This window comes from Kordia periserrulae, from assembly GCF_003054265.1.
GTDB classification, from domain to species: Bacteria; Bacteroidota; Bacteroidia; order Flavobacteriales; family Flavobacteriaceae; genus Kordia; species Kordia periserrulae.
The window spans coordinates 1-57,671 of the sequence record NZ_QBKT01000001.1; the positions used below are offsets into that span (position 1 = coordinate 1).

50 protein-coding genes and 5 tRNA genes (1 of these 55 running past the window's edge) are annotated in these 57,671 nt (G+C 37.4%); 16 read left to right on the forward strand and 39 right to left on the reverse strand.

All coding sequences use genetic code 11. From position 1 onward, the window contains the following. Positions 1 to 6,872 (reverse strand): Calx-beta domain-containing protein (locus C8N46_RS00005; RefSeq protein WP_211314467.1); only part of this gene is annotated, 6,872 nt, incomplete at its 3' end. Positions 6,873 to 7,157: 285 nt separating this feature from the next. On the opposite strand from C8N46_RS00005, the gene C8N46_RS00010 reads away from it, so the two are divergent. Beyond that, complete coding sequence (locus C8N46_RS00010) at positions 7,158 to 8,744, forward strand: peptide chain release factor 3 (RefSeq protein WP_108112818.1); 1,587 nt, start codon at positions 7,158 to 7,160, stop codon at positions 8,742 to 8,744. A 328-nt stretch (positions 8,745 to 9,072) separates the two neighbouring features. On the opposite strand, the gene C8N46_RS00015 is transcribed toward C8N46_RS00010, so the two are convergent. From C8N46_RS00015 to C8N46_RS00160, 30 genes are all read right to left on the reverse strand, one after another. Next, positions 9,073 to 9,381 (reverse strand): DUF3467 domain-containing protein, encoded by a 309-nt coding sequence (locus C8N46_RS00015; RefSeq protein ID WP_108112819.1) that lies wholly within the window; start codon positions 9,379 to 9,381, stop codon positions 9,073 to 9,075. A 2-nt stretch (positions 9,382 to 9,383) separates the two neighbouring features. Continuing rightward, a complete protein-coding gene (gene rpoC / locus C8N46_RS00020) occupies positions 9,384 to 13,682 on the reverse strand; it encodes a DNA-directed RNA polymerase subunit beta' (protein WP_108112820.1) in 4,299 nt (1,432 codons plus the stop codon). A 65-nt stretch (positions 13,683 to 13,747) separates the two neighbouring features. Beyond that, positions 13,748 to 17,557: a DNA-directed RNA polymerase subunit beta gene (rpoB, locus tag C8N46_RS00025; protein WP_108112821.1), complete on the reverse strand. Its 3,810-nt coding sequence runs from the start codon at positions 17,555 to 17,557 to the stop codon at positions 13,748 to 13,750. A gap of 124 nt (positions 17,558 to 17,681) precedes the next feature. Beyond that, positions 17,682 to 18,056: a 50S ribosomal protein L7/L12 gene (rplL, locus tag C8N46_RS00030; protein WP_108112822.1), complete on the reverse strand. Its 375-nt coding sequence runs from the start codon at positions 18,054 to 18,056 to the stop codon at positions 17,682 to 17,684. A 65-nt stretch (positions 18,057 to 18,121) separates the two neighbouring features. After that, a complete protein-coding gene (gene rplJ, locus C8N46_RS00035; RefSeq protein ID WP_108112823.1) occupies positions 18,122 to 18,643 on the reverse strand; it encodes a 50S ribosomal protein L10 in 522 nt (173 codons plus the stop codon). A gap of 23 nt (positions 18,644 to 18,666) precedes the next feature. Next, a complete protein-coding gene (gene rplA / locus C8N46_RS00040; protein WP_108112824.1) occupies positions 18,667 to 19,356 on the reverse strand; it encodes a 50S ribosomal protein L1 in 690 nt (229 codons plus the stop codon). A gap of 13 nt (positions 19,357 to 19,369) precedes the next feature. Continuing rightward, on the reverse strand, positions 19,370 to 19,807 hold the full coding sequence (rplK, locus tag C8N46_RS00045; protein WP_046746307.1) for a 50S ribosomal protein L11: 438 nt from the start codon (positions 19,805 to 19,807) through the stop codon (positions 19,370 to 19,372). A gap of 73 nt (positions 19,808 to 19,880) precedes the next feature. Then, on the reverse strand, positions 19,881 to 20,432 hold the full coding sequence (nusG, locus tag C8N46_RS00050; protein WP_108112825.1) for a transcription termination/antitermination protein NusG: 552 nt from the start codon (positions 20,430 to 20,432) through the stop codon (positions 19,881 to 19,883). 30 nt (positions 20,433 to 20,462) lie between these two features. Next, positions 20,463 to 20,663: a preprotein translocase subunit SecE gene (gene secE, locus C8N46_RS00055; protein ID WP_108112826.1), complete on the reverse strand. Its 201-nt coding sequence runs from the start codon at positions 20,661 to 20,663 to the stop codon at positions 20,463 to 20,465. Positions 20,664 to 20,679: 16 nt separating this feature from the next. Further along, a tRNA-Trp gene (locus C8N46_RS00060) sits at positions 20,680 to 20,752 on the reverse strand. Between the two features lie 60 nt (positions 20,753 to 20,812). Beyond that, a complete protein-coding gene (gene tuf, locus C8N46_RS00065) occupies positions 20,813 to 22,000 on the reverse strand; it encodes an elongation factor Tu (protein ID WP_108112827.1) in 1,188 nt (395 codons plus the stop codon). A 57-nt stretch (positions 22,001 to 22,057) separates the two neighbouring features. Further along, positions 22,058 to 22,129 (reverse strand) — tRNA-Thr (locus C8N46_RS00070). 13 nt (positions 22,130 to 22,142) lie between these two features. Further along, positions 22,143 to 22,215 (reverse strand) — tRNA-Gly (locus tag C8N46_RS00075). Positions 22,216 to 22,225: 10 nt separating this feature from the next. Next, positions 22,226 to 22,308 (reverse strand) — tRNA-Tyr (locus tag C8N46_RS00080). A 73-nt stretch (positions 22,309 to 22,381) separates the two neighbouring features. Further along, positions 22,382 to 22,455: transfer RNA gene (locus C8N46_RS00085), tRNA-Thr, on the reverse strand. Positions 22,456 to 22,548: 93 nt separating this feature from the next. Then, positions 22,549 to 22,848: a ribosome hibernation-promoting factor, HPF/YfiA family gene (hpf, locus tag C8N46_RS00090; RefSeq protein ID WP_108112828.1), complete on the reverse strand. Its 300-nt coding sequence runs from the start codon at positions 22,846 to 22,848 to the stop codon at positions 22,549 to 22,551. A gap of 52 nt (positions 22,849 to 22,900) precedes the next feature. Continuing rightward, positions 22,901 to 23,788, reverse strand: a complete 888-nt coding sequence (locus tag C8N46_RS00095) for a tyrosine-type recombinase/integrase (RefSeq protein ID WP_108112829.1) — start codon at positions 23,786 to 23,788, stop codon at positions 22,901 to 22,903. A 248-nt stretch (positions 23,789 to 24,036) separates the two neighbouring features. After that, complete coding sequence (gene rpsU / locus C8N46_RS00100) at positions 24,037 to 24,231, reverse strand: 30S ribosomal protein S21 (protein WP_007097032.1); 195 nt, start codon at positions 24,229 to 24,231, stop codon at positions 24,037 to 24,039. 257 nt (positions 24,232 to 24,488) lie between these two features. Continuing rightward, a complete protein-coding gene (locus tag C8N46_RS00105) occupies positions 24,489 to 25,862 on the reverse strand; it encodes an alpha-amylase (RefSeq protein ID WP_108112830.1) in 1,374 nt (457 codons plus the stop codon). A gap of 843 nt (positions 25,863 to 26,705) precedes the next feature. After that, positions 26,706 to 27,872 (reverse strand): acyl-CoA dehydrogenase family protein, encoded by a 1,167-nt coding sequence (locus tag C8N46_RS00110; RefSeq protein ID WP_108112831.1) that lies wholly within the window; start codon positions 27,870 to 27,872, stop codon positions 26,706 to 26,708. A 22-nt stretch (positions 27,873 to 27,894) separates the two neighbouring features. Further along, entirely contained in the window at positions 27,895 to 28,773 is an 879-nt protein-coding gene (locus C8N46_RS00115; RefSeq protein WP_108112832.1) for a ComEA family DNA-binding protein, read from the reverse strand. 86 nt (positions 28,774 to 28,859) lie between these two features. Beyond that, the gene (locus tag C8N46_RS00120) at positions 28,860 to 30,443 is read right to left on the reverse strand and encodes an alanine/glycine:cation symporter family protein (protein WP_108112833.1); all 1,584 of its coding nucleotides are present in this window, start codon (positions 30,441 to 30,443) and stop codon (positions 28,860 to 28,862) included. Between the two features lie 111 nt (positions 30,444 to 30,554). Further along, entirely contained in the window at positions 30,555 to 31,562 is a 1,008-nt protein-coding gene (locus C8N46_RS00125; protein ID WP_108112834.1) for a potassium channel family protein, read from the reverse strand. A gap of 2 nt (positions 31,563 to 31,564) precedes the next feature. Beyond that, entirely contained in the window at positions 31,565 to 31,792 is a 228-nt protein-coding gene (locus tag C8N46_RS00130) for a PspC domain-containing protein (protein WP_108112835.1), read from the reverse strand. Positions 31,793 to 31,894: 102 nt separating this feature from the next. Next, entirely contained in the window at positions 31,895 to 32,734 is an 840-nt protein-coding gene (locus tag C8N46_RS00135; RefSeq protein WP_108112836.1) for a M57 family metalloprotease, read from the reverse strand. A 161-nt stretch (positions 32,735 to 32,895) separates the two neighbouring features. After that, positions 32,896 to 34,185, reverse strand: coding sequence for a DUF2851 family protein (locus C8N46_RS00140; protein ID WP_108112837.1), 1,290 nt, complete (start codon positions 34,183 to 34,185; stop codon positions 32,896 to 32,898). A 112-nt stretch (positions 34,186 to 34,297) separates the two neighbouring features. Continuing rightward, positions 34,298 to 34,711 carry a rhodanese-like domain-containing protein gene (locus C8N46_RS00145; protein ID WP_108112838.1) on the reverse strand — a complete coding sequence of 138 codons (414 nt, stop codon included), beginning with the start codon at positions 34,709 to 34,711 and terminating at the stop codon, positions 34,298 to 34,300. A 1-nt stretch (position 34,712) separates the two neighbouring features. Further along, positions 34,713 to 35,024, reverse strand: a complete 312-nt coding sequence (locus C8N46_RS00150; RefSeq protein ID WP_108112839.1) for a rhodanese-like domain-containing protein — start codon at positions 35,022 to 35,024, stop codon at positions 34,713 to 34,715. 214 nt (positions 35,025 to 35,238) lie between these two features. After that, a complete protein-coding gene (locus tag C8N46_RS00155) occupies positions 35,239 to 35,910 on the reverse strand; it encodes a thioredoxin family protein (protein WP_108112840.1) in 672 nt (223 codons plus the stop codon). 18 nt (positions 35,911 to 35,928) lie between these two features. Further along, a complete protein-coding gene (locus C8N46_RS00160) occupies positions 35,929 to 36,471 on the reverse strand; it encodes a TlpA family protein disulfide reductase (protein WP_108112841.1) in 543 nt (180 codons plus the stop codon). A gap of 155 nt (positions 36,472 to 36,626) precedes the next feature. Here C8N46_RS00160 and C8N46_RS20240 point away from each other — a divergent pair, with 155 nt between their 5' ends. Next, positions 36,627 to 36,782: a hypothetical protein gene (locus tag C8N46_RS20240; protein ID WP_158269033.1), complete on the forward strand. Its 156-nt coding sequence runs from the start codon at positions 36,627 to 36,629 to the stop codon at positions 36,780 to 36,782. A gap of 6 nt (positions 36,783 to 36,788) precedes the next feature. On the opposite strand, the gene C8N46_RS00165 is transcribed toward C8N46_RS20240, so the two are convergent. Both C8N46_RS00165 and C8N46_RS00170 read right to left on the reverse strand, forming a co-directional pair. Next, on the reverse strand, positions 36,789 to 37,979 hold the full coding sequence (locus C8N46_RS00165) for a DUF1501 domain-containing protein (RefSeq protein ID WP_108112842.1): 1,191 nt from the start codon (positions 37,977 to 37,979) through the stop codon (positions 36,789 to 36,791). Positions 37,980 to 38,195: 216 nt separating this feature from the next. Then, positions 38,196 to 39,572 carry a DUF1800 domain-containing protein gene (locus tag C8N46_RS00170; RefSeq protein ID WP_108112843.1) on the reverse strand — a complete coding sequence of 459 codons (1,377 nt, stop codon included), beginning with the start codon at positions 39,570 to 39,572 and terminating at the stop codon, positions 38,196 to 38,198. Between the two features lie 158 nt (positions 39,573 to 39,730). On the opposite strand from C8N46_RS00170, the gene C8N46_RS00175 reads away from it, so the two are divergent. The 12 genes from C8N46_RS00175 to C8N46_RS00240 all read left to right on the forward strand — a co-directional run bounded on the left by C8N46_RS00175 (position 39,731) and on the right by C8N46_RS00240 (position 51,736). Next, positions 39,731 to 40,105: a hypothetical protein gene (locus C8N46_RS00175; protein WP_146169682.1), complete on the forward strand. Its 375-nt coding sequence runs from the start codon at positions 39,731 to 39,733 to the stop codon at positions 40,103 to 40,105. 194 nt (positions 40,106 to 40,299) lie between these two features. Next, a complete protein-coding gene (locus C8N46_RS00180; RefSeq protein WP_108112845.1) occupies positions 40,300 to 40,764 on the forward strand; it encodes a MarR family winged helix-turn-helix transcriptional regulator in 465 nt (154 codons plus the stop codon). A 42-nt stretch (positions 40,765 to 40,806) separates the two neighbouring features. Then, complete coding sequence (locus C8N46_RS00185) at positions 40,807 to 41,370, forward strand: YceI family protein (RefSeq protein ID WP_108112846.1); 564 nt, start codon at positions 40,807 to 40,809, stop codon at positions 41,368 to 41,370. Between the two features lie 208 nt (positions 41,371 to 41,578). Then, positions 41,579 to 42,973 (forward strand): anthranilate synthase component I family protein, encoded by a 1,395-nt coding sequence (locus tag C8N46_RS00190; RefSeq protein WP_108112847.1) that lies wholly within the window; start codon positions 41,579 to 41,581, stop codon positions 42,971 to 42,973. Positions 42,974 to 43,227: 254 nt separating this feature from the next. Further along, a complete protein-coding gene (locus tag C8N46_RS00200; RefSeq protein WP_108112848.1) occupies positions 43,228 to 43,794 on the forward strand; it encodes an anthranilate synthase component II in 567 nt (188 codons plus the stop codon). A 374-nt stretch (positions 43,795 to 44,168) separates the two neighbouring features. Continuing rightward, entirely contained in the window at positions 44,169 to 45,161 is a 993-nt protein-coding gene (gene trpD / locus C8N46_RS00210; protein ID WP_108112849.1) for an anthranilate phosphoribosyltransferase, read from the forward strand. A gap of 112 nt (positions 45,162 to 45,273) precedes the next feature. After that, the gene (gene trpC / locus C8N46_RS00215; protein WP_108113559.1) at positions 45,274 to 46,065 is read left to right on the forward strand and encodes an indole-3-glycerol phosphate synthase TrpC; all 792 of its coding nucleotides are present in this window, start codon (positions 45,274 to 45,276) and stop codon (positions 46,063 to 46,065) included. 89 nt (positions 46,066 to 46,154) lie between these two features. Then, positions 46,155 to 46,835 (forward strand): phosphoribosylanthranilate isomerase, encoded by a 681-nt coding sequence (locus C8N46_RS00220; protein WP_245896660.1) that lies wholly within the window; start codon positions 46,155 to 46,157, stop codon positions 46,833 to 46,835. A 161-nt stretch (positions 46,836 to 46,996) separates the two neighbouring features. After that, the gene (trpB, locus tag C8N46_RS00225) at positions 46,997 to 48,184 is read left to right on the forward strand and encodes a tryptophan synthase subunit beta (protein ID WP_108112851.1); all 1,188 of its coding nucleotides are present in this window, start codon (positions 46,997 to 46,999) and stop codon (positions 48,182 to 48,184) included. Between the two features lie 134 nt (positions 48,185 to 48,318). After that, entirely contained in the window at positions 48,319 to 49,086 is a 768-nt protein-coding gene (gene trpA, locus C8N46_RS00230) for a tryptophan synthase subunit alpha (RefSeq protein ID WP_108112852.1), read from the forward strand. Positions 49,087 to 49,369: 283 nt separating this feature from the next. Next, positions 49,370 to 51,148, forward strand: a complete 1,779-nt coding sequence (locus tag C8N46_RS00235) for a DUF885 domain-containing protein (protein ID WP_108112853.1) — start codon at positions 49,370 to 49,372, stop codon at positions 51,146 to 51,148. Between the two features lie 81 nt (positions 51,149 to 51,229). Next, a complete protein-coding gene (locus C8N46_RS00240; protein WP_108112854.1) occupies positions 51,230 to 51,736 on the forward strand; it encodes a hypothetical protein in 507 nt (168 codons plus the stop codon). Here the strand turns inward: C8N46_RS00240 and C8N46_RS00245 are convergent. Genes C8N46_RS00245 through C8N46_RS00260 form a run of 4 tightly spaced genes read right to left on the reverse strand, consistent with a single transcriptional unit; the run spans position 51,733 to position 54,644 of the window. Beyond that, positions 51,733 to 52,455: a uracil-DNA glycosylase family protein gene (locus C8N46_RS00245; RefSeq protein ID WP_108112855.1), complete on the reverse strand. Its 723-nt coding sequence runs from the start codon at positions 52,453 to 52,455 to the stop codon at positions 51,733 to 51,735. The genes C8N46_RS00240 and C8N46_RS00245 overlap by 4 nt on opposite strands. A gap of 8 nt (positions 52,456 to 52,463) precedes the next feature. Continuing rightward, positions 52,464 to 53,195 carry a hypothetical protein gene (locus C8N46_RS00250; protein ID WP_146169683.1) on the reverse strand — a complete coding sequence of 244 codons (732 nt, stop codon included), beginning with the start codon at positions 53,193 to 53,195 and terminating at the stop codon, positions 52,464 to 52,466. A gap of 4 nt (positions 53,196 to 53,199) precedes the next feature. Further along, on the reverse strand, positions 53,200 to 53,958 hold the full coding sequence (yaaA, locus tag C8N46_RS00255) for a peroxide stress protein YaaA (RefSeq protein ID WP_108112857.1): 759 nt from the start codon (positions 53,956 to 53,958) through the stop codon (positions 53,200 to 53,202). Between the two features lie 29 nt (positions 53,959 to 53,987). Continuing rightward, the gene (locus C8N46_RS00260) at positions 53,988 to 54,644 is read right to left on the reverse strand and encodes a VOC family protein (protein ID WP_108112858.1); all 657 of its coding nucleotides are present in this window, start codon (positions 54,642 to 54,644) and stop codon (positions 53,988 to 53,990) included. 167 nt (positions 54,645 to 54,811) lie between these two features. Here C8N46_RS00260 and C8N46_RS00265 point away from each other — a divergent pair, with 167 nt between their 5' ends. Continuing rightward, positions 54,812 to 55,366, forward strand: coding sequence for a hypothetical protein (locus tag C8N46_RS00265; RefSeq protein WP_108112859.1), 555 nt, complete (start codon positions 54,812 to 54,814; stop codon positions 55,364 to 55,366). A gap of 163 nt (positions 55,367 to 55,529) precedes the next feature. After that, a complete protein-coding gene (locus C8N46_RS00270; protein ID WP_108112860.1) occupies positions 55,530 to 55,970 on the forward strand; it encodes a hypothetical protein in 441 nt (146 codons plus the stop codon). 145 nt (positions 55,971 to 56,115) lie between these two features. Here the strand turns inward: C8N46_RS00270 and C8N46_RS00275 are convergent, their stop codons facing one another. Next, complete coding sequence (locus C8N46_RS00275; RefSeq protein ID WP_108112861.1) at positions 56,116 to 57,156, reverse strand: RluA family pseudouridine synthase; 1,041 nt, start codon at positions 57,154 to 57,156, stop codon at positions 56,116 to 56,118. After that, positions 57,143 to 57,671: the 3' portion of a PASTA domain-containing protein gene (locus C8N46_RS00280; protein WP_108112862.1), read on the reverse strand. The gene runs 68 nt beyond the window's last position; 529 of the gene's 597 nt are visible here — the last part of the coding sequence; the start codon falls outside the window, past its right edge — the gene reads right to left on this strand; it ends in the stop codon at positions 57,143 to 57,145. Before C8N46_RS00280 ends, C8N46_RS00275 begins: the two co-directional genes overlap by 14 nt.

The window sequence follows — 57,671 nt, forward strand, 5'->3', positions numbered from 1 at the left end:
GTTCCACTTACGGTAAAGTCCTCGGTTGGTTCGCCTACCAAATCATCGGTGATTGGAACAGATACGTTTACTGTAGTCTGACCCGCTGGAATCGTAGCCGTTACTGTCGTAGTGGTATAATCCGCTGGATCGGTCGCTGAGTTGTCCACCGTAGTGATGCTCACTACCGTATCTACACTGCTTGGATTGTCAATACTTACTGGTACTGATGCCGTGCCGGCATCTTCTGCAACGGTGACATCGCCTATGCTGAAAGCTGGGGTATCATTATCGGTGATGGTCACTATGCCTGTATCACTTGCATTGCTTGTGTTGCCACTTGTAACAGTTCCACTCACGGTAAAGTCCTCGGTTGGTTCGCCTACCAAATCATCGGTGATTGGAACAGATACATTTACTGTAGTCTGACCCGCTGGAATCGTCGCCGTTACTGTCGTAGTGGTATAATCCGCTGGATCGGTTGCTGAGTTATCCACCGTAGTGATGCTCACTACCGTATCCACACTGCTTGGATTGTCGATACTTACTGGTACTGATGCCGTGCCGGCGTCTTCTGCAACGGTGACATCGCCTATGCTGAAAGCTGGGGTATCATTATCGGTGATAGTCACCGTGCCACTATCACTTGCATTACTTGTGTTGCCACTTGTAACAGTTCCACTCACGGTAAAGTCCTCGGTTGGTTCGCCTACCAAATCATCGGTGATTGGAACAGATACATTTACTGTAGTCTGACCCGCTGGAATCGTCGCCGTTACTGTCGTAGTGGTATAATCCGCTGGATCGGTTGCTGAGTTGTCCACCGTAGTGATGCTCACTACCGTATCCACACTGCTTGGATTGTCAATACTTACTGGTACTGATGCCGTGCCTGCGTCTTCTGCAATGGTGACATCGCCTATGCTAAAGCCTGGGGTATCATTATCGGTGATAGTTACTATACCACTATCACTTGCATTGCTTGTGTTGCCACTTACCACAGTTCCACTCACGGTAAAGTCCTCGGTTGGCTCTCCTACCAAATCATCGGTGATTGGAACAGATACGTTTACTGTAGTCTGACCCGCTGGAATTGTCGCGGTTACTGTCGTAGTGGTATAATCCGCTGGATCGGTCGCTGAGTTATCCACCGTAGTGATGCTCACTACCGTATCCACACTGCTTGGATTGTCGATACTTACTGGTACTGATGCCGTGCCAGCGTCTTCTGCAACGGTGACATCGCCTATGCTAAAGCCTGGGGTATCATTATCGGTGATGGTCACTATGCCTGTATCACTTGCATTGCTTGTGTTGCCACTTGTAACAGTTCCACTCACGGTAAAGTCCTCGGTTGGTTCGCCTACCAAATCATCGGTGATTGGAACAGATACATTAACTGTAGTCTGACCCGCTGGAATGGTTGCCGTTACTGTCGTGGTGGTATAATCCGCTGGATCGGTCGCACTGTTGTCCACCGTAGTGATGCTCACTACCGTATCTACACTGCTTGGATTGTCAATACTTACTGGTACTGATACCGTGCCGGCATCTTCTGCAACGGTGACATCGCCTATGCTGAAAGCTGGGGTATCATTATCGGTGATGGTCACTATGCCTGTATCACTTGCATTGCTTGTGTTGCCACTTGTAACAGTTCCACTCACGGTAAAGTCCTCGGTTGGTTCGCCTACCAAATCATCGGTGATTGGAACAGATACATTTACTGTAGTCTGACCCGCTGGAATCGTAGCCGTTACTGTCGTGGTGGTATAATCGTTTGGATCGGTCGCTGAGTTATCCACCGTAGTGATGCTCACTACCGTATCTACACTGCTTGGATTGTCAATACTTACTGGTACTGATGCCGTGCCTGCGTCTTCTGCCACGGTGACATCGCCTATGCTAAAGCCTGGGGTATCATTATCGGTGATGGTCACTATGCCACTATCACTTGCATTACTTGTGTTGCCACTTACCACAGTTCCACTTACTGTAAAGTCCTCGGTTGGCTCGCCTACCAAATCATCGGTGATTGGAACAGATACATTAACTGTAGTCTGACCCGCTGGAATCGTCGCCGTTACTGTCGTAGTGGTATAATCATTTGGATCGGTCGCTGAGTTGTCCACTGTAGTGATGCTCACTACCGTATCTACACTGCTTGGATTGTCAATACTTACTGGTACTGATGCCGTGCCGGCATCTTCTGCAACGGTGACATCGCCTATGCTAAAGCCTGGGGTATCATTATCGGTGATAGTTACTATGCCACTATCACTTGCATTGCTTGTGTTGCCACTTGTAACAGTTCCACTCACGGTAAAGTCCTCGGTTGGCTCGCCTACCAAATCATCGGTAATTGGAACAGATACATTCACTGTAGTCTGACCCGCTGGAATGGTTGCCGTTACTGTCGTGGTGGTATAATCGTTTGGATCGGTCGCTGAGTTATCCACCGTAGTGATGCTCACTACCGTATCTACACTGCTTGGATTGTCAATACTTACTGGTACTGATGCCGTGCCTGCGTCTTCTGCCACGGTGACATCGCCTATGCTAAAGCCTGGGGTATCATTATCGGTGATGGTCACTATGCCACTATCACTTGCATTACTTGTGTTGCCACTTGTAACAGTTCCACTCACGGTAAAGTCCTCGGTTGGTTCGCCTACCAAATCATCGGTGATTGGAACAGATACGTTAACTGTAGTCTGACCCGCTGGAATCGTCGCTGTTACTGTCGTAGTGGTATAATCCGCTGGATCGGTTGCACTGTTATCCACTGTAGTGATGCTCACTACCGTATCCACACTGCTTGGATTGTCGATACTTACTGGTACTGATGCCGTGCCGGCGTCTTCTGCAACGGTGACATCGCCTATGCTAAAGGCTGGTAGGATACATGCAGAGGTATCTCCACTATCTGTTACTGCTACAGTTGTTCCTTGTTGAGCAGAAGATCCGCTTACTTGCGGAATTCCATTACCATCAACATTGTCTCCTAGACTATCGTCTGTTCCTGGATTTACAAGGTCTGTAACTATGAATGTTCCTGCTCCTTCAATAGCATCAGCACAGCCATCACCATCACTATCCGTATCTAAATGATCTGGAATTCCATCTGCATCAGAATTTTGATCAATACAATATGATAGCTCGTATACTTGTAAGGTAATATTATTAGAGCTTACATTGTTTTTTCCAACTTCAATAGTAAAACTTGTTATAGGTCCATCTATACTTAAAGCAATACTATTATTGGGTGCATTCCCTGCTGAAGCAGCACTTACAACACTTTGTCCTGTAAATGTTCCATTAGCTCCAAGGTTTATATCTGTTAAAGTTACTGGAGCAATTACTCCTGAATTTTCCGCACTAAAGTCTGCTCTATCTTGATTGTCTAATCCTCCAAGCTTATAATTAACATTGTATACAGGTTGTGAAAATGTAAAGGTGTATATAGCTGTATCACCATTAGCAAAATCAGTATTGTTTGGTTGAATATCAATTAATTCTCCCGTAACACCAACAGCGGTAGCATTTTGAACACCACTATTCCATGTTGCGCTTCCTTGAAGATCAAAAGTTGCGTTTACATCTACACCATTATATGGATATATATTATTAACAACAACTGGATCGTCCGTGTTATTGTTAAAGGTTTGTCCTAAATCTACAAAACCTGGCGAACAATCAAATTCATCTACGTCTAAGATTCCATCATTATCATCATCAAGATCACAACCATCAGGCACTAAATCTCCGTCATTATCGGCAGTGTCATCGTAGCCATTACATATATCATTTGCATCAACGACTCCGTCATTATCTTGATCACATTGTCCAAAAGCATCAAAAGCGGTATTATCTTGGGAAGTTCCAACTGCTTGACCTGTTGTTGTGTTTACATTATTTGGCACTCCTGTTGACGTATTTACAGGACCATTTAACATGTCGCTCCCATCAACGTCTGCTGCTGTTAAATTGTCACCTCCTTCTATGGCATCAGGACAGCCGTCGCCATCGCTATCTGTATCTAAGAAATCAGGAATGGTATCGTTATCGGTATCAACAACTGCACAAGAATCAAACACAAATTCTAATACATCTGTACCATTTCCGTCAGGTCCTTCACCTGTAACTTCAAATGTTAGGGTACTTACAATTCCGTATACTTGAATACTTCCTGCGGCAGTTCCTAATCCGCCAGAAGTATCAGCATCTCCTGAGAGTACTATTGGTATTCCAGGTCCTAAATCTTGACTCGTTTCTCTGTAGAATTGTTTCGAGTTTACAATCAACTGATTGTTCCCAGAGATTTTTGCCATGGAGAGATTGGCGTTTTGCAGTGTCCAAAGTGATGAGTTGGAAATGTAATCACCAGAAGGTACTTGCGTATTTCCTCCCAATCTGTCAATGTGAATTATTGGGTTGTATGTAGGACTGGCAAAGGTAATGGTTACTGTTCCTACAACTCTGTCGTTACCTGCTGCATCTAGCGGTTCTGCTGAAGTATCCCAAGTTACTGAGAGTTGCAACGAATTGGCTCCTTGAACTGCTGGATCTGAGAAGAACGCACCAGTTGTCATGGTACCATTTGGCGCATAGTTTATAGCTCCACCAGCTGGTATGGTGCTTCCAAAAGTAACGGTATTTGTTCCCGCTGTATTTATGTATGGATTGCTTCCTGTCCAAGAACCTGAAGTTAAATCACGAGAAACACATACGTTTTCATTATCATCAATGATTCCGTCGTTGTCGTTATCAATATCAATATTATCTGTAACACCATCGCCATCTGTATCAACTGATGAAGAAGCCGAACATGTTGCAGGAGGCGTTACTGTTACATCTACCAATTGACAGGTAGCATCTGCGTCGTCTGTTACTGTAAATACAATGTTTCCGCCAGAAATTGGAAATGGTCCGAATTGAACAGGCGTATTGTATGAAATATTTGCTTGAGAAATGTCTCCAGAAACGGTGTATGAAGGTCCTAAGAAATCTCCTGACGGACTAATATAGAAGCTAAATGTATCGTCAGAATCGTCAAAAGGTGTTCCGTTGTCATTACAGAATACGGAGGTTACCGAAGCCGTGTCTAAACCACATACATCGCAGGCTACTGAGTTTCCTGCATTGGTGACAGCTACGTTGGTACCTGTATATCCACCTTGTCCTGTAACTCGTCCATCTGCTGGATTTACGGTTACAGGCGAAGTTCCGAGCACACCATCATCATCGTCATCGGTGTGTCCTGCTTCTAATGCATCTGCACAGCCGTCGCCATCACTGTCAGTATCGAGTGAATCTATAATTCCGTCATTATCTGTATCTAAACTTGCACAAACACCGTTAAAATTTAACGCACAGTAGTCAGCATCTTGATAGTTTATTGTTCCGTCGCCATCGGCATCGCCACTTGGATCATCTGACAAACAGCTAAAAGGATTTGTAACAATAGTGTTTACCAAAAAGTTATCTGACTGCGAGAAGGTAGTTGTATCCGTTGGCGAACCAAACGTTCTGTTTACAACGATAACGCCGTCAACTAATATTCTATATGAGTTTCCTTGAATTCCGTCTCCGAAGGTATCCGTAATTGAGAAGAAATAGTTGCCGTTTTCGGTAACAGTTATGTCTTGAGAAACCGTTACATTTCCTGTTCCGTATGTTCCTGTGGGTTGACTAGCTATTGGAGTGCCTCCTAGTGATAACGACCAACCTACTTCTGTTGAAAATTGGTCTAAATCGATTTCAATTCGTATTACTGAATCTGGGTTTAATGGTACAGGATTTGTTCCACACAATTCTTGTGTATCTAAAATTCCGTCATTATCATCATCTTCGTCTACTAAGTCATTTACACCATCACCATCAGAATCTGGTGGAGACGTTGTTACTGTTAGTGTAGCTTCGTTTGAAGTTGCTCGTAAGCTTTGACCGTCTTGTGTATAATCATCTTGAACGGTATAATTTAACGTGGCATCACCAAAAAAACCTGCATTTGGTGTAAATGTTACCACACCGTTAGCATCTACACTCCAGCTTCCTTCTGCGGTTGTGTTGGTATTTTGGATACCTGCAGTTCCTGGATCTAAATCTACGGTTGAATTGACAATACTTCCATCAAAATCAACATCTGTAGAAACTACGTTGAAAGATACTGGAGTTTCAAAAGCTGTGGTAGTACTATTATCATCCGCTACAGGAACGGTATTGATAGCATTGAGCGAAACCGATAGGTTTACCGATTCTAAGTTCGCCGTATTATTCCCCATATTGGCTCCTGGGCTAAAAGTAAACGTTCTACTTGTAGCGGCAGCTGTAAAACGAAAACGGGAAGTTTGCCATGTTTCCTGACCTGTTTGTGTAATATTTATTTGACCAAAGCCTTGAATTTGTACTTGATAGAAATCTATGTATTGCGGACTGTATGTCGGCGCTAAGGTAGAATTCGAATAAATGACCAGTTCATACGTTCTTCCTATGGTTAACCCCGTAATTGTTGTTGTGATAGATTCTTCTACAGCCAATGTACCAACGTCTCGTACCGTGATCCATGTAGTGTGCCCATTTGGAGGTAGTGGCACTGGCGCATTTGTCCATGTTTCTCCTTCTCCCAAACCAGCTCCTGGTCCGGCTACCGTAGTAGAATTTGACACATCGGGTGTTCCGCCTGTATCTGCCCATCCTGGAGGTGCACAATTCCCACATGGAGTTGCTTGTCCGTTGGTAGGTGAAATATTTTGCGAAAACGATTGATTGAATAGTACTGAAAATAGCATTGCAAAAAGCAATAAGCTCATTTTCATTTTTTCAAAAGAAGCAAAATGCAATCCACAGAGCGTAATCCCCTCTACAGATTGTCTACGAGTAGTTTTGGTCATTCTAGTACATTTAAGGCCGTTAAGGAAAAAAATTGAATTAGATTTCCTTAACACTTTTTAACAAATATATTTGTTGCTAACAACATATACGCAGTGCATGCTATGAAAGGTTTTCTTTTTTCGTTGAAACATATAATAATTTCGTTAAAATGCACTGTCTGTTTTTTTAACACAAATACTTCATTTTTAGCAATAAATAGCACTTTTTCATATAAAATATGTACTTAATTTTCTGCTTTTTTTTGATATAAAAATGATATTTTTGCCCTCGATTAAATACTTCAAATGAACATACAAAAAGAAATACACAAACGAAGAACTTTTGGGATTATTTCGCATCCAGATGCGGGGAAAACAACGCTTACGGAAAAGTTACTTTTGTTTGGTGGAGCTATACAGGAAGCAGGTGCCGTAAAGAATAATAAAATTAAAAAAGGAGCTACGAGTGACTTTATGGAAATTGAGCGTCAACGTGGAATTTCGGTAGCGACTTCTGTATTAGCATTTATTTATAAAGACAAGAAAATCAATATTTTAGATACGCCTGGTCACAAGGATTTTGCCGAAGATACGTTCCGTACGTTGAGTGCTGTAGATAGCGTTATTGTGGTGATTGATGTTGCCAAAGGTGTGGAGGAACAAACCGAAAAACTAGTAGAAGTTTGTCGCATGCGTAAGATTCCGATCATCGTTTTTATTAATAAATTGGATAGAGAAGGAAAAGATGCGTTTGATTTGCTAGATGAAGTAGAGCAAAAATTAGGACTGCGCGTAACGCCATTGAGTTTCCCTATTGGTATGGGCTATGATTTTAGAGGAATTTACAATATTTGGGAGAAGAATATTAATTTGTTTTCCGGCGAAAACAAACAAACCATTTCAGAAGCCATTCATTTTGAAGATGTTAACAATCCGGAATTGGAAACATATATTGGTGAAACTGCCGCAGAAACATTGCGTGAAGAGTTGGAATTGGTATATGAAGTGTATCCTGATTTTGATAGAGAAGCGTATTTGAAAGGCGAGTTACAACCTGTATTTTTTGGCTCTGCGTTGAATAATTTTGGCGTACGCGAATTACTAGATTGTTTTGTGGAAATTGCACCAAGTCCGCAACCAAAAATGTCTGACGAGCGCTTGGTAGCACCGCAAGAAAACGATTTTTCTGGTTTTGTGTTTAAGATTCATGCGAATATGGATCCGAAGCATCGTGATCGATTGGCGTTTGTGAAAATTGTTTCAGGTGTTTTTAAACGAAATACACCGTATTTGCATGTACGATTGGATAAGAATTTAAAATTTTCAAGTCCAAACGCTTTTTTTGCTGAGAAAAAACAGATTGTAGACGAGTCGTTTCCAGGTGATATTGTTGGTTTGCACGACACTGGAAATTTTAAAATTGGTGATACACTAACTGCTGGTGAACAGTTGAATTATAAAGGTGTTCCAAGCTTTTCGCCAGAGCATTTTAGATATATTAATAATGCAGATCCGATGAAATCCAAGCAGTTATACAAAGGAATCAATCAGTTGATGGATGAAGGTGTAGCACAATTATTCACATTGGATTTGAACGGTAGAAAAGTAATTGGAACCGTTGGAGCGCTTCAATATGAAGTGATTCAATATCGTTTAGAGCATGAATATGGTGCGAAATGTTCGTATGAAAATTTGAACGTTCACAAAGCGTGTTGGGTAGAAGTTAAGGATAAAAAAGATCCTGAGTTTTTAGATTTTAAACGTGTAAAACAAAAATTTTTAGCGCGCGATAAGGAAAATAAATTGGTCTTTTTAGCCGATTCTGCTTTTTCATTACAAATGACACAGCAAAAATATCCAAACATCAAATTCCATTTTACGAGTGAGTTTTAGTATGAAACTTAAAGATTAAATAATTGAAAGATTAAAAGATTATTTTCTCAAAAAATCATTTTAAAGCTTTTTCAGCTATTTTCCATACACAAGACGCTAAATTATATTAGTGTCTTTTTTTTATGCTTTAAAATTAAAATATGAAGGTCTAATTTTATAAGGTAATTATTAAAATCTATTCTTTATTTTTTTTAATCGATTTTAATAATACCTAAAAATTGTTTTGTTTTGTTCTAAAAACTTATTTTCAAAATGTTCTCGACTGCGAACTGACATTGAATTATACAAAAAACAAAAAACCTCAATTCGAAAATTGAGGTTTTTTATGTTATGCTTCTCCCGTTGGACCGAAATTCATCGGAATGGGCGCTTGTTCAAATTCTTTGATTTGTCCATGAGCTTGTTCAAAGCGATGTATGTTTTCACCCAATGCTTTCATTAATCGTTTTGCATGTTGTGGTGTCAACACAATTCTAGATTTCACTTTTGCCTTTGGTCTCCCTGGCATAATATTTACAAAATCTACCACAAATTCAGTCGCTGAGTGATTGATGATTGCTAAATTGGAATAGGTTCCTTCTGCAATCGCTTCATCCAACTCAATGTTGATTTGCTTATCGTTTGGTGTATCGCTCATTATTAAAAGTTTATTTCATGCTTCGCTGCCATGATTTCGTTGTATTCTTCTTTTGAACCTACAATGATATCATCGTACTTACGCATTCCTGTTCCTGCTGGAATTTTGTGTCCAACAATTACATTTTCTTTTAATCCTTCTAATTCGTCTACTTTACCACTTACTGCTGCTTCGTTCAATACTTTAGTCGTTTCTTGGAACGATGCCGCAGAGATAAATGATTTCGTTTGTAATGAAGCTCTAGTAATCCCTTGTAAGATTGGTGTTGCCGTTGCTGGCACTACGTCTCTTGCGGTTACTAATTGCTTGTCAGCTCTTCTCAACAAGGAGTTTTCGTCTCTCAATTCTCTTGGCGAAACAATTTGTCCTGGTTTGAAGTTTTCTGATTCACCTGCATCTTCAATTACTTTTTGACCGTAAAGGTTATCGTTCTCTGTAATGAAATCATCTTTGTGGATTAGTTGATTTTCTAAGAAAATCGTATCTCCTGGATCATCAATTCGTACTTTACGCATCATTTGACGAACAATTACCTCAAAGTGCTTGTCATTAATTTTCACCCCTTGTAAACGATATACTTCTTGTACTTCATTTACTAAGTACTGCTGTACTGCAGAAGGTCCTTTGATATTTAAGATATCGTTTGGTGTAATGGAACCATCAGAAAGTGGCATACCTGCACGTACATAATCGTTCTCTTGAACTAAGATTTGGTTGGAAAGTTTTACTAAGTATTTTCTAACATCGCCAAATTTAGATTCTACAATAATCTCACGGTTACCTCTTTTGATTTTACCGAAAGATACTACACCATCAATTTCAGACACTACTGCTGGGTTAGAAGGGTTACGCGCTTCAAACAATTCTGTTACACGTGGTAAACCTCCTGTAATATCTCCAGACTTTGCTGATTTACGAGGTATTTTTACTAAAATTTTACCAACTTTAATCTTTTCATTATCATCTACCATTAAGTGCGAACCTACTGGTAAGTTGTATGAACGTTGTACTTCACCTTTGGTATTTAAAATGTGAAGTGTTGGAATTAATTTTTTATTTCTTGATTCTGAAATTACTTTCTCTTGGAATCCTGTTTGCTCGTCAATTTCAACTTGATACGTAACACCTTGTTCTACGTTTTCATATTGAATTTTTCCTGCAAATTCAGAGATAATTACACCGTTATATGGATCCCATTGACAAATTGCTTGTCCTTTTTCGATTTCGTCACCATCTTTAATAAAGATTGAAGAACCGTAAGGAATATTGTTTGTACTTAATGTAATTCCAGTTTTCTTATCAATAACTTTAACTTCAGACGTACGAGAAATTACAATGTCAGACATTTTTCCATCTGCATTTTCTCCTTGTACAGTTTTCAATTCTTCGATTTCTACAATACCTGCAAATTTCGCTTTCAATTGATTTTCCTCAGAAATGTTACTTGCTGTTCCTCCCATGTGGAATGTACGAAGCGTTAACTGCGTACCTGGCTCACCAATAGACTGTGCAGCAACTACTCCAACAGCTTCTCCAATTTGAACCATTTTGTTTGTAGAAAGGTTACGTCCGTAACATTTAGCACAGATTCCTTTTGGTGCTTCACACGTTAATGGCGAACGCACTTCTACAGTTTCTACTGAAGAATCTTCAATAGCATCTGCAATGTCTTCTGAAATTTCTTTCCCAGCTTCTACCAATAATTTTTCTGATATTGGATCATAAACATCGTGAAGAGAAACTCTACCTAAGATACGTTCTTTTAATGGCTCTACTACTTCTTCACTCTTCTTCAATGCTTCTACTTCAACACCACGTAAGGTTTCACAATCGTGAATATTTACAATAACATCTTGAGAAACATCTACTAAACGACGTGTTAAGTATCCTGCATCGGCAGTTTTTAATGCGGTATCGGCGAGACCTTTACGCGCACCGTGCGTAGAAATAAAGTATTCTAAGATTGAAAGTCCTTCTTTAAAGTTAGAAAGAATTGGGTTTTCAATAATTTCTCCACCACCTGCAGTCGATTTTTTCGGTTTCGCCATCAATCCACGCATACCAGTTAACTGACGAATTTGCTCTTTAGAACCACGCGCTCCAGAATCAAGCATCATATACACAGAGTTAAATCCTTGTTGGTCTTCACTAATGTGTTTCATTGACAATTCTGTCAAATTCGCGTTGGTTGTAGTCCATTTGTCAATTACCTGATTGTAACGTTCGTTGTTGGTAATTAATCCCATGTTATAGTTCATGGTAATGGCATCTACTTCTTTATTCGCTTTGTCAATCAACGTTTGCTTTTCTTCTGGAATGATGATATCACCTAAACTGAATGATAATCCACCACGGAAAGCAAATCCGTATCCAAGACTCTTAATATCATCTAAGAACGCAGATGTTGTTGGAATATCTGTCACTTTCAGAATTCGTCCAATGATGTTACGTAATGATTTTTTCGTCAATACTTCATTGATAAACCCTGCTTGTGGTGGTACTTTTTCGTTGAAAAGTACACGTCCAACAGTTGTATCTATAATTTGCGGAACCAATTCGCCTGCCTCATTAAAGTCAATTGCTCTAATTTTGATAGACGCGTTGAGTTCTACTTTTTTCTCGTTGTATGCCATTACTACTTCTTCCGAAGAGTAGAATGTCAATCCTTCACCTACAATTTTCTTTTCAGGAGTCGATTTACGCAACTTGGTCATATAGTATAAACCTAATACCATGTCTTGAGAAGGTACCGTAATTGGCGAACCATTTGCTGGATTCAGAATGTTTTGAGAAGCCAACATTAATAATTGTGCTTCTAAAATTGCTTCTGGTCCTAATGGTAAATGCACCGCCATCTGGTCACCATCAAAATCGGCGTTGAAGGCTGTACACGCTAATGGGTGTAACTGAATTGCTTTTCCTTCAATTAATTTTGGCTGGAAAGCCTGAATTCCTAAACGGTGAAGCGTAGGAGCACGGTTTAGTAATACTGGATGTCCTTTAATTACGTTATCCAAAATATCCCAAACTACTGGCTCTTTTTTGTCTATAATTTTCTTTGCAGATTTTACAGTTTTTACAATCCCTCTTTCAATTAATTTACGAATTACGAAAGGCTTGTATAATTCTGCTGCCATGTTTTTTGGCAATCCACATTCGTATAATTTTAATTCTGGACCAACCACAATTACCGAACGTGCTGAATAATCCACACGTTTACCCAATAAGTTTTGACGGAAACGTCCTTGCTTACCTTTTAAGGAATCGGATAATGATTTTAATGGTCTGTTAGAATCTGTTTTTACTGCAGATGATTTACGCGTGTTATCAAATAAGGAATCTACCGATTCTTGAAGCATACGCTTCTCGTTACGCAAGATTACTTCAGGAGCTTTGATCTCCATTAATCGCTTTAAACGGTTGTTTCTGATGATGACACGACGGTATAAATCGTTCAAATCAGAGGTTGCAAAACGACCACCATCTAATGGTACTAACGGACGTAATTCTGGCGGAATTACAGGCACCACTTTCATAATCATCCACTCAGGACGATTTTCGCGGTTTTTGTTTGCATCACGTAATGATTCAACAACTTGTAAACGCTTTAATGCTTCTGTTTTACGTTGCTTAGACGTTTCGTTGTTTGCTTTGTGTCTTAATTCGAATGATAATTCATTCAAGTTGATTCTAGACAACAATTCAATCAAACATTCAGCTCCCATTTTAGCGATAAACTTGTTAGGGTCTGTATCGTCTAAGTATTGATTTTCTTGCGGAAGCGATTCTAAGATATTCAAGTATTCTTCTTCTGTTAAGAAATCCATTTTCTGAACATCTTCTCCAGCTTCGTTTTTAGCATTACCTGGCTGAATTACTACATAACGCTCGTAGTAAATAATCATATCTAATTTCTTAGATGGTAATCCTAAAAGGTATCCTATTTTGTTTGGTAACGAACGGAAATACCAAATGTGTGCAACTGGCACTACTAAGTTGATATGACCAACTCGGTCTCTACGTACTTTCTTTTCAGTTACTTCCACACCACATCTATCACAAACGATTCCTTTGTAACGAATTCGCTTGTATTTTCCACAGGCACATTCGTAATCCTTCACAGGACCAAAGATACGCTCACAGAATAATCCGTCGCGCTCTGGTTTGTGCGTACGATAGTTAATTGTTTCAGGTTTTAATACTTCTCCTTTCGAAGCCGCTAAAATAGACTCCGGAGAGGCTAACCCTATTGAGATTTTGTTAAATCTCTTTACAGTATTCTTATCTTTATTTCTTGCCATACTAATGGTGATATGAATTATGTGTAATTGTAGCCGTGCAACTTGCGTTACACGGCGATTTTATTTTATTCCTCTAATCTGATGTCTAATCCAAGACCTTTCAATTCATGCATTAATACATTGAATGATTCAGGTAATCCTGGCTCTGGCATTGGCTCTCCTTTTACGATTGATTCGTATGTTTTGGCTCTACCAATGACATCATCAGATTTTACAGTCAGTATTTCTCTTAGTGTACTAGATGCACCGTATGCTTCTAGTGCCCAAACTTCCATTTCTCCAAAACGCTGACCTCCAAATTGTGCTTTACCACCTAATGGTTGCTGCGTAATTAATGAGTAAGGACCGATAGAACGTGCGTGCATTTTATCATCAACCATGTGACCTAATTTCAGCATGTAAATGATACCTACCGTTGCTGGTTGGTCAAAACGCTCTCCTGTTCCACCATCGTAAAGATACGTGTGTCCAAATCTTGGAATTCCTGCTTCGTCAGTGATTTCGTTGATTTGGTCAAGAGATGCTCCATCAAAGATTGGCGTTGCATAGTTGCGACCTAGTTTTTCTCCTGCCCATCCTAATACCGTTTCATATATCTGACCGATATTCATACGAGAAGGTACACCTAATGGATTTAATACAATGTCAACTGGCGTTCCGTCTTCCAAGAAAGGCATATCTTCTTGACGAACGATACGCGCTACGATACCTTTGTTACCGTGACGTCCTGCCATCTTATCACCTACTTTTAGTTTACGCTTTTTCGCGATATACACTTTTGCAAGTTTTAAGATTCCTGCTGGTAATTCGTCACCCACAGAGATGGTAAATTTATCTCTACGTAAGGCTCCTTGAAGGTCGTTCAATTTGATTTTGTAGTTGTGTACTAAATCTGCAATTGCACTGTTTGTATCGTCATCAGTAGTCCAAGTTCCTCCTGTTAAGTGTGCGTAGTCTTCTACAGCATTTAACATTTTTAACGTGAACTTTTTCCCTTTTGGCAATACTTCTTCTCCTAAATCGTTTTGAACTCCTTGCGACGTTTTTCCGTTGACAATCGTGAATAATTTTTCAATTAAAACACCTCTCAATTCTTCAAACTTCGTTGCATATTCAAGCTCAAGCGTTGCAATTTCTTCTTTGTCTTTTGCACGTTTACGCTTGTCTTTGATTGCTCTAGAGAATAATTTTTTATTGATTACAACTCCGTGTAATGATGGAGATGCTTTTAGTGATGCATCTTTTACATCACCGGCTTTATCACCAAAGATTGCACGTAGTAATTTTTCTTCTGGAGTTGGATCTGATTCTCCTTTTGGTGTAATTTTACCAATTAAGATATCACCAGGTTTTACTTCTGCTCCAATACGAATCATTCCGTGCTCGTCTAAGTCTTTTGTAGCTTCTTCCGAAACGTTTGGAATGTCGTTAGTCAATTCTTCCGCTCCTAGTTTTGTATCTCTCACATCCATTGAGTATTCGTCAATGTGAATAGACGTGAAGATATCTTCACGAACTACTTTTTCAGAGATTACAATTGCATCCTCAAAGTTGTATCCTTTCCATGGCATGAAGGCAACTTTCATGTTACGCCCAAGTGCTAGTTCTCCTTTTTGAGTTGCATATCCTTCACAAAGTACTTGTCCTTTTTTCACTCGGTCACCACGTCTTACGATAGGCTTTAAGTTGATAGACGTACTTTGGTTGGTTTTACGGAATTTGATTAAGTTATATGTTTTAGAATCACCGTCAAAGCTCACCAATCGTTCTTCATCGGTACGATCGTACTTGATAGTGATTTTATCTGCATCCACGTATTCTACTACTCCGTCGCCTTCTGCATTTACCAATACTCTTGAATCAGATGCTACTTGGCGCTCTAATCCTGTTCCTACGATTGGTGCTTGCGGACGTAATAATGGTACTGCTTGACGCATCATGTTTGATCCCATCAATGCACGGTTTGCATCATCGTGCTCCAAGAATGGAATTAACGATGCAGAGATAGAAGCGATTTGGTTTGGTGCCACGTCTGTATATTGAATTTCAGACGGAGACACTACAGGGAAATCACCTTCTTCACGCGCAATTACTTTGTCTACGTTGATTGTACCATCTTCCTTCAATGGAATGTTTGCTTGCGCAATTTTCATTCCTTCTTCTTCTTCGGCACTTAAATATGAGAACTCGTTGATGTCTACTTTTCCATTTTCTACTTTACGGTATGGTGTTTCTAAGAATCCCATGGAGTTTACTTTCGCAAATACTCCCAAAGAAGAAATCAAACCAATGTTTGGTCCTTCAGGTGTTTCAATTGGACATAAACGACCGTAATGTGTATAGTGAACGTCACGCACCTCAAAACCTGCTCTTTCACGTGAAAGTCCTCCAGGTCCTAAAGCCGATAAACGACGTTTGTGTGTAATTTCAGCTAATGGATTTGTTTGGTCCATGAACTGTGATAACTGATTCGTTCCGAAGAATGAATTAATTACAGAGGATAACGTTTTCGCATTAATCAAATCGATTGGCGTAAATACTTCGTTATCTCTTACGTTCATACGCTCGCGAATGGTTCTTGCCATACGCGCTAAACCAACACCGAATTGTTGTGCTAATTGTTCTCCTACGGTACGAACACGTCTGTTAGATAAGTGATCAATATCATCAATTTCCGCTTTAGAGTTAATCAACTCAATTAAGTATTTGATGATAGTGATGATATCTTCTTTTGTTAGTACTTGCTTATCCATATCGATATTCAAGCCTAACTTTTTGTTCATACGGTAACGACCTACACCACCAAGATTGTAACGTTGGTCAGAGAAAAATAATTTATCTATAATACCACGTGCCGTTTCCTCATCTGGCGGTTCAGCATTACGTAATTGTCTATAGATATGTTCTACGGCTTCTTTTTCAGAGTTCGTAGGGTCTTTTTGTAATGTATTATGTATGATTGCATAGTCACCAGCTTGATTTTCTTCTTTGTGTAAAAGAATTGTTTTTACGCCAGCATCTACGATTTCTTCTATATGTTCCTTTTCTAAGATTGTATCACGGTCTAATACAATTTCGTTACGTTCAATAGATACTACTTCTCCAGTATCTTCATCAACGAAATCTTCGTGCCATGTATTTAATACACGAGCAGCCAATTTACGACCCAATACTTTTTTCAGTCCACTTTTAGATACTTTCACTTCTTCTGCAAGGTCAAAGATTTCAAGAATATCTTTATCACTTTCGAAACCGATGGCTCTAAATAATGTGGTAACTGGTAATTTTTTCTTTCTATCAATATAGGCGTACATCACGCTATTGATATCTGTAGCAAATTCTATCCAAGAACCCTTAAAAGGAATTACTCTGGCAGAATATAGCTTAGTTCCATTGGCATGGAATGATTGTCCAAAGAACACTCCTGGCGAACGGTGCAATTGAGAAACTACGACACGCTCAGCTCCATTGATACAGAATGTTCCACTAGGCGTCATATACGGAATGGTTCCTAAATAAACATCTTGTACAATAGTTTCGAAGTCTTCATGTTCAGGATCGGTACAGTATAGCTTTAAACGTGCTTTTAACGGCACACTATATGTTAATCCTCTTTCGATACATTCTTGAATGTTGTATCGTGGTGGGTCGACGAAGTAATCAAGGAATTCTAATACGAATTGATTACGAGTGTCTGTAATTGGAAAGTTTTCTTGGAAGGTGTTGTATAATCCTTCTTCGCCACGCTCTTCTGATTTCGTTTCTAATTGAAAGAAATCTTGGAATGATTTGATTTGAATATCTAAGAAATCTGGATATTCTGGTGTGTGTTGTGCCGAGGCGAAATTTAATCTTTCAGTCTGATTTATGGACATCAATGGACAATATTATGATTAAAATAAAATAAAATAAAACGTGTTCACGCTTATATACACAAAAGGGTTTAGGTCTTAGGGACGCTCCCAAAGACCTAAACCAAGTTTTCTTAGCTTGGTAAGCTTACTTAAGCTCAACCTCAGCTCCTGCTTCTTCTAAAGATGCTTTAAGACCTTCAGCCTCGTCTTTAGATACTCCTTCTTTGATTGGAGCTGGTGCAGAATCAACGATTCCTTTAGCCTCTTTAAGACCTAAACCTGTTAATTCTTTTACTAATTTAACTACTGCTAATTTAGAACCACCTGCAGCTTTTAAGATTACGTCAAACTCAGTTTGCTCATCTCCACCACCGTCTCCGTCAGTTGGAGCAGCAACAGCAACTGCAGCTGCAGCAGCAGGCTCAATACCGTACTCAGTTTTTAATATATCTGCTAATTCGTTAACTTCTTTTACTGTTAAGTTAACTAATTGTTCTGCGAATTCTTTTAAATCTGCCATTTTCTATCGTTTTAAAATAATGTTTTTGTTAAATATTTGTTTTGTTAAGTGCGTACTTTATTGAATTATCTTTCAGATAATGTTTTTAAGATACCTGCTAATTTTCCACCACCAGATTGAAGTGCAGAAACAACGTTCTTCGCAGGAGATTGTAATAATCCAACAATTTCTCCAATAAGCTCTTCTCTAGATTTGATGTCAACTAACGCATCTAATTGATCATCTCCAACGTAAACCGCAGATTCGATGAAAGCACCTTTTAAAAGAGGTTTTTGCGCTTTCTTTTTCTTTCTGAATTCCTTGATTAATTTCGCAGGAGCGTTTCCAGTTTCTGACAACATTAATGAAGTGTTTCCTTTTAATACTTCAGGAAGTTCTCCGAAATCTTTATCAGAAGCTTCCATTGCCTTCGCAAGCAATGTGTTCTTGATTACTGCAAGTTTGATATTACTTTTGAAACATGCTCTACGTAAGTCTGAAGTTGCTTCAGCATTTAAACCAGAGATATCTGTTAAGTAAATATTTGTATTTTCAGCTAACTGTGCAGTTAATTCTTCTATTACTACTGATTTTTCTTCTTTAGTCATGATAAAATCTTTTTAACTACCAATTAAACTGTTTTAGGATCAACAGCTATACTTGGGCTCATTGTACTAGACATATAAACACTCTTAATGTATGTACCTTTTGCCGCAGTTGGCTTTAATTTGATTAATGTTTGTAATAATTCAGCTGCGTTTCCTTCTAACTTATCTGGTGAGAATGATGCTTTTCCAATGGCTGCATGAACGATTCCAGTTTTATCAACTTTAAAGTCAATTTTACCAGCTTTTACTTCACTTACAGCTTTTGCTACATCCATTGTTACTGTACCAGTTTTTGGGTTTGGCATTAATCCTCTTGGCCCTAAAATTCTACCTAAAGGTCCTAATTTACCCATTACGCTTGGCATAGTGATGATAACATCAACATCTGTCCAACCTCCTTTGATTTTTTGAAGGTAATCGTCTAATCCAACAAAGTCAGCTCCTGCTTCTTGCGCTTCCGCTTCTTTGTCTGGAGTTACCAATGCTAAAACTTTTACATCTTTCCCTGTTCCGTGTGGTAATGTTACAACACCACGAACCATTTGATTTGCTTTACGTGGATCAACTCCTAATCGTACCGCAAGATCTACAGATGCATCAAATTTTACATTTGTTATTTCTTTCACTAAGCTTGATGCTTCACTGATAGAATACAATTTGTTTCTATCAATTTTAGCCAAAGCTTCTTTTTGCTTTTTTGTTACTCGTGCCATTTGTTCTTACGATTTAAAAAGGTTTATCACCAGATACTGTTAATCCCATAGATCTTGCAGTTCCTGCAACCATACTCATTGCTGATTCAACTGTAAATGCGTTTAAATCTTGCATTTTGTCTTCAGCAATCGCTTTTACTTGTTCCCAAGTTACGCTTGCTACCTTTTTACGGTTTGGTTCTCCTGATCCTTTTTTAATCTTTGCCGCTTCCATAAGCTGAACTGCCGCTGGCGCTGTTTTCACTACAAAGTCAAACGACTTGTCTTTGTATACAGAAATAACAACTGGAACTACCTTCCCTTGCTTATCTTGAGTTCTCGCATTAAACTGCTTACAGAACTCCATGATATTCACTCCGGCAGCACCTAAAGCGGGTCCAACCGGTGGCGACGGATTCGCTGCACCTCCCCTAACTTGTAGCTTAACTACTTTACTTAATTCTTTTGCCATTTTCTTGTTTTTGATTTCGCAGCACTTCTTTGATTGGAAGCTAAAAAAGCACTACTTATATAATGTGTAACAATTATATTTTTTCTACTTGCATGTAACTTAGTTCTAATGGAGTTTTTCTTCCAAAAATTTTCACCATTACTTCTAACTTACGTTTTTCTTCATTGATTTTTTCAACAGTTCCATTGAATCCATTGAAAGGTCCATCAATTACTTTTACTGTTTCTCCTAATGTAAATGGAATCGCAACATTATCAGTCTTCACAGTCAATTCATCCACTTTACCTAACATTCTATTTACTTCTGACTGTCGCAATGGAACTGGATCTCCGCCTTTTACTTCTCCCAAGAAACCAATTACATTCGTTACCGATTTGATAACGTGTGTCACTTCACCAGCTAAATTCGCTTTAATCATAATGTAACCTGGGAAATATACTCTTTCCTTGTTTACTTTTTTGCCATTGCGAATTTGAATTACTTTCTCAGTAGGAACTAATACTTCTTCCACATAGTCTTCAAGACCTAATCTAGCTATTTCAGTTTCGATATAGTTCTTAACTTTATTTTCCTGCCCACTGACAGCTCTCACAACATACCATTTCTTTACATTAGAATCCGCCATAATTTTATTCAATAGTTTTGAGAGTGATTATTAAATTCCTAATACTAATTTATATATAGAACTTAGCAGCCATGCAAATGCTTCATCTACTCCCCAAATAGCCAATGAGAAAATTATAGAGAACACTGCCACAACAATGGTTAAACGTTGTGCTTCAGCCCAAGGTGTCCATGTGACATTTGTTCTTAATTCTTCGAAAGATTCTTTTACGTAACTTACTATACCAGCCATATTGCGATGTTATTAGCACGGGTTGAGAGACTCGAACTCCCGACACCTGGTTTTGGAGACCAGTGCTCTACCAACTGAGCTAAACCCGTATTTCATAAAAAGGCGTCCCGAATAACGGGACACCTCTTGTTATTTTAAATTTATAGAGATTAGTCTAAAATTTCAGTTACCTGACCTGCACCAACAGTTCTACCACCTTCACGGATTGCGAAACGTAATCCTACGTTCATTGCGATAGCGTTGATTAAGTCAACAGTAATTGTTAAGTTATCTCCAGGCATTACCATCTCAACTCCTTCTGGTAAAGAAATAGTACCTGTTACGTCAGTTGTACGTACGTAGAATTGTGGACGGTAGTTATTGTGGAAAGGAGTGTGACGACCACCTTCTTCTTTCTTCAATACATATACCTCAGCTTTGAATTTACTGTGTGGAGTTACAGAACCTGGCTTACAGATTACCATACCTCTTTTAATTTCAGTTTTTTCAATACCTCTTAATAAGATACCTACGTTATCTCCAGCTTCTCCTCTATCTAGGATTTTACGGAACATTTCAACTCCTGTAATTGTAGAAGTTAATTTCTCAGCTCCCATACCGATGATTTCTACAGGATCTCCAGTGTTAGCAACACCAGTTTCGATACGTCCAGTTGCTACTGTACCACGACCTGTAATAGAGAATACATCTTCGATTGGCATTAAGAAATCTTTATCTACATCTCTTTGAGGTAATTCAATCCAGTTATCAACAGCTTCCATTAATTCTAAAACTGTATCAACCCACTGCTGCTCACCATTTAAAGCTCCTAAAGCAGAACCTTGAATAACAGGTCCGTTATCACCATCATAGTCGTAGAAAGAAAGTAAATCTCTTACCTCCATATCAACCAACTCTAATAATTCTTCATCATCTACCATGTCACATTTGTTCAAGAATACTACAATTCTTGGAACTCCAACCTGACGTCCTAATAAGATATGCTCACGAGTTTGTGGCATTGGTCCATCTGTAGCAGCTACTACTAAGATAGCACCGTCCATTTGAGCAGCTCCAGTTACCATGTTCTTTACGTAATCGGCGTGACCTGGACAGTCAACGTGTGCGTAGTGACGATTTGCAGTTTGGTATTCTACGTGAGATGTATTAATTGTAATACCTCTTTCTTTTTCTTCAGGAGCGTTATCGATAGTATCGAAATCTCTTGCTTCAGAAAGACCAGCGTCAGCTAATACTTTAGTAATAGCAGCTGTTAAAGTAGTTTTACCGTGATCTACGTGTCCAATAGTACCAATATTTAAGTGCGGTTTGGAACGATCAAAAGTTTCCTTTGCCATGATTTAATAATTTTTTAATCTTAGTTATATATTAGTGTTCAATTTATACATTCTATGAGCCAATGACGGGATTTGAACCCGTGACCTCTTCCTTACCAAGGAAACACTCTACCCCTGAGCTACATCGGCAAAAAATATATAGAGCGAGAGACCGGGTTCGAACCGGCGACATTCAGCTTGGAAGGCTGACGCTCTACCAACTGAGCTACTCTCGCTTTTATTTAGTGGGGAGAGCAGGATTCGAACCTGCGAAGGTAAAAACCAACAGATTTACAGTCTGTCCTCGTTGGCCGCTTGAGTATCTCCCCAATAAATGTTCAATATTTCAAAGTTTCAACAACTTTACAAGCTTTTTTCACATCGCTTATTATGTTGTTTTTGAGCCGATGGAGGGACTCGAACCCACGACCTGCTGATTACAAATCAGCTGCTCTAGCCAGCTGAGCTACATCGGCTTTTATTCATAAAAAAAGTCCGCTATTTCTAACGGACTGCAAATGTATAGATTATTTTTTTTAAACAAAACTATTTTTTATTTTTTTTTATCATCAATGTGCTCGTACTTTTTCTTTTCGTTTTAGTAAGGCTCTTTGCAGTGAACTTGTTGCCTCATCCGTTGCTTCTTCAAAGGTTCTGCATTGTTTTTTTACTATTATATCATCCCCAGGAATATTTACTCTCACTTCTACAATTTTATTTTCTTTTGCACTGGTGTTGGCTACCTTTAAATAAATATCAGCATCTATGATTTTATCATAATACGTTTCTAGTTTATCCATCTTTCTTTGAATGAAATCTACTAACTTACGATCTACCGTAAAGTTTACGGACTGCATGTTTACTTTCATACGCGGTACTTTTAAGGTTTTTGTTTAGGTTACAGCTGCTTTTTTAAAAAGATTACTTTTTATTTCTAGGGTGCGCTTTGGCATATACATTTTTAAGTTCTGCTAAACTATTATGTGTATATACTTGTGTTGAAGCCAAACTAGCATGACCAAGTAATTCTTTGACAGCATTTAAGTCGGCACCTTGATTGAGTAAGTGAGTCGCAAAGGTATGTCGTAATATATGCGGACTCTTTTTTACTTTTGTAGATGCTATACTAAAATAGTCATTTATTATACGATAAACAAGGTTCGGGTAGATTTTATTTCCTTTTGCCGTTAAGAATAACTCGTCTTTTTGATGAGAATCTACTTGACTTCGGAAGGATTCATATTCTTGCAGTTGGTCTTCTAATTTTTTTAATAGTGGAACGATTCGTTCTTTGTTTCTTTTTCCTAAAATTCTAATGGTTTTTGCAGCGTAATCAATATCCGTTTGCTTAAGATTAATAAGTTCAGCTCTTCGCATTCCCGTAGCATACAGCATTTCTATGATAGTTTTGTCACGAACACCTTCAAAGTCATTGGAAAATGTCATAGTCGCCAATACTGTTTCCATTTCGTTCTCTGAGAAAGGTACTTGCACTTTTTTAGAGGTTTTTAGTGCTTTGTGCTTTGCTAAGGGATTGACTTCTATTTGTTTTGTTTTAAGTAGAAACTTGTAATAGGTTTTGAGCGATGATATTTTTCGATTGATAGTCGCGTTTTGCAAACCGCTTTCTACTAGAGAAACTATCCAGTTTCGGATTTGCACATAGTGTATGTCAACAATATTGTCATCTTCATATTCTTTTTCACAAAATTCCGAAAAAGAACGCAAATCATTTTCATACGCTGTGACCGTATGCTGCGAATAGTTCTTTTCGAGTTGTAGATATTCTATGAAAGAGGTGAAGGTCATTGTTTGTTGTTTGTTGTTTGTTGTTTGTAATGTACTATTTCAATTTAAAATTCAAAATTTAGCATTCAACTATTGTAACTTCGTTATTCGTTTTTTATTAATCCGTTTATTTTCAGGAATTCACTAATTCCTAATTCCTAATTCCTAATTCCTAATTAAAACTACTAAACTTGTGGCTGAACCCAAAATTATGGTATAAAAAAAAGGTTTCCGAAATGGAAACCTTTTTTATTTTTTTGTCGAGCATCTTAGATTTCTTCTTGATCTCTAAGGCGCTGGATATATTGTGCTTTTTGAATTTGTGCACGGCGAGCTACTGATGGCTTTGTGAAATGCTTTCTAGCTCTTAATTGACGCATTCCTCCTGTACGATCAAATTTTCTTTTGAAACGTTTCAGCGCTCTGTCTATATTTTCTCCTTCTTTAACTGGTATTATTAACATAGTCCTTAACCTCCTCTCTTTTAGATTTTGTGGGTGCAAATATACATACTATTTTTAAATTACAAATTGTTTTTTGATTTTTGTTTGGTTTGTCTGTTTGTTTATTTGTTGTTCGTCTATTCGTTATTTGTCACTCTTAACTCTTAACTCCAGACTCCTGATTCCTGATTCCTGATTCCTGATTCCTGATTCAAAAAAAATACACCAATAGTAACTACTGATGCATTTTTATGATTTTTAACTTAGGACTTTATCTTTTATTTGACAGACCAAACTGAGTAACTTTTTGGTGGTGCTTGAATTTTAACCCAACGTCCGCCCTGCGTTACAGGTTCCCAATTGGAATGTCCTGTGTAGTCTTTAATACGCGTATTAGACCAATTGGTTTCTACCCAACGCTCTTGCCAATTGTTAGAGTTGTTGATGTATACCACCAATCCTGGACCGTTGTAACCGTTTCTTCTTGCTACATATTCATCGGTGTCTGTATAGAGAATTGATGTGTTCCCACTCGCCAAATTGTTATGAATCCAAATGAGGTTGTTCATACGCTCTTTGTTGAGCCAATCTTCATAATCGCGATAGAAAATAGTTGGATATCCTTCATGTGTTAAAATATACGCATACGCGAGAATTTTATTATTGACAATTTCATCCGTATCATGATTTGTCACAAACGTCACCGCCTTAGAAGCATTTCGCTTCCATAACATGTCATCATTTAATCGATTTAAGTTGTTTCCTTGAAAAGCATCACGCATTCGGTAGTAACACGCAAAATCGAACGCACTTACTTCGGCTTGATTTGCCCACCATTCTAACGTAGCTGCATTTCCATCCCAATATTCTCCCACAGAGAATCCGCCAACAGCATTTTTCCAATCTTTTACAACCCAAGGCGCAAATCCTTTCACATAATCAAAACGCCAGCCATCAAATCCTACTACGTTTTTATAGTATTTTGCAACAGAATTAGAATTGTTCCACAACCAATTTTGCACGTAACTTTTGTGATGGCATAAATCAGCAAAACCACCAAAAACGCCTTCGTCATTTGAGTGATAATCATTTGGATGGAAGTCATAATAAGTTCTGTTAAACATTCCTGACATTGGTTGATAATTGGTATACGTGTTTGTTCCTTTAAACGGATTGTACTCACTATCACCACCACTGTTATGATTTAATACAATATCTGCAATGACACTTAAATTGTTGGTATGTGCGGTATTGATTAAGCTTTGTAACTCGGTTGTTGAGCCAAAACGTGTTTCTATACTTCCCATTTGGTTGTATTCACCAAAATCGAAATAGTCAAACGGATCGTATCCCATAGAGAAAGGTCCGTTTTGCGCTTTAGATGCTGGCGGAAGCCAAATAGCATCGATTCCTGCATTGCTCCAATCGGCAACTTTTCCTTTTACTACATTCCACCACGTTCCACCCGCAGGAACGTCCCAATAAAATGCTTGCATCATCACTCCTGAACCGATGGGTTTTAGGTTTTTTGCAGTAACTGTTTGTTTTGTTGGTTCCTTACTTTGTTCATTTTCATGAGTAATCTCATCTTTTGAACAGCTTATGATGAAAAGGCTGACCAACAGAAAATAAAATAGTTGTTGTTTTTTCATGATTGTGTTTTTGGTTAAAAAAAGGTTATTGTTCTCTTTTAAATTAACTATTTATTCCTGCTTAACGTAATGACACAATCAGCGAAAACGTTTTCGTGTTGATAAGTTTAACATTTATAGGGTTTTACCGTACATGCACAGGGTGACAACCTTTTTTTATTTTTTGGGAGTATTGAGATGTTCGTATGGAATATTGAGATAGCTTTTTACAGAATTATTAGTTTCGCAGGCATCTCGACTGCGCTTGATGTGACGGCTTTTTTAATGTGTCAATTTGATAATTTGAAAATGTACCAATGATTTGTTATTCACTTTTGTCATAAAATTTGAATGACATTTTTTATACAAGCTTAGGAAGTCACATGAAAAAATCTCAGTACTAACATCTCAAAATCATCTAAGTTTCACAGCACGTCAGTTCGAGTGGCGAACGTAGTTCGTTGTATCGAGAACAGCTAAGAATTGCTAAAGTTTATAAGGATTCAAAATTTTAAGGATCAAAGTACTTCTCGATACAAAATTCTTTCAGAATTTCACTCGAAGTGACGGTTTTTTTAATGTGTCAATTTGAAAATTTGAAAATGTACCAATGGTTTTTATTTAGAAATTAAGACTGAGATAGCCTCATATGAAACGATTGCTTTTTTAGAATCTTAAATGCGCTCAATTCGTCAGTAATTTAAAATTCAACATCTAACATTCAAAATTTTTAGTTTTAAAATACTTCTCGATACAAAATTCTTTCAGAATTTCACTCGAAGCGACGGTTTGATGTTTTAAGTTTAAGAGTTTAGCTTTTGAAAAAAATCTCAATACTCAATACGAACATCTCACTACTCCAAACTACGTTGCAGGTTTATAATCCTTCCCGTCGATAATCATTTTGGCGATGATTTCTCGCAATATCTCTGAAGTTCCGCCGCCTATCGGTCCTAAACGGCTGTCGCGAAGCAAACGTGCCATTGGATATTCTTCTATGTATCCGTAACCGCCCAACATTTGTAAACATTGGTAGATAACTTTATCAGCCACTTTGGTCGATTGTAATTTGGACATGGTTGCTTCTTTTACGACATATTCTTTTTTGTCGAGTCTGTAAGCAATGGCATAGTTAAACGTTTTACAGATTTCTACTTCTGTAGCTAAATCTGCCATCGTATGACGCAATGCTTGAAATTTGTCAATGGTTCTTCCAAAGGCTTCACGTTCTGACATGTATTGCAATGCATATTCAATAGCAAATTCTGAACGCGCATGCGCATTGATTCCCATAATGAGTCGCTCTAAGGCAAAATGCTGCATAATGTATGGGAATCCCATGTTTTCTTCTCCCATTAAGTTTTCTACAGGAACTTCTACATTGTCAAAGGCAATTTCGCCCGTATCGGAAGCTCTCCAACCTAGTTTGTCTAATTTGGTTGCCGAAATTCCAGGCATCTCTCTGTCTAATACAAAAATGCTGATTCCTTTGTTGCCCAACTCAGGATTTGTTTTTGCCGCTACTACTAAGTAGTCGCTATACACGCCGTTCGTAATGAACGTTTTTGAACCGTTAATGATATATTTATCACCTTGCTTCACGGCAGTCGTGCGCATTCCTGCAACGTCCGAACCGCCGAAAGGCTCCGTAATACATAAACAACCAATTTTTTCACCTGTGATACTTGGTGCTAAATAGCGCTCTTTAATATCGTGACTTCCTTCTTTGTTGATATGTGTCATCGCAAGATATACATGCGCCCAAATAGCTGCTGCAAATCCGCCAGAGTTGATGCGTTGTAGTTCTTCTAAAAGGATTACTGTATAGAAAAGGTCCAAATCCATACCTCCATATTCTTCAGGATAGGCTAATCCGAAATAGCCCATTTCACCAAATTTTTCCCAAATAAAACGTTCAATGGTTCCAGTTTCTTCCCACTTTTCAATATGCGGAACGACTTCTTTCTTTAAAAAATCTCGTAAACTTTCTCTAAAAAGATGGTGTTCTTCATTGAAGTATATGCTTTCCATATATAGCAATTTTTAGTTTTTTTTATTGTATTTGCAAATATAATTTAATTATCTCTAATTTATCTGATGGAAAGTTTTGAATTTTTGCCAATTCTTCAATTTTTTTAAAACCTTCACGGAGTATTCGTTGGTTGATGATTTCGTCTGCAAGTTCGTAGTTTATATACGGCACTTTTAGCAATTCCGCTAAGGTACAGGTGTTTAGATTTATAGGCGTAATGATTGGTTTTTCCAAATAAAACCGTTTCCATACATTTTCAATGACTTCGGGTTTGAGTCCATACACATCATTGAGTTGCGCTTCTGTCACAAATCCGTTGAGTTTTGTTCTATATTTTACAATTCGCGCCGAGAGTTTTTCGCCAATTCCATAGACTTTTCGCAGTTCTTCAATAGTGGCTTTGTTGATGTCAATCTTTTTAACGACAATAGATTCTTTTATGGTTTTATAGCTTGATGTGTACTTGACTTTTTTCTTCTTCTTTTGGGTTACCCATTCGGGGAATTTAAAATACGGTTTGATGTCGTTGAGTAATGAATCAGAAACCTTCGTTACCGTTTGAAACTCCGCTGCTGAGTTGACATATTTGTTTGTAGCTCTAAACGCGTGTAGTCTATCAATTTCTGCTGTGGACATTCCCAAAGTAAATCCTTTATAATCGGATATAAAGTTTGGATTGAACGGATAGTGTTTTGGTTTTGTGTTGAGAGCTAATAGTTTGAGCGAATCAATTTGTTGTTGATACTGCACTACTTCTGTAGCTGAAAATAAACGCTCAGAAGTTGTTGTGGGATTTGTGTAAAAATAGATGCCTTGCACCAAAAAGATAAGGACTATAATACACAAAATCCCACTTCGTTCTGCTTTGAGAAACGTGAAGTGAGATTTGATGTTTTTCATGTTTTCGATGTTTTTTATGAATCGTCACATGAATATTTTGGGTTGGTTTATAATTCTACTAATACTATTTATAGATTATTTAGTTTTTATTTTTTAATAGCTTTCATATATCGTGAAAGTTCTTCTTTTACTCTTGGCGCTAATAATACCAATCCAATCATATTAGGAACCATCATGGCAAAGATCATGGCATCGGAGAATCCAATGACTGAATCTAAGCTTGCTGCTGCACCAACGATAACGAATAAACAGAAAAACACTTTATACGTATATTCTGCTTTTTTAGTTCTTCCAAAAAGGTATGCCCAACCTTGGAAACCATAGTAAGACCAAGAAATCATCGTACTAAATGCAAATAGTACAACTGCTACTGTTAATACATACGGGAACCAACTAATTACACTACCAAAAGCTCCTGAAGTCATTAAGATTGCTTCTGCATCGTTTGATGGTCCTCCAGTTGCAAGTGAACCTGTAATGATTAATACCAAAGCTGTCATGGTACACACTACAACTGTATCAATAAATGGCTCTAACAATGCTACCATTCCTTCGCTGGCTGCGTATTTTGTTTTTACTGCTGAATGCGCAATGGATGACGAACCAATACCGGCTTCGTTAGAGAATGCTGCACGTCTAAATCCTTGAATTAAAACTCCGATGGCACCACCAGCAATTCCTTCTGGGCTAAATGCTCCTGAAAAAATTTGACCAAATGCATCGCCTACCATGCCAATATTTGCAAAAATTACGAATAGAGAAGCTGCCACATAAATAACTACCATAAATGGTACAATCTTGTCGGTTACTTTCGCAATTTTCTTGATTCCTCCAATAATCACAATACCTACTAATACAGACATTACTAGACCAAATACCCAGCCATAACCATGAAGAAACGATTGTTCTCCTCCTGTAATATTTTCAACTAATTGAAATGCTTGGTTTACTTGGAACATGTTTCCGCCTCCAAACGAACCTCCAATTACGAAGATGGCAAATAATACAGCTAATACTTTACCAAGTCCTGCAAGTCCTTTTGTTTTGAGTCCTTTTGTTAAGTAATACATTGGTCCACCATATACCGTTCCGTCTTCTCCAATGTCTCTATATTTTACACCAAGTGTACATTCTACAAACTTGGATGCCATTCCTAAAAACCCCGCAATAATCATCCAAAATGTTGCACCTGCGCCACCAATGGAAACTGCAATGGCAACTCCTGCAATATTTCCTAAACCAACAGTAGCAGATAAAGCGGCTGTTAAGGCTTGAAAATGCGAAACTTCTCCTTCATGACCTTCTACTGCTATGGTTTCTATAGCATCGCCTCCAGGAGTGGAATCTCCTGCGGCTATCATAGATTCATGATGATCAACTTCGTCATATTTTCCTCTTACAATATTTACTGAGGTAAAGAAGCCTCTAAAGTTGATAAATTTAAAATATACCGTGAAGTACAATGCTCCTAATATTAACGGAAATAATACCCAGTACACTTTGATGTTTTCTGTAAATGGAATTTGATAAAAGATTGCTTGTACAAACCATCCTGTAGCATTTCCAAAAGCTTCATCGATTTGTTTGTCAAGTCCTTTTTCGGCGGCATCTTGAGCAAAAGTTAGTAATGGTAATAAGATTGAAAATACTGAAAGAAGATATTTCTTCATGATATTGTATCTGATTAGTTAATATTTGTTTTTGGGTGTAATGGACAGCAAGATGCTAAAAAAAAATTGCTTAATCAAGTTTTGTGTCTTAAATAAGATTTTTCGTCCCTTTTATAGATTGTATTTTTCTTTGAGCGATTTGATTTGCTCTGGACGCCCCAACACAATGATTTTTGAATTTTTTACGAGTTTTAATTCCGCGCCAGGGTTGATAATATACTCGCCTTCAGGAGTTTTGTAACCAATAACAGTACAACCTGTTTGATGGCGCAAGTCCAATTCTTTGAGGGTAATTTCTTTGTCGGAACTCGTAATGTCTTCCGTACGTAGTTCTTCAACATTGTTGGTATTTTTTCCACCGATGGAGAGATTGTCAATAAATTCTACCAAATCGGGTACTACAACTAGAGACGCCATGTGCTCACCACCAATTTTATCAGGCATAATCACGTTGTCAGCTCCTGCAAGTTTTAATTTTTTATACGAAGATTCATGCGAAGCTCTACTGATAATCAATAACTTGTTGTTGATTTGACGCGCTGACAATACCACAAACAAATTGTCTGCATCACTCGGAAGCGCCGTAATTAAACATTTGGCATTGTGGATTCCCGCAGTTTCCAACACTTCGTCTTCACTTGCATTTCCTTCCACAAAAAACAAATCCGAATTTTCAAACCGTTCAATAACGTTTCTATCTTTTTCAATAATGACAAATTCCTGATTGTGCGTTTGCAGCTTTTCCGCGGCTTCTTTTCCATTACGTCCAAATCCACATATAATGATATGATTGTCCATACGTCTGATTTTTTTTAGCGTTTTGCGTTGTATAATATTTTTTAGTGTACTTCTACTTAAAATAAATTCGGTAATCACAGAAATGGCATACGCAAATACAAATACACTAATAATGATTAGAAAGACCGTGAATAATTTTCCATTGTCATCCAACGGTACGACTTCTTGAAAACCCACTGTAGTTACCGTAATGACCGTCATGTACACGCCGTCAATCACCGTGCAACCCGTAATAGCCATAAACCCTACGATTCCAATTATCAAAACTAGGAATAAGAGTGCCAGCGCAATGTAAAATTTCGACTTAAAAAATCTATACATGGTTATAGGTCAAACACAGAAGTTCTTTTGGTGTAAATTAAGTCTTTTAATCTTAATATAAAAGCTAAGGTAAGATATAATGCAAAACTAAAACCTAAGGTTGCAAACGTAACATATACAAAGAATAAACGCACATTTTTAGCGCGCATTCCTAAACGTTCTGCCAATCGCGACAGCACGCCGAAGCCGTGTTTTTCAAAAAAATAACGAAGTTTATACACAAATTTCATCTGTAATTGCTTGCTTTTTTACAATTCGCAAGATAACGCTTTTTCGCATAAAAAAAGTCACTAACGCGTAGTGACTTTTCAACTTTAAAGATATCTTTTTTTTTAGTAAAGCACCTCTAATGCAGTTTTGTCATTGTTATTAAAATTAATTGCCGGTCCACACGATTGCATGATGGATGTAGAATCTGAACCTGTTGGCGTTCCTGGAATGTAGATAGCTCCAACACCAGCACTTCCTTCATTAATGTTTTGTCCACAACTCTGACGTGTTTGGTAATCGGTATGACGCAATCCGATACAGTGTCCTATTTCGTGTGCCATTGTTCCAGCCAACTCACTTACGTTTGGCGCAATAGATGATATTTCAAACCAACGACTGTTGATTCCGAAGCCTTTTGCTGGATCTCCTTTGCGTGTTGGGAAACCTGCAGCTCTTCCTAACGTGATGAATCCGCCAGACTCCAATTCGTAAAATTCCGTTACTTCAATATCTGCTTTATTTGGTCCTCGCTGTCCGAAATTAACTCTCGTAAACGAAATTCGAAGATTCAAATTGTTATACATATTAATAGTAGCATCAAGCGCATTAGAACCTAAAGTTCCTAAATCTGGATCAACACTAATAGTAATGACTCTAGGCAAGCCAGATACTAAGTTTGTCGTACGATAATGCTTTGCTGCTGGGTCAATAGATTGTAACTCATCAATTTGCTCGTAGGTAAAAAACATATCTTCTACTGCAACACCTTCTTCTCCCATAAAATTGGTGATAAAAGCCCTAGACGTGTCAAAATACGCAGCATCAAGTTTTGCTAAAATTTCAGGACTTACTTTTCCTTCTTCTTGTAAAAGTTCGTCTGTTTGGTCTGTTTGACACGCTGTGAATGTTGCAAATACGATTGCGAAAACAGCAATTAGTAATGTGAATTTTTTAGTTTTCATACATAAAAAGTTTTGGGTTTGTTTTTGGTTAATTTGCCATAAACATATCAATTTATTATGATTTTTACTACACTATATTTAGATTTTTCGATGAAATACTGTGTTTTTTATAATTCGTTTTGTCTGTTTTATCAGTAACGTTGACAGAATTGACCGATTTTTTAGTTTTGTAGTTGATGCAGTAAGGTACTCCCAATAGCACATTCCAAACACTTATCGCGATTGCAATAATTTTTTTTGAGTTCAAGCAAAGCTTGAGTTTGTAGCGCGTTTTCAATATTGATATTTTTAGTCGTAAATTTTTGAATGATGGCATTTTTTTCGGGAGAAATGGTACAAAGTAATTGTAAAATTCCATCAACCGCTAGTTTGCCTTGATACTTTTGATAACAATATTGTAACGGAATGATGCTATTGATAAGCAATACATCTATGAACTTTTTGGATACTTTTTTGATGCGCTTGGGCGATTGCTTCTCAAACGTATAATGTGTTTCCCAAAATGAACTCGTGGTGACTTGCAATATTGTGTACAATTGCTCTAGCGAAGTTGTGTGGATGACTTTGGAGAACAAATGTTGTTGCTGGTGATACAACGTCGCTAATTGTGAGATGCGAATGGTAGGAAAATTAGCAGGACGCGTTCTAAAGAATTGCAACGGAATTGTCGGTGTTTTTTTGTGTTGAAATTTGTGACAGAGATAGGTAAATTCTTTTTGCAATGTCACATAATACTGTTCTTGAGAGGCTTCTTGCGAAAGCAAACCAACCATCCCGAATAAAAAGGCTTCTAAAGTTTGTTGTGAATCGCTAAATTTTCGTAGCAAGCCAAAATCCACCGAACAAGCCGCTTCATAGAATGCTTGACTGTTGAGTTTGAGTCCGAAACCTTTTGCCATTAAACGGAATAATACAGCTTCCCAATCGTAATTGCTTTCCTTGACGAGTTTTTCAATTTCAGCAGCTTTCGTTTCCAATCGCTCCAAATACACACGCTCTAGCCAATTTTCAAGTAAAAAATCATTCAACACAGGAAAATCTGCTTCGCAATGCATCCATTTGGGCGATTGATGCAGTAGTTTTTGATAGCGTGCCAACATCGCTTCATCGCAATAATTTTTGAGAACTATGGTCGGAATTACAGAATTGTCTTTTCGGTGAACGTCCATATCGTGATTCCAAACGACATGCAAAATTACGTTATCATAATTGGTATCGTTTTCATGATGATGTACAAACCAATCCGACGATTGCACATGCATTTCCACGTTTCCTGCCCACAATTGGCCACCGATTCGCAATTGGGCATTAAAAAAGTCAGGTCCCGCATATTGATTGCGTGTTCCTAAATGCATGATTTCTACTGTTTCTCCCTGTGAAGTTTCAAGGTTTTGCAGATGTAGTTTGCCAAATTTCCACAAATAATATAAAAAGTCTTCTCGTACCGTCATATTGATAATTATTAGGTTGCTAATAATTTCAATGAGAAGTTGTGGTGTATGATTCTACGAGTTGCTTTCTACAAAAATATGTTTTTTGGGGATGTTAACGAAGTATTGAAAATCAAGGTTTTTCCAGTTTGTAACCTTCAGCCATCCACGCTTTGATTCCACCTTCAACATTGTGCGTTTTGTCATAGCCCAATTCTCGAAGTTTGATAACCGCTTTGGCACTTCGATTGCCTCCACGACAATACACATATACATCTGTATCTTTTGGAATTTTCGCTGTGGCTTGTTCAATAAAGTTTTCTTCAAAGAAATCGGCTTCTAAAGCAGTACTTGTTATTTTCCCGTCTGCAATTTCTTGTGGTGTACGCACATCCAACACAATGATATCTTCATTTTGTAATAATTCATGGAGTTCTGTAACTGTTACATCTTTTTGCTGGGAAGTATCTTCACATCCCACAAAAGAAAAAAACAGTACTAAAAATCCAACCGTAAAAATGACTTTTCGTGCGCTCATTGATGCCATTTTAACTTGTTTTATCGCCTTGCCATTCCATAAATCCGCCCATCAAATTGTAGGTGTTTTCAAAACCAACACTGTTCATTACAGCACATGCCTGCGCGCTTCGTCCGCCAGAGCGACAATACACATAGTAGTTTTTTGCAGGATCGAGTTTTTTTACTTCATCAATAAAACCTTGTCCTAAAAAGATATCGATATGCTTTGCATTGGGAATGTGACCTTCATCCACTTCGTCTTGCGTACGAACATCAATAATGACTGCATTGTCGTCATTTGCCAATTGCTCTTGCCATTCTTGTTGCGTTAAATCTGCCATAGTATTTTTGTAAATAGTGTTGTTTTGAATGATTTTTCAAAGATAATCATTTCGTTCTATAAAAATATTCAAAAAACTGCAACTATTGATTTTCACAATAAAAAACAAAAAAACCGAAGCAAAAACTTCGGTTTCTATGTATAATTAAAGTGACTTCTAAAAAAGTCTAAACGTCTAACTCGTCTAAAATTCTAATAATCTAAAAAGTCTAACATCAAACTTTAATAGAACAACCAATGGCTTTCGTTGTCTTTACCTCAACTTCTTTTCCAGCCAATAAGGCATCAACAGCATCTTCCACATAACGTTTTGACACGGAAGAAGCATCTTTGTAATTGTCGTCAATAGCGCCAATATATTTTACTTGGTGTCCTTTTGGTGTTTTTGCAATTACGTACATGTGTGGCGTGCGCGTTGCGCCAAATTTTGGATATACTTTTTGTCCTTCATCTAGCATGTACGGAAAGGTAAATCCTTTTTCTTTTGCGCGGACTTTCATCGCTTCAAAACTATCTCCAGGCTTGGTTTCAGGATTGTTTGGATTGATAGCAATGACAGGATAGCCTTTGCTAGCGTATTTTTTGTCCAACTCTATCAATCTGTCTTCGTAGGCTACAGAATACGGACAGGTGTTGCAGGTAAATGTTAAAATAAATCCTTTTGCTTCTTTAAAATCGCTCATAGAAACCATGTTTCCGTCTACGTTTTTCAGTGAAAAATCTGCAACGATATCGCCTACTTGGTAACCATTCACGACTTCTTTTGCTGGTTTTTCCGTGTTTTCAGCAACGACTTTTGAATCGGTGTTGTTGTCTTCTTTTTTCTTTTCTTCACAAGAAACTGCGACGAAAAGCAATGCTAATAGTGCTACTTTTATAGTTTTCATTTTGGTGTTTTTTATGGGTTAATTGATAAAATTTCGTAATTCACTTTCAAGTTCTGCTTTGGTAAACGAATGCTCGTAAAATTTTCGTTTTCCTTTTTTGTAAATCACCGTCGCCGGAATAGCACCAGACCATTCTTTGGATACTTTCGGAATCCAGGCGTTTTGGTCAGGATCGTCCAATAATACTTGTTCGGATTGCAGCTTGTTTTTTGCTAAAAAAGAATTGAGCTTTTTCAGATTAAAATCCAAACTTACCAACAATACTTTGACATTTTTGTCTTTATACTCTTGATTGACAGCTTCAAAATACGGCAATTCCTTTACACACGGCGCGCACCAAGTTGCCCAAAAATTGACAACATGAATATTATCGTCTTCAATGTTGAGGTATTTTTCAAATTGCTCAAAATTCAATACAGGAATATCTGTTTGTGGCGTTGCTTCGCTAGCCGTCGTTTTTACTGTTTCTTTCGTATTTTCTGCGACAACTTTTGTGGATTTGGTTTCGCTTTTACAAGAGATGAGAACAATTAATAAAAGAATATAACTGACTTTTTTCATAACGGTTTTTAATAAACATTAAAAATACTAAAAGTCTCTCGGAAAGCTTTTCTATTTAACACATTTTAAGATTTATAAAGTGACATCTACGGTTTTACCTTACTCAAATTTCACGCTAGTTTGATATCTTTCAAAAAACTTAAAATGTTACAATCATGAAGAAAAGAAATTTACAAACCATCAAACTGAACAAGCAAACTATTTCAACATTGGATACTGCTATTGTATTTGGAGGATTTCGTTCGCCAGCAGAAGAAAAATCTGAAGTGAGCAAATGCAACGCTGGAACCAACCGAGTTTGCTGTGCATAAAGCAATTTAAACGATTTTTATATCGGTAAAAGAACTACGCATCACTTTTGTAGCATCTACATCTAACCAGTTGTTCAAAATGGATGCGTAAATCTTTCTAAAATCTACGTCAAATTGTATATCACCATTCTCGTCTAAGTTTGACAAATTGGGCATCGGATTGTAAAATCCTTGTTTCTTCAATTGTTTTCCAATTAAAAATACCTGATTCGCCGTTCCATGATCAGTTCCGTTAGCAGCATTTTGTTGCACGCGACGCCCAAATTCTGAAAAAGTCATAATCAACGTGTCTTTAAACGAATCTTGCTGTTTTAAATCCTTGATAAATGCCGCCATCGCTTCATCATACACGCTTAACAACCGTTTTTGTTTGTTGATTTGATTGGCATGCGTGTCAAATCCGCCCAACGACGTGTAATAGACTTTCGTTTGCAAACCAGAATTGATAAACTGCGCAACTTGCTTCAGTTGTTTGGCAAATTCGTTTTTCGGATACTCAATTTTAGAAGTATATGTTTTGGAAGTTTCGTATAAATATTTTGCAGAATTGGAAGCTGTGACCATCGTTTTGTACAAATAGCCCAAATTGTGTTCGCTCAAATGCGAATCATCGTGATGCTGTACCACTTTCTTAAAATACGGTTCTTGTGTCGTTCTAAAAAACAGTTGTGGATTTTTCGTCGCGATGCCATCTGTTTGTTCTCCTTTCAACAATAATGACAAGGTATCGTCTACTTCAATTGCTGCTGTCGAATTGCTTTTGGTAGCGTCCAAATAGCGTCCAACCCAACCCGATTGCAGATATTCATTAGCACTACTCGCTGTATGCCAAATATCCGTAGCGCGGAAATGTGAGCGATTCGGATTGGGATATCCTACATTATTCACCACACACAATTCACCATTATGATACAAATCGCTATGTGCAACAAGACTTTCATGAAAACCGATGTCATCCGTAATGCCAATCAAGCTTGATTTTTGCTGCGCCAGCGACGGACGTTTTTGAAAGTAAATATCATTTCGAAAGGGCACAACCGTGTTCAATCCGTCATTTCCACCTGATAATTGAATAATGACCAATTTTTTTCCTGTCGCTACAGCGGAATCAATCAAGTTGAAACCCGAAACGAATTTCGGCAAGAACATCGCGGTACTTGCTAAGGAAGCTTGTTTTATAAAATCTCTTCTGTTCATACAAAAAATTTATTTTTTGTATTCCCGTAAAAACGGGAACCTCATACTAACACTACATTTTATATTCCCACGAAAGTGGAAATCGCATTGAATTACTTTTATTTTGTTACGAAATCAGACATCAGCAAACTATCAAAATCTTCGTTTCTCAGCTATTTACGACTACGCTCAAACTGACATTTCTATAATTTTCTTTTTGTTCATAATTACAACGAATTAACACAATTGATACTCTGGCAACGACATCAACTGTATACAGGTTTCTTTCAAATCTTGATCTGCTAGCTTCTCCAAATACGTTTCTGTTCCTGTATTTATCGGACTCGTTAGCAAACTTTGTTGCAATTGCGCTGCGGTTATAGTTGTATGATTTGTGTAAAATGTATTCCAATCGGGCGTGACTTTCAATCTTCGTTGACGATTTCGTTTGTCATTAAATCGCTGAAAATCGTCTTCAAATTCGCCTTTTTCGTCTAACGCAATTTCGCCATTTGCCAATAAAATGGAAGGCAATCGCAGTCGTAACATCATCGTATTCGGGTTGATCCAATTTCTGCCGCCTTTCCATCCTGCTACATTCGGCGGAAACAATAAATGTTGTCCTAAAAGTTTCTGTAAATACACAAGTTCGCGTTCTTTTTCAAATTTCATAGGCACGACTCTGTGCATTCCGATTAAAAATTCTACGGGCGATTTTATTTTAATTCCGATATTTTTTGGGTCATAAAACCAATCAGAAGTCAACACAAAACGCAGTAAGTTTTCAATATTATAGTCTTTATAAAAAATGTCGGTCATTTCGCTTACGCGGGATGCATCTACTTCATCATTCACAAAATAACGGTAGATTTTCTCGCAGATAAATCGCGCACATTGTTTTTGCTGTAAAATGATGTCGATGATATCTTCGCCGCCAAAATCTCCTGTTTTTCCAAGAAAGGTTTTTTCTCCGTAATCGTGTTGAAAACGGCGCAAACGGAAATTTCCACGCAAATCATGATTCCATCCTGTAAACGCGCGGGCAGCTTCTTTAATATCTTTTTCATCATACACATTATCGCGCCCAAGCGTAAACAATTCTAACAACTCACGCGCAAAATTCTCGTTCGGTTTTTGCTTTTTATTTTGTTTGTTGTTTAAATATTTAATCATGGATGCTTCTTTCGAAATTGCAATGACAAATTCTTTAAAATTCCCCAAAGCATGTGTACGAAGCGTATTGTTGTACTGTTCAAAATGCAAGATATTTTTATCATGACACACGAAATGATTTGCCCAAAAAAGCGTCATTTTTTCGCGAAGTAACTGCTCAGTTGTTCCTAGTTTATACAACCATGCACTATTCAATTCGTGTATTTTTTTGACGCTATCTTTAATCAGCGAACGAATCTTTTCGCGATCTTTTAAATTGAGTCCTTTCAAGCCATTTCGCAATTCCGTTAGATTGATGGTCAACGGTTCAACTTTTTGAGAAGCATTAAACAATTGCGAAACTAGTTGTGTACGCGACAAGCCTTGCAAAGATTTGGCTTCTTTGGCAGAAATTCCAAATCCGACTCTATTATATACATGTACAATTTCTGAAATGGTCATACGAAGTAATTTGTGTAGGTATGACTCTAAAACGCAGAAAAAGTTTAATTTGGTATTTTAATACACTAAATAAAAATAGAATGTGTGAAGTTTCTAAAACAATTAAATTCTGTAGCTGCAAGGATAATCTTTCAGAGGCACACAAACATGCTAAAAGTATGTATTACGTTTGGACGTTGGAACGCGTAACTGGATTAAGTGAATTAGCAATGGACGGACTCTTAATGGAAGAGCCTACTCAACTAGATGAATTATCAGCCGAGAAGATTGTAAAAGAACTTAACTCAAAAAACTTATTTGACTTTGATTATCAACCAATAAATGATGACACTTTAGAAATTAAACGCGTACAACCTAAAAAGAGATATCCGAAAAATAGACGCAACAAAACGAAACTTATCGGTTCGCATCTTTCTTTTTATTATTGGTTAGATAAATGGCATATAGGATATGCTGGAGGTTTTGAAAATATATATAAAATTTACAAAAGCGGAAAAGTTGAAATAATAGACAAGGAGAATGAAAACCACTGAGAATCCTTACTATTCTAAATAAAGTTCTACACAAGATACAGAACTGAAAAAATTTAAGAATCCAAAGCAATCTAACTTCTAACAGCGAAAGCAATTCTAACCATCTGAAAAATTAATAAACTTTTAACACTACCCTACATTTCCATATTCAAAATATCACTACATTTGTATATACAAATATTGTACAGACAACTATGAAATTAGAAGAAGTTTTAAAAAGTGATGCCGTATTGCCTTTATCCAAAAGAACCGCCATCAACTTTTTTGTGACAAATCATATTTTTATGGAGAACTACACAAGCTTCTTCAAGCAGTACGATATTTCATTACAACAGTTTAATGTGTTGCGCATTTTAAAAGGTCAAAAAGGAAAACCTGCCAATTTGGCTACGATTCAGGAACGCATGGTGCATAAAAATAGCAACACTACACGATTGATTGACAAATTGATTACAAAAGACTTGGTAGAACGTTCTATTTGTCCAGAAAATCGTAGAAAAGTGGAAATAGTCATTACCAAAAACGGTTTGGAATTGTTGGAAACTATCAATCCCAAATTGAATGCGCTAGAAGAAAACATGATGCGATTATTAACAATTAACGAAGCAGAAACGCTCAATATATTATTAGAAAAATTAAGAGGTTCGCAATCCGACTAAAATTGCCCAAAAAACAAATCGACATTTATTAAAAACAAGAAAATGAAAACACGTATCTTAACATTGGTTGCATTATTTTTTGCAGCATCAGCAACAACATTTGCACAAAGCAAACAAATTGACACAAAAGAAAGTAACGTAAACTGGACAGGTTATAAAGTAACCGGACAGCACGAAGGAACTATCAATTTCAAATCGGGAACGTTAGAATTTGAAGATGGAAAGTTAGTTGGTGGAACGTTTGTAATTGATATGGCATCTATCAACACTACAGATTTGAGTGGTAAAAGCAAACAAAGTTTGGACGGACACTTAAAATCTGATGACTTTTTTGGTGTAGCAACGTACCCAACAGCAACCTTAATATTTAAAAAAGTAGTAGAAACTGACGACAATGTATACAGAGTTGCAGCAGATTTAAAAATCAAAGAAAGTACGTCGCGCGTAGCTTTTGACATTGAATTGGAAGATGATTCTGCCCAAACAACCTTCAAAGTTGACCGTACGAAATTCGGTATCAAATACGGTTCGGCTTCGTTCTTTGACGGATTGAAAGACAAAGCTATCAACGACGAATTTGACTTAGCAGTTTCGTTAAAGTATTAATTTTTTATAAAAAATCTTTTTTTAATTCAAATATTCGTTTTTATATTTGTGCAACACAAAGAGATAATGAAAATAAATTTTGTAAATACTTGGTGGTGGAACTTACGAACTTCGGAATCGTGAGGAAAGTCCCTATTTACAAATAATAGATATCAAAGAAGACTTGTCAATCACGACAAGTCTTTTTTTTTTTGAAATAAATTGAGCTATGTACAAACTGAAAACAACCCATAAAAAAATCTTAGCAGATACCATCACGCCTGTGAGTGTCTACTTGAAAATCAGAGATAAATTTCCAAACAGTCTGCTGTTGGAAAGTAGTGACTATCACGCCAGCGATAACAGTTTTTCGTATGTATGTTGCAATCCGATTGCGAGTATTAAGGTGGAAAATGAAACGCTTACGCGAGAATTTCCAAATGGTTCCTCAAATGCAACGCCAATTACCGCAACCACCAATGTTCCTGAGCTGATTCACGAGTTTTCGCAACAGTTTGAAACGGATGAAAACGACTTTAAATTTATCAACAATGGTTTGTTTGGCTACATTGCTTACGATGCGGTTCGTTACTTTGAATCAGTCGAAATTTCCAAAAAAGAACAATCGCTTCACATTCCCGACATGTACTACGCGATTTACCAAAATATCATTGCGTTCAATCATTTCAAAAATGAAGCGTATCTCTTTTCACATTGCTATGAAAAAGAAAACAATATTGCCGAAATTGAACATTTATTAAGTACCAAAAACTTTGCTACCTATAAATTTTCAATCGACGGCGAACGCGAATCCAACATGGACGATGCGCAATTCAAGCAAAATGTGGCGCTGGCAAAAAAGCATTGTTATCGTGGTGATGTGTTTCAGTTGGTGTTGTCGCGACGATTCATTCAAAAATTTAAAGGAGACGAATTCAATGTATATCGCGCATTGCGAAGTATCAATCCGTCGCCATATTTGTTCTATTTTGACTATGGCGATTTTAAAATCTTTGGTTCCTCGCCCGAAGCACAATTGGTCGTGAATGAAGGTCACACCGAAATTCACCCAATTGCAGGAACTTTTAAACGTACTGGAAATGATGAAGAAGATGCCGCTTCCGCGAAAAAATTGTTCAACGATCCAAAAGAAAATGCCGAACACGTGATGCTGGTAGATTTAGCGCGAAATGATTTAAGCCGAAATGGAAATCAAGTCAAAGTGGAAACCTATAAAGAATTGCAATTCTTTTCGCATGTGATTCATTTGGTATCAAAAGTCACAGCCAAAAAGCACGAAAACGTACCAACCATGCAAGTTGTGGCAGACACATTTCCCGCAGGAACGCTGAGTGGCGCACCAAAACACAAAGCTATGCAATTGATAGAAAAATACGAAACCTCTAACCGCGATTTTTACGGTGGCGCGATTGGCTTTATGGACTTTCAAGGAAACTTCAATCACGCGATCATGATTCGAACATTTCTAAGCAAAAACCACAAATTGCACTATCAAGCAGGCGCAGGAATTGTAGCAAAATCAAACGAAGAAAATGAAAACCAAGAAGTATATAACAAACTCAGAGCCTTAAACACAGCACTGGAAATTGCAGAAACAATCTAGGAATGTTGAATGTTGAATGTTGAATGTTGAATGTTGAATGTTGAATGTTGAATGTTGAATGTTGAATGTTGAATGTTGAATGTTGAATGTTGAATAAAAATTATGAACTCAAAAGAAAACATTGGTACATTTTCAAATTATCAAATTGTTACATTAAAAAACGTCACTTCGAGTATTTTTCTGAAAGAAAAATGTATCGAGAAGGACTATGAAACTAAAAAAAAGCAACAGCCAAAGGCTAAAAGCAAAAACAAATGAAAAAAGTATTAGTCATAGACAATTACGACAGCTTCACCTACAATCTTGTCCATTATTTGGAAGATTTGGAGTGTGATGTCACGGTCAAAAGAAACGACCAATTATCGCTAGAAGAAGTTGCAGCGTATGAAAAAATCATTCTTTCGCCAGGACCAGGAATTCCAGATGAAGCAGGTTTGCTAAAGCCAATCATTGAAAAATACGCGGCAACCAAAAGTATTTTGGGTGTGTGTTTGGGACAGCAAGCGATTGGAGAAGTTTTTGGAGGTTCGCTTACCAATTTAGAACAAGTATATCACGGCGTTGCGACAAAAGTGAACGTTACTGTGGATGATGAATCTTTATTTAAAGATTTACCAGAAACTTTTGACGTGGGACGTTACCATTCGTGGATTGTCGCAAGTCCGCTTCCAGAAACCCTAGAAGCAACTTCGTATGATGAAAACGGACAAATCATGTCGTTGCGCCATAAAGAATACGATGTGCGTGCTGTGCAATACCATCCAGAATCGGTACTCACGCCACATGGAAAACAGATACTTGAAAATTGGGTGCGTAGTTAGGAATGTTGAATGTTGAATGTTGAATGTTGAATGTTGAATGTTGAATGTTGAATGTTGAATGTTGAATGTTGAATGTTGAATGTTGAATGTTGAATGTTGAATGTTGAATGTTGAATGTTGAATGTTGAATAAAAATTATAAACTCAAAAGAAAACATTGGTACATTTTCAAATTATCAAATTGTTACATTAAAAAACGTCACTTCGAGTGTTTTTCTGAAAGAAAAATGTATCGAGAAGTACTATGAAACAAAAAAATAATCATAAAAAGTCAAAGTCTCTGAGAAACCATCTCAATACTCAATACTAAGAAAAAACAACCATAAAACTTGAAGCATTCAATCATTAAATGTTTCAATCTTTTAATCAAAATACATGAAAAAACTATTAAACAGACTCATCAACCACGAAAGCATCTCAGAAGAAGAAGCCAAACAAGTCTTAGTCAATATTTCGAAAGACATGTACAATCCCAGTCAGATTGCTTCTTTTCTAACCGTTTTTATGATGCGAAGCGTTACACTGGAAGAGCTCAAAGGTTTCCGAGACGCGTTATTGGAATTATGCATTCCTGTAGATTTATCAGCGTATAATGCCATTGATTTATGCGGAACTGGCGGCGACGGAAAAGACACGTTTAATATTTCAACCTTGGCATCATTCATCACGGCTGGAGCTGGCGTACATGTTGCCAAACACGGAAACTACGGTGTTTCTTCGGTCAGCGGTTCATCAAACGTAATGGAACATTTAGGTATCAAATTTACTAGTGATGTTGATTTCTTAGAGAAATGTATAGAGCATGCAGGCATTTGTGTCTTACACGCACCATTATTTCATCCAGCTATGAAAAATGTAGCACCCATTCGACGTGAATTAGGAGTGAAAACGTTCTTTAATATGTTAGGTCCAATGGTAAATCCAGCGTTTCCTAAAAACCAAATGGTGGGTGTTTTCAACTTAGAATTGGCGCGTATGTATGGCTATTTATATCAAAATACTGATAAAAACTATACCATTTTGCACGCATTAGACGGTTACGATGAAATTTCACTAACAGGAGCTACCAAAGCGATCAGAAACCATTCGGAAGAAATGCTAACTGCGGCCGATTTCGGCGTTCCACAACATACACAAGCAGACATTTACGGCGGCGATTCGGTAGCGTCTGCCGCAAAAATATTTACAGATATATTAGAAGGCAACGGAACCAATCCGCAGAACAATGTCGTGTGTGCCAATGCAGGAATGGCAATTGCCACCGTAAAAGGTTTGGATGCAAAAGAAGGTTTTGAAATTGCCAAAGAATCCTTGCAATCTGGGAAAGCATTAAACGTGTTAAAAACATTGCAGGAATTAAGTAGATAGTTATCGTCATGCGGAACCCTATGCTCAACTTGATTGGGTATTGATTCAGCATCACACAAAAAGAGAAAAGTAGATTCCTGCCTGCGCAGGAATGACAAAAAGAAATATTGAGATGACCATTTTAGACAAAATTATAGCAGATAAATACAAAGAAGTTTCACTTAAAAAAAGCATCGTACCCATGTCGTTTTTGGAGCGTTCGGCATTATTCGGTCGTGAAACTTCTTCTTTATCTGCGGCGTTGAGAGCGAGTGACACAGGAATTATTGCCGAATTCAAACGTCGTTCGCCATCCAAGGCAGTTATCAACCAAAGTGCCAGTATGTACGATGTGGCTTCAGGCTATGAAAAGGCAGGTGTTTGTGGCATGTCGGTATTGACCGACGGAACATATTTTGGCGGCTCGCTTGATGATGTTTTGTTAGCTAGAGCAAGTGTCCAAATGCCCATTTTACGTAAAGAATTTATCATAGATGAATATCAAATTATAGAAGCCAAATCGTATGGTGCAGATGTAATTTTGCTTATCGCAGCTGTATTGACACGTGAAGAAATCAAAACGTTTTCTGAAACAGCAAAAAGTCTCGGGTTGGATGTCTTGCTCGAAGTCCACAATTTGGAAGAATTGCAAAAATCCATCATGCCGTCGTTGGACATGTTAGGTGTAAACAACAGAAACTTAAAAACCTTTGAAGTCAGTACCGATATCAGCAAAGAACTTTCGGTACATATTCCTGATGATTTTGTAAAAGTATCGGAAAGTGGCATCAGTTCTGTGGAAGCTATTAAAGACTTACGCCCGTATGGTTATCAAGGTTTCCTAATTGGTGAAAATTTTATGAAAACGGACAATCCAGGTAACAGTGCGTTGGAGTTTATTGGGGAATTAGGTCTTGGGTGTTAGATGTTAGGTGTTAGTAATTAATCGTTCAATCTTTTAATCTTTTAATTTTTAATCATGTAATGAAAAACTTGAAACTCAAAATATGCGGAATGAAATACGAAGACAATATAACAGCTGTAAGTCACTTACTGCCTGACTATTTGGGTTTTATATTTTACAGAAAATCGTCACGCTTTTTCGAGACCGTCATTCCTGAGATTCCAAAAGAAATAAAGAAAACTGGGGTTTTTGTAAATGCTTCTGTCGAAGAAATCATCAAAAAAGTCACCTTATACGATTTACAAGCGATACAATTACATGGAAGTGAAAGTCCTGAATTTTGTGAAGAATTGAAAAAAGCATGTCACATCGAGCGCAGTCGAGATGCACATGATAAGATGCGGAATCAAGTTCAGCATGATGATTTCAATTTGCACGTTGCGCCAATTGAAATCATCAACGTATTTTCAATAAAAGACGAATTTGACTTTGCTACTTTGCAACCATACGAGCCTTTTGTAGACTATTTTTTGTTTGATACGAAAGGAAAATTACCTGGCGGAAATGGTGTTGCGTTTGATTGGACGGTTTTGGAAAACTATCCGTCTACCAAACCATTTTTCTTGAGTGGCGGCATTGGACTGGAAACTATCACAAAATTGAACGATTTTATGAAAAGTAATGCGTCAACATATTGTTATGCGTTGGATGTAAATAGTAAATTTGAAATCGTTCCAGGATTGAAGCATATTGAAGATTTGAAAGTTTTTAAAGAAGAAATTAATTGTTAGCTGCTTTATGAGAGCCTGAATCAAGTTCAGGCTGACATAAGAAAACAAAATATCATCACGCTGAACCTTGTACTCAACTTGATTGGGTATCGACTCAGCATCACACAAGAAAAACACATAAAAGTTTCCCGATTGCTCGGGAATAAAAATTGAAAATTTTTATGAAAAAAACCTATCACGTAAATGAAAAAGGATACTACGGCACATTTGGTGGCGCGTATATTCCTGAAATGCTGTATCCAAATGTGGAAGAGTTGCGTCAACAATATTTGGAGATTATGTATGAAGATTCTTTTCAAAAAGAATTCAAACAGTTGTTGAAGGATTACGTTGGTCGTCCGTCTCCGCTGTTTTACGCCGAACGCTTATCTGCCAAATACAATACAAAAATTTATCTCAAAAGAGAAGATTTAAACCATACAGGCGCACACAAAGTCAACAATACCATCGGACAAATTTTGATGGCAAAACGACTTGGAAAAACACGAATTATTGCCGAAACAGGCGCAGGACAACATGGCGTCGCAACTGCCACAGTCTGCGCGCTCATGGGCATGGAATGTATTGTATATATGGGCGAAATTGACATTGCACGACAAGCTCCGAATGTAGCCCGTATGAAAATGTTGGGCGCTGAGGTGCGTGCCGCAAAATCAGGCAGTAGAACGTTAAAAGATGCTACTAATGAAGCCATTCGCGATTGGATTAGCAATCCTGTAGATACCCATTACATCATCGGTTCGGTGGTAGGGCCGCATCCGTATCCAGACATGGTAGCGCGTTTTCAAGCGGTAATTTCGGAAGAAATTGAATGGCAATTGCAAGAAAAAGAAGGTCGCTCCTACCCTGATCATGTAATTGCGTGTGTTGGCGGTGGAAGTAATGCCGCAGGTGCTTTTTATCAATATTTAGATGATGAACGTGTAAATTTAATCGCGGTGGAAGCAGCTGGAAAAGGAATTCACTCCGGAGAAAGTGCGGCAACTTCTGCGTTGGGCGAAGACGGAATCATTCACGGAAGTAGAACCTTGTTAATGCAAACCAAAGACGGACAAATTACAGAGCCGTATTCTATTTCTGCGGGATTGGATTATCCTGGCGTTGGTCCCATGCACGCACATTTATACGAAAGCAAACGCGCGGAATTCATTTCCATTACCGACGACGAAGCCATGACCGCAGGATTGGAATTATCGCAACTCGAAGGAATCATTCCAGCCATAGAAACTTCGCACGCACTGGCGGTTTTTGATACGAGAAAATTCAAGGAAGACGATATTGTAGTGTTGAATCTCTCTGGTCGTGGTGATAAAGATTTGAATACGTATATTGATTATTTTAAACTTTAGTAATGAGTTATGAGCATTGAGGTTTTAGACAAAACTAGAGCAATATCAATACTAACAACTCAATTCTCAATACTATTGAAAACTCAGACTATAAAGATTCCTGCGCAGGCAGGAATTCAAAAATAAATTTTTGAATGAACAGAATAAACCAAAAATTACAAGAAGATAAAAAACTACTCTCCATTTACTTTACGGCGGGCTATCCGAGTTTGAATGATACGGCTGGCGTGATTGAAGATTTGGAAAAAAGTGGTGTGGATATGATTGAAATTGGCTTGCCATTTAGCGATCCGTTGGCGGATGGACCAACCATTCAAGAGAGTTCTACGAAAGCATTGGAAAACGGAATGACGAGCGAATTGTTGTTTGAGCAAATTGCCAATATTCGTGAAACAGTTTCCATTCCGCTGATTATTATGGGCTATTTGAATCCGATGATGCAATACGGAATTGAAGCGTTTTGCTCCAAATGCAAGGAAGTCGGTATTGACGGATTGATTATTCCAGACATGCCTGTGGATGTGTATCACGAGCAATACCAAGCGATTTTTGAAAAATACGGTTTGCTTAATGTGTTTTTAATCACGCCGCAAACTTCGGAAGAACGCATCCGATTTATCGACAGTATTTCTAACGGATTTATCTATATGGTAAGTTCGGCAGGAACGACAGGTGCAAAAAATAGCTTTGGAAATGCACAAGAAACCTATTTTGACCGCATTGGGAATATGAATTTGAAAAATCCTCAAATTGTCGGTTTTGGAATTTCCAATCATGAAACGTTTATGCAAGCTACGAAGAAGGCTAAAGGTGCGATTATTGGAAGTGCATTTATCAAACATCTTACTAAAAATGGTACGGAAAGTATCAAAGAATTTGTGGATATGGTGCTGGATAAGTAATGTAGTGTATAGGTTTAAGTTTTATACTCACATATTGTTTGTCATTTCTGCGACTTGTACTGAGCTTGTCGAGGTAAGGCAAGAATCCTTGTGGCTTCATAATGGATTTCGCAACAAGTGCGAAGTGACAATCTTTAAAATGCTATCATTTTTCACGTATTAGCTGAAGTATCTCTCTTTTAGGATAAGTCCATTGATTTTGCTTTTGTTAAATCCTTCCAAATGACGTTTCTAATCTTTTAAAAAACACTATTTTTAAACCTCACTAATCCAAATCAAACACATGAAAAAAATCGTATTACTACTTGCGTTTCTAACCTTGATTTCTTGCGGAAGCGACGAAAAAAAGGAAATTCCTAAAAGTGAATTTTCGTTTGCGGGCGTTTTAGAAGCGTATCACGACCAAAGTTTAGCACTAAATCCTATCAATGCGACGGCAGCTGGCGATACACGCTATAACGACCAGTTTCCGAATTTTTTATCGGATGAATATCAAGACAAATTAAAAGCACATTACCACAAATTTAGAGATACGCTACAGAATTTTGACGATACCAATCTCACCGAAAGTGAGCAAATGAGCAAAGATATTTTGTATTGGGAATGCGATATGAATTTGAGAGGATTGAGTTTTCAAAACAGTCGCTTGTTGCCGATTGATCAAATGTGGTCAATTAATTTAGTAGTGGGACAATTTGCAAGTGGCACTTCTGCACAACCTTTTAATACTGAGGAAGATTACGAAAATTGGCTCAAACGTTTGGAAGGTTTTAATACTTGGTTGCAAACCGCAAAAACCAATATGCAAGAAGGGATTGAAGAAGGTTTTGTATTGCCTAAATCATTAATTAAAAAGGTGATTCCGCAATTTGAAGTGTTGGCGACAACTCCATTGAATACACATTTATTTTATGCGCCCATCAACAATTTTCCTGCTGATTTTACAAGCGAAGCTAAAGACAAACTCACCAAAGCGTATACTACTTTTTTAACAGAAACCTTAGTGCCATCTTTTAATGAAATGTATCAATTTTTAAAGACGGATTACCTCAACGCAGGTAGAGAAAGTAGCGGAATTGCAGATACACCTTACGGAGATGCGTATTACGAATATTCCATCAAAAAATATACAACTACCGACATGACTGCCGATGAAATTCACGAATTAGGTTTGCAAGAAGTAGCGCGAATTTTAAGCGAAATGGAAAAAGTGAAACAGCAAGTTGGTTTCAAAGGCGATATAAAGTCGTTTTTTAATGATGTGCGAAAAAATAAAAACTTGATGCCGTATTCAGAACCACAACAAATTATTGACAATTTCAACGCGATTCATGACAAAATGCAACCGCAAATCAATCAATTGTTTGATGTAAAACCAAAAACGCCTTTTGAAGTGAGACGTACGGAAGCTTTTCGAGAAGCTTCTGCGAGTGCAGAATACAATCCGGGTTCGTTAGATGGTACACGACCGGGCATTTTTTACGTTCCCATTCCTGATGCGGCAAGCTATAATGTGTTTTCGGATGAAGCGTTGTTTTTGCACGAAGCGATTCCGGGACACCATTATCAAATTTCGTTAACGCAAGAAAATGAAGCCTTACCAGATTTTAGAAAAACATTGTGGTACAGCGCGTATGGCGAAGGTTGGGCATTGTACACGGAATCGTTAGGAAAAGAATTAGGTTTGTATACGGATCCGTATCAATATTTTGGAATGTTGAGTGCCGAAATGCACCGCGCGATTCGTTTGGTGGTTGACACAGGATTGCACGCCAAAGGCTGGACCCGTGAACAAGCCATTCAGTATTCATTAGACAACGAAGCCGAAAGCGAAGCGAGTATTATTGCTGAAATTGAACGTTACATGGCAATGCCTGGACAAGCGTTGTCGTACAAAATTGGACAATTAAAAATTCGCGAATTGCGTACCAAAGCAGAAAAAGAATTGGGCGAAAACTTTGACATCAAACAGTTTCACAATCAAGTGTTGGAGACTGGTTGTGTTCCATTGCAATTGTTGGAAGATAAGATAAATGCTTGGATTGAGATGAAGAAGAAGTAAAAATTAAAAATTGGAAAAAAGAAAGCTTTAGTGTAAATAACTAAAGCTTTCTTTATATTTGATTATATTAAAACTTTTATTATGATACAAAAATTATGCACTATTACTTTGCTTTTGTGCGCTTTCGTAACAGTTCAAGCACAAGAATTCGAAATTCCTGATTACACATTAAAAAAAGCGGAAGATTACGCTAAATACGAAAAAGATGTCGTTGCTGCCACAAAATGGCTTATTCAGACACCTGTAAATTCACAAAAAAACAAGCGTACGATGGTACATGCTTTTTTGTTAAAATGGTTTGAAGGTACACCTAGTATTACTTTTGACATCAATGCTGAAATCGTTACTTTCATGGAAGAATCGCCTGAATCATTTATGATTTATTTATCAGGATGGGCATCGTATTGCATAGAAAATAAAGATTATAAAAATAGTTTACAGGGAAATGTTCAAGGAATTGAAAGTGTCATTGCTTTTTATGATGCTAATAAAAAAATTACAGGCAAAATAAAACCTATTGAACGCTATAAAAAATTAAAGAAAAAAGGAAAGCTAGAAGCGCATTTAAAATCAAAACTTAAGTCTTAAAAAAACTCCTTATACTGCATCACCCGAAAGTCAAAAGTTGTGAATTTCGGGTTTTGTTTTTTTAGCTTTTTATAGAGTGAAATGCTTCCAATAGCACGATTTGCCGCGCCTGAAGATGACGTTAAGGAAACGGTTTTTATCCATCTCGACTGCACTCGATGTGACAATGAATGTTTTGAAGAAGATTCTTGTTCAGCATGACGTCTTTTTTGAGCTAGACTCAAATCAAATTTATGAATTCTTGGAACTTCGTTGGAAACGACTTCTAGTTGTAATTTGTATTGCTTGATGTGTTTTCGGAAGAAATATTCAGGTCCGTTTTTAGAGTTTCCACCTGTAAATAATAACGTATGAATATTTGGAAACTTTTGTAAATATCCAATAACATCGCGTAATTGTATGTTTTGCATGCCCAAATCGGATGCATCAATTTTTTCGCGTTTACAGCTGTCTACAATGTCACAAACGCCGATTTTATGCTGTATTAAAAAGTCTTTTCGCTGGTCAATTGCTTCTTGTGAATTGTCGTAACGAAGTTTTAAATCATAAATTTCATCCAAAAACAACCATAAGGAATTGTAATAACTTCCATAGCAGAAATCCACATCTTTTTCGAGTAAATCACCTGTAGAAAATCGCGGCGGCGGCAAAGTTCCTACAATAAGTTTCTCAGTATCATCGTGAATAAAAGGTGCGTATGGATGCTTGTGAAAAAACATAAAATGAGTTACTGTAGTTCCGCTCTAAATTTTTTCACTTCTTGAACCACAGGACGATACATTCTTTTGTTATGGTTGGACATGTGTTCTGATTCTGCAATAATTTCGTCTAATATTTCAATAGCAGCGGCACTTTTTCCATTACGTTCGTAAAACTTCGCTAAGACCAATCGTTCTGCATAATTAGAATACCGCTGATCTATCGTTTTCAGATTTTCTTCTGCTTCTTCTGTGCGTCCGACTGCATCTAGCGCCAATCCATAAACATATTGTGCTTTTGAGTTTTTAAATTCCTGTTTGTTTTTAACTTTCGCTGCAAGTTGAATGACTTCTTCATACTGTTCTAAATAATAATTCGAACTAATCAGTTGCGATATCACATAAAAATCATTTTGAAAATTTCCCTTCAAAACGGCACTGTAGTGTGTGCTCGCCTCTTCAAAGTTTCCATTTTCAAAATGCGCATCGGCAAGTGCTACTCTGTTTTGAAATGTATCTGCAAAAGCCAATCGTTTTTCAGCATCTTTTACTTTTTTTGAAGGAATAATCGCTGTAGCAATTTCATCTGTAACTTTTTCAATATCAGCTTTGTTAAATACTTGCGTGATGAGATAAATTATCGCGCCAACTAACGGAAGCATTAATATTAATAAATACCAAAAGTAGTCTTTCCTGTTTTTGTATGCGTGATACAAACAGAATAGTTGTAATATCAATACAGGAGTAAAAAATCGAATCATTTAGTTATCGTGTAAATACCAATTCATTTCCGCTTGAAAGTTCTTCGCTGTAGCCATATCCTTCGTAATCAAATCCTTTTAAATCGTCGAGCGTTTTAGCATCTTTTTCAATAATATAACGTGTCATGTAGCCTCTTGCCAATTTCGCGTAGGTCATGATGGTTTTGTACTTTCCGTTCTTAAAATCTTTAAAAACGGGCGTAATTACAGGAACTTTCAATGCTTTTGCATCGACTGCTTTGTAATATTCATTGCTGGCTAAATTCACAAACAATTCATCATCTTCCAATTCGTCATTGAGTTGTGTTGTGATTTTCTTTTGCCAGAATTCGTACAGGTTTTTATTTTTCCCGACAGGTAATTTTGTGCCCATTTCCAAACGATAGGGTTGCATTAAATCCAACGGTTTTAACAATCCGTATTGCCCTGAAAGAATGCGCAAGGTATGTTGAAGCGTATCAATTTTATCTTCAGGAAGTGTAAACGCATCCAATCCTTGAAATACTTGTCCGCTAAACGTGTAAATACTCGGACGCGCGTTTTCAGTGGTAAATGGCAATTCCCATTCTTGGTTTCGCTGATAGTTTAAATCTGCCAAAGAATCAGAAATATTCATCAAGGTTGATAATTGCTTGCGCGATTTTTTCTTTAAAATTTTACTCAATTGTTCCGCTTCTTTTAAAAAACAAGCTTCCGTATGTTTTTGGGTTGGAAGACTACTTTCTAAATCTAAAGACTTTGCAGGAGATATGACTATTTTCATGTTTCAATTTCTTTTTTTGAGTGTTAAAATTACGGTTTTTTGGCGACTATATTTCCGTTTACAAACGCAAAATTATAATCACCTGTAATATGAAAATCAGCAGGAAATGCTTCTTCTAAAGTCGGATACCATTTTTTCTTGGTGTGATTTACCAAAATGAACAACCCTTCTGGAGTTCCCAAAGCGCAAAATTTATCAAAATCACCATCATATACTTCAATCGGACGCATGTCATTAATTTGATGATAGATGGCTTTATTATCTGTAGAAACGATGCCAATTTCGCTAATGCTTAACAAATCTGCCGTCGAAAACGGATGCGTATTCACCACGTCTAAGTCTTTTCGCGCGATGAATTCGACAATATTTCGGTCTTTATCATAAAAATACAAGGCTTCTGCGTTCCATCCAGAAAAATCAGCAATTGGTTCGCCATCACACCATAAAATATCGGTACGCTTTTGAATCCATTGCAACGCTTGTTGAATTTTATATGAAGAAATATTAATGGCAAAATGTGCTTGCCGACTACGATTCGATTTTACAAACGTGAGCGAAGAAACACCCAATTTTACCGTAAATTTTTCCGCGTTTGCAGCTACCAAAGGCAATTCTAACACCTGAGTGTAAAAATGCTGCTGTGCTTCTAAATTTGTAGTAAAAAGAGTGAGTTCGCCAATTTTCATAGTTTAAAAATACTATAATTTCATGAGCTACAATAACGATTCAAACAGTTATCATTTATAGAAAAATAGACATTGCTTATCATTTGAAAACGAAGTAATTCCACAACTTTAACGTTTCAATAACAACTTTACGGACAAATTTTCGGAACTTATAAAAAAGTTATTTTATGAAAATAAAGTCCAACGCTTTGCCACAAGAACACGATTCGCCTCATTATGAGGTCAATCGACAGTTTTGTGAAGATTTTGAGCGATATGTTGCTACTAAAAACGGCAACGTAAAAGGCAGTTATAATGCGTGGTCTTTTCTCGTTTCTGGAAAAATTGAAGGCAAAAAGCCATGGACAATTAAATACAAAAAAGCGACATTTTCAGGTGCTCCTACAATTTTATGGCGTTCTACAAAATCGCAAAGCATATTTACGTCTGTTACTTGGACTTGCGAAGCCATCAATACGAGCAATTCTAAAATTTTTATCCGAAAAAAAAGAGCCGCAGACCGTTTCAATCCACGATTTAAGCAATTTAAGCATTACAAACGTTACGTCATTAAATCGAATACAAAAGAAACGGAATTACTTTGTCAGGTTTTTGATATTTTGAGATCGCTTTTCGTTTCTGAGGAAATTTACCGACTTCAAATTAAAAACAATAAAATCATCATTGAATTGCGATGTGAAGTCCATTATTTTAAGATTTTGGATAAGCTTCTTGAACTTTAGTTTTTGTTGTTTGTTGTTCGTGGTTTCATGAATAAATTTGTAAACCGACGAAAAAATCTCAACTCCAACACCCAACACCCAACACCCAACACCTAACACCTAACACCTAACACCTAACACCTAACAAAAAAACACTATCTTGCAGCCCTAAAAATTTGAACGTATGAAATTATTGAAATCCGTAGATAAAGTATTGGCACGTATGGGAAGTTCCAAAGCTACTGAACGTGCATATAACGAACCTTTAACCGCAGAAATGATACAACAAATTCCAGGAGAGCAACTAGGCGTTTCCGAAGCTGGTGGTATTTGGGCTGGAATTCAAGAATTGAATGGATATGTATTTATGGAATTGATTATTTTAGATACAACCAAAATCAAGACGTTTAAAGGCGTTACAGTCACTTTTTCAGGCGAAAATGAATTGAAGCTCGAATCGGATACGAAAGAAGTCAATTCTGAATTTTCAGATATCTTTAATCGTTGGTTAACGCAAATTAGCGTAGAAATTTCAAAGAAAAAGTTAAACTTCATCAAGAAGAAAAAATACCATCAAATTCAACTCGGTTTTAAGAAGAAAACGCTTTTGTATGAAGTGAAGTAGTTGTTTGTGTTTTGTTCTTTGTTTTTTGTGGTTTCGAAAGTAAAGTTACACACAACCGAAAAACATCTCAAAACTACTAATACCTAAAACCCAAAACCAAACACCTAAAACCTATCACCACATCGAGCGCAGTCGAGATGAAAACCTACATATCCACATGCTTGGCATAGTTGCGCCATTTTTCAATACATTCGGTCATGTCTTGTGGAACTTCTGAATCGAAACGCATCTTTTCTCCCGTTGTTGGATGCACAAAACCTAAGGTTTTTGCATGTAAAGCTTGACGCGGTAAAATTTTGAAACAGTTTTCTACAAATTGCTTGTATTTTGAAAAAGTGGTTCCTTTTAAAATGCGCTCGCCGCCATAACGTTCGTCGTTGAATAAAGTATGACCGATATGCTTCATGTGCACACGAATTTGATGCGTACGTCCTGTTTCTAATTGACACGAAACTAGCGTGACATAGCCAAATCGCTCAAGGACTTTGTAATGTGTTACCGCAGGTTTTCCTTTGTCAGCATCATCGCCCGTGTACACCGTGTTTTGAAGTCTGTTTTTAGGATGACGTCCAATATTTCCTTCTACCGTACCTTCATCTTCTTCCACATTTCCCCAAACTAGCGCGTAATACAAACGCTCTGACGTTTTATCAAAAAATTGTTTTGCCAAGTGCGTCATGGCTTCTTCTGTTTTGGCAACAACCAACAATCCGCTCGTATCTTTGTCAATTCTGTGTACCAATCCTGGACGTTCGTTGGAGTTTTTTGGCAAATTATCAAAATGATAAATCAGCGCGTTAATCAAGGTTCCTGAGTAGTTTCCATGTCCTGGATGCACCACCATTCCCGCAGGTTTATTCACAACAAGTACATCATCATCTTCATACACTACATCAATCGGAATGTCTTCTCCCACCAACAAATGCTCGTACGGCGGATATTCAAACAATACTTTAATGACGTCGTTTCCTTTTACTTTGTAATTGGACTTTACAGGTTTGTCATTCACATAAATATTACCATCTTTTGCCGCTTGTTGAATTTTATTTCGGGTAGCACCTTCTATAAAATTCATCAAATATTTATCAACGCGCAACGGTTGCTGCCCTTTTTCGGCAGTAAATGAATAGTGTTCGTATAAATCGTCTGATTCGTCTTGTGGTAGTGGAAAATTATTCTCCTGCATTGTTATCGTTTTCGTCTGTATTGCTAGAACCTGGACGTTTTCCATTTCCTAAAATCAATTCGAGTTTGGACATTTTTGGAAGTCGGTCATTTGGCTGAATTGGTTTTCCATTGTGTTTTAAACCTAACACCATATCCTTTCCAATATTGTCTTTGTACGTTACTTTTTCCACCTCAAACCCGACAGCATTTAGGGTAGATTCTGCTGTTCTTCTCGTAATTTGAATCACGTACGGAATGGTCACTTCACGGTATTTTGACGGATTGATTTTTAAGTAGATTTTTCGTCCTTCTTTTACTTTATCTCCCGCATACGGATATTGCTCAATGATAGAATACGCGGGAAAATCGGGATTGTAATTTACGGTATCTTGCAATAAATAATTCAAGTCGTTTTCTTCAAGTTTTGCTTTGGCTTCTTCAAATGAAAGTTTTGCCAAATCAGGAACCGTTTTAAATTCGCCTTTATTGGTTGAATAATCAAGCCATTGTGTCATTAAAAAAACCAATACAATG

Coding starts and splice junctions, on each gene's coding strand:
- C8N46_RS00010 (WP_108112818.1), top strand. CDS start 7,158: ATGAACATACAAAAAGAAATACACAAACGAAGAACTTTTGGGATTATT.
- C8N46_RS00015 (WP_108112819.1), bottom strand. CDS start 9,381: ATGAGCGATACACCAAACGATAAGCAAATCAACATTGAGTTGGATGAA.
- rpoC (WP_108112820.1), bottom strand. CDS start 13,682: ATGGCAAGAAATAAAGATAAGAATACTGTAAAGAGATTTAACAAAATC.
- rpoB (WP_108112821.1), bottom strand. CDS start 17,557: ATGTCCATAAATCAGACTGAAAGATTAAATTTCGCCTCGGCACAACAC.
- rplL (WP_108112822.1), bottom strand. CDS start 18,056: ATGGCAGATTTAAAAGAATTCGCAGAACAATTAGTTAACTTAACAGTA.
- rplJ (WP_108112823.1), bottom strand. CDS start 18,643: ATGACTAAAGAAGAAAAATCAGTAGTAATAGAAGAATTAACTGCACAG.
- rplA (WP_108112824.1), bottom strand. CDS start 19,356: ATGGCACGAGTAACAAAAAAGCAAAAAGAAGCTTTGGCTAAAATTGAT.
- rplK (WP_046746307.1), bottom strand. CDS start 19,807: ATGGCAAAAGAATTAAGTAAAGTAGTTAAGCTACAAGTTAGGGGAGGT.
- nusG (WP_108112825.1), bottom strand. CDS start 20,432: ATGGCGGATTCTAATGTAAAGAAATGGTATGTTGTGAGAGCTGTCAGT.
- secE (WP_108112826.1), bottom strand. CDS start 20,663: ATGGCTGGTATAGTAAGTTACGTAAAAGAATCTTTCGAAGAATTAAGA.
- tuf (WP_108112827.1), bottom strand. CDS start 22,000: ATGGCAAAGGAAACTTTTGATCGTTCCAAACCGCACTTAAATATTGGT.
- hpf (WP_108112828.1), bottom strand. CDS start 22,848: ATGAAAGTAAACATGCAGTCCGTAAACTTTACGGTAGATCGTAAGTTA.
- C8N46_RS00095 (WP_108112829.1), bottom strand. CDS start 23,788: ATGACCTTCACCTCTTTCATAGAATATCTACAACTCGAAAAGAACTAT.
- rpsU (WP_007097032.1), bottom strand. CDS start 24,231: ATGTTAATAATACCAGTTAAAGAAGGAGAAAATATAGACAGAGCGCTG.
- C8N46_RS00105 (WP_108112830.1), bottom strand. CDS start 25,862: ATGAAAAAACAACAACTATTTTATTTTCTGTTGGTCAGCCTTTTCATC.
- C8N46_RS00110 (WP_108112831.1), bottom strand. CDS start 27,872: ATGGAAAGCATATACTTCAATGAAGAACACCATCTTTTTAGAGAAAGT.
- C8N46_RS00115 (WP_108112832.1), bottom strand. CDS start 28,773: ATGAAAAACATCAAATCTCACTTCACGTTTCTCAAAGCAGAACGAAGT.
- C8N46_RS00120 (WP_108112833.1), bottom strand. CDS start 30,443: ATGAAGAAATATCTTCTTTCAGTATTTTCAATCTTATTACCATTACTA.
- C8N46_RS00125 (WP_108112834.1), bottom strand. CDS start 31,562: ATGTATAGATTTTTTAAGTCGAAATTTTACATTGCGCTGGCACTCTTA.
- C8N46_RS00130 (WP_108112835.1), bottom strand. CDS start 31,792: ATGAAATTTGTGTATAAACTTCGTTATTTTTTTGAAAAACACGGCTTC.
- C8N46_RS00135 (WP_108112836.1), bottom strand. CDS start 32,734: ATGAAAACTAAAAAATTCACATTACTAATTGCTGTTTTCGCAATCGTA.
- C8N46_RS00140 (WP_108112837.1), bottom strand. CDS start 34,185: ATGACGGTACGAGAAGACTTTTTATATTATTTGTGGAAATTTGGCAAA.
- C8N46_RS00145 (WP_108112838.1), bottom strand. CDS start 34,711: ATGGCATCAATGAGCGCACGAAAAGTCATTTTTACGGTTGGATTTTTA.
- C8N46_RS00150 (WP_108112839.1), bottom strand. CDS start 35,024: ATGGCAGATTTAACGCAACAAGAATGGCAAGAGCAATTGGCAAATGAC.
- C8N46_RS00155 (WP_108112840.1), bottom strand. CDS start 35,910: ATGAAAACTATAAAAGTAGCACTATTAGCATTGCTTTTCGTCGCAGTT.
- C8N46_RS00160 (WP_108112841.1), bottom strand. CDS start 36,471: ATGAAAAAAGTCAGTTATATTCTTTTATTAATTGTTCTCATCTCTTGT.
- C8N46_RS20240 (WP_158269033.1), top strand. CDS start 36,627: ATGAAGAAAAGAAATTTACAAACCATCAAACTGAACAAGCAAACTATT.
- C8N46_RS00165 (WP_108112842.1), bottom strand. CDS start 37,979: ATGAACAGAAGAGATTTTATAAAACAAGCTTCCTTAGCAAGTACCGCG.
- C8N46_RS00170 (WP_108112843.1), bottom strand. CDS start 39,572: ATGACCATTTCAGAAATTGTACATGTATATAATAGAGTCGGATTTGGA.
- C8N46_RS00175 (WP_146169682.1), top strand. CDS start 39,731: ATGTATTACGTTTGGACGTTGGAACGCGTAACTGGATTAAGTGAATTA.
- C8N46_RS00180 (WP_108112845.1), top strand. CDS start 40,300: ATGAAATTAGAAGAAGTTTTAAAAAGTGATGCCGTATTGCCTTTATCC.
- C8N46_RS00185 (WP_108112846.1), top strand. CDS start 40,807: ATGAAAACACGTATCTTAACATTGGTTGCATTATTTTTTGCAGCATCA.
- C8N46_RS00190 (WP_108112847.1), top strand. CDS start 41,579: ATGTACAAACTGAAAACAACCCATAAAAAAATCTTAGCAGATACCATC.
- C8N46_RS00200 (WP_108112848.1), top strand. CDS start 43,228: ATGAAAAAAGTATTAGTCATAGACAATTACGACAGCTTCACCTACAAT.
- trpD (WP_108112849.1), top strand. CDS start 44,169: ATGAAAAAACTATTAAACAGACTCATCAACCACGAAAGCATCTCAGAA.
- trpC (WP_108113559.1), top strand. CDS start 45,274: ATGACCATTTTAGACAAAATTATAGCAGATAAATACAAAGAAGTTTCA.
- C8N46_RS00220 (WP_245896660.1), top strand. CDS start 46,155: ATGAAATACGAAGACAATATAACAGCTGTAAGTCACTTACTGCCTGAC.
- trpB (WP_108112851.1), top strand. CDS start 46,997: ATGAAAAAAACCTATCACGTAAATGAAAAAGGATACTACGGCACATTT.
- trpA (WP_108112852.1), top strand. CDS start 48,319: ATGAACAGAATAAACCAAAAATTACAAGAAGATAAAAAACTACTCTCC.
- C8N46_RS00235 (WP_108112853.1), top strand. CDS start 49,370: ATGAAAAAAATCGTATTACTACTTGCGTTTCTAACCTTGATTTCTTGC.
- C8N46_RS00240 (WP_108112854.1), top strand. CDS start 51,230: ATGATACAAAAATTATGCACTATTACTTTGCTTTTGTGCGCTTTCGTA.
- C8N46_RS00245 (WP_108112855.1), bottom strand. CDS start 52,455: ATGTTTTTTCACAAGCATCCATACGCACCTTTTATTCACGATGATACT.
- C8N46_RS00250 (WP_146169683.1), bottom strand. CDS start 53,195: ATGATTCGATTTTTTACTCCTGTATTGATATTACAACTATTCTGTTTG.
- yaaA (WP_108112857.1), bottom strand. CDS start 53,958: ATGAAAATAGTCATATCTCCTGCAAAGTCTTTAGATTTAGAAAGTAGT.
- C8N46_RS00260 (WP_108112858.1), bottom strand. CDS start 54,644: ATGAAAATTGGCGAACTCACTCTTTTTACTACAAATTTAGAAGCACAG.
- C8N46_RS00265 (WP_108112859.1), top strand. CDS start 54,812: ATGAAAATAAAGTCCAACGCTTTGCCACAAGAACACGATTCGCCTCAT.
- C8N46_RS00270 (WP_108112860.1), top strand. CDS start 55,530: ATGAAATTATTGAAATCCGTAGATAAAGTATTGGCACGTATGGGAAGT.
- C8N46_RS00275 (WP_108112861.1), bottom strand. CDS start 57,156: ATGCAGGAGAATAATTTTCCACTACCACAAGACGAATCAGACGATTTA.